This is a genomic window from Slackia faecicanis, from assembly GCF_003725295.1.
In the GTDB taxonomy this organism is placed as follows: Bacteria; Actinomycetota; Coriobacteriia; order Coriobacteriales; family Eggerthellaceae; genus Slackia; species Slackia faecicanis.
The window spans coordinates 57,672-115,342 of the sequence record NZ_QICB01000005.1 but is presented as its reverse complement, the minus strand read 5'-3'; the positions used below and the strand labels follow the sequence as shown (position 1 = coordinate 115,342).

The 57,671-nt window shown below is 63.1% G+C and carries 49 protein-coding genes (2 of these 49 cut by a window edge); 36 read left to right on the top strand and 13 right to left on the bottom strand.

Annotated features, from left to right (window positions below; genetic code table 11):
• Positions 1 to 121: the 5' portion of a response regulator transcription factor gene (locus tag DMP07_RS07185; RefSeq protein ID WP_244594917.1), read on the bottom strand. Its footprint begins 1,304 nt before the window's first position; 121 of the gene's 1,425 nt are visible here — the first part of the coding sequence; its start codon is at positions 119 to 121; its stop codon lies beyond the left edge, outside the window.
• Positions 122 to 470: 349 nt separating this feature from the next.
• Between DMP07_RS07185 and DMP07_RS07180 the strand changes: the two genes are divergently transcribed.
• The 6 genes from DMP07_RS07180 to DMP07_RS07155 all read left to right on the top strand — a co-directional run bounded on the left by DMP07_RS07180 (position 471) and on the right by DMP07_RS07155 (position 8,085).
• Complete coding sequence (locus DMP07_RS07180; RefSeq protein WP_123198464.1) at positions 471 to 2,894, top strand: DMSO/selenate family reductase complex A subunit; 2,424 nt, start codon at positions 471 to 473, stop codon at positions 2,892 to 2,894.
• Between the two features lie 31 nt (positions 2,895 to 2,925).
• Positions 2,926 to 3,546 (top strand): 4Fe-4S dicluster domain-containing protein, encoded by a 621-nt coding sequence (locus tag DMP07_RS07175; protein WP_123198463.1) that lies wholly within the window; start codon positions 2,926 to 2,928, stop codon positions 3,544 to 3,546.
• 1 nt (position 3,547) lies between these two features.
• A complete protein-coding gene (locus DMP07_RS07170) occupies positions 3,548 to 4,405 on the top strand; it encodes a dimethyl sulfoxide reductase anchor subunit family protein (protein ID WP_123198462.1) in 858 nt (285 codons plus the stop codon).
• Positions 4,406 to 4,569: 164 nt separating this feature from the next.
• On the top strand, positions 4,570 to 5,199 hold the full coding sequence (gene dmsD / locus DMP07_RS07165) for a Tat proofreading chaperone DmsD (protein WP_123198461.1): 630 nt from the start codon (positions 4,570 to 4,572) through the stop codon (positions 5,197 to 5,199).
• Positions 5,200 to 5,299: 100 nt separating this feature from the next.
• Positions 5,300 to 6,175, top strand: coding sequence for a dimethyl sulfoxide reductase anchor subunit family protein (locus DMP07_RS07160; protein WP_123198460.1), 876 nt, complete (start codon positions 5,300 to 5,302; stop codon positions 6,173 to 6,175).
• Positions 6,176 to 6,516: 341 nt separating this feature from the next.
• The gene (locus tag DMP07_RS07155; protein WP_123198459.1) at positions 6,517 to 8,085 is read left to right on the top strand and encodes a Na+/H+ antiporter NhaC family protein; all 1,569 of its coding nucleotides are present in this window, start codon (positions 6,517 to 6,519) and stop codon (positions 8,083 to 8,085) included.
• Here DMP07_RS07155 and DMP07_RS07150 read toward each other — a convergent pair.
• Positions 8,082 to 9,311 (bottom strand): deoxyguanosinetriphosphate triphosphohydrolase family protein, encoded by a 1,230-nt coding sequence (locus DMP07_RS07150; protein WP_123198458.1) that lies wholly within the window; start codon positions 9,309 to 9,311, stop codon positions 8,082 to 8,084. The genes DMP07_RS07155 and DMP07_RS07150 overlap by 4 nt on opposite strands.
• A gap of 417 nt (positions 9,312 to 9,728) precedes the next feature.
• On the opposite strand from DMP07_RS07150, the gene folE reads away from it, so the two are divergent.
• From folE to folB, 3 genes are all read left to right on the top strand, one after another.
• Positions 9,729 to 10,283, top strand: a complete 555-nt coding sequence (gene folE, locus DMP07_RS07145) for a GTP cyclohydrolase I FolE (RefSeq protein ID WP_123198457.1) — start codon at positions 9,729 to 9,731, stop codon at positions 10,281 to 10,283.
• A 45-nt stretch (positions 10,284 to 10,328) separates the two neighbouring features.
• Positions 10,329 to 10,826: an HD domain-containing protein gene (locus DMP07_RS07140; protein WP_244594915.1), complete on the top strand. Its 498-nt coding sequence runs from the start codon at positions 10,329 to 10,331 to the stop codon at positions 10,824 to 10,826.
• 125 nt (positions 10,827 to 10,951) lie between these two features.
• On the top strand, positions 10,952 to 11,320 hold the full coding sequence (gene folB / locus DMP07_RS07135; RefSeq protein ID WP_123198456.1) for a dihydroneopterin aldolase: 369 nt from the start codon (positions 10,952 to 10,954) through the stop codon (positions 11,318 to 11,320).
• A 7-nt stretch (positions 11,321 to 11,327) separates the two neighbouring features.
• Here the strand turns inward: folB and DMP07_RS07130 are convergent, their stop codons facing one another.
• From DMP07_RS07130 to DMP07_RS07105, 6 genes are all read right to left on the bottom strand, one after another.
• The gene (locus DMP07_RS07130; RefSeq protein ID WP_244594914.1) at positions 11,328 to 12,362 is read right to left on the bottom strand and encodes a DMT family transporter; all 1,035 of its coding nucleotides are present in this window, start codon (positions 12,360 to 12,362) and stop codon (positions 11,328 to 11,330) included.
• A gap of 280 nt (positions 12,363 to 12,642) precedes the next feature.
• On the bottom strand, positions 12,643 to 14,634 hold the full coding sequence (pknB, locus tag DMP07_RS07125; protein WP_123198455.1) for a Stk1 family PASTA domain-containing Ser/Thr kinase: 1,992 nt from the start codon (positions 14,632 to 14,634) through the stop codon (positions 12,643 to 12,645).
• A gap of 96 nt (positions 14,635 to 14,730) precedes the next feature.
• On the bottom strand, positions 14,731 to 17,550 hold the full coding sequence (locus tag DMP07_RS07120) for an FtsW/RodA/SpoVE family cell cycle protein (RefSeq protein WP_123198454.1): 2,820 nt from the start codon (positions 17,548 to 17,550) through the stop codon (positions 14,731 to 14,733).
• Positions 17,547 to 18,740, bottom strand: coding sequence for a Stp1/IreP family PP2C-type Ser/Thr phosphatase (locus DMP07_RS07115; protein WP_123198453.1), 1,194 nt, complete (start codon positions 18,738 to 18,740; stop codon positions 17,547 to 17,549). The genes DMP07_RS07120 and DMP07_RS07115 overlap by 4 nt, the downstream gene beginning before the upstream one ends.
• 50 nt (positions 18,741 to 18,790) lie before the next feature.
• Positions 18,791 to 19,204, bottom strand: coding sequence for an FHA domain-containing protein (locus DMP07_RS07110; protein ID WP_123198452.1), 414 nt, complete (start codon positions 19,202 to 19,204; stop codon positions 18,791 to 18,793).
• Positions 19,205 to 19,213: 9 nt separating this feature from the next.
• Entirely contained in the window at positions 19,214 to 20,617 is a 1,404-nt protein-coding gene (locus DMP07_RS07105; RefSeq protein WP_123198451.1) for an FHA domain-containing protein, read from the bottom strand.
• Between the two features lie 86 nt (positions 20,618 to 20,703).
• Between DMP07_RS07105 and DMP07_RS07100 the strand changes: the two genes are divergently transcribed.
• Together DMP07_RS07100 and DMP07_RS09060 are read left to right on the top strand one after the other, a co-directional pair.
• A complete protein-coding gene (locus tag DMP07_RS07100) occupies positions 20,704 to 22,650 on the top strand; it encodes a serine/threonine-protein kinase (RefSeq protein WP_123198450.1) in 1,947 nt (648 codons plus the stop codon).
• Between the two features lie 3 nt (positions 22,651 to 22,653).
• Positions 22,654 to 23,445: a rhomboid family intramembrane serine protease gene (locus DMP07_RS09060; protein WP_280176193.1), complete on the top strand. Its 792-nt coding sequence runs from the start codon at positions 22,654 to 22,656 to the stop codon at positions 23,443 to 23,445.
• A gap of 241 nt (positions 23,446 to 23,686) precedes the next feature.
• Here DMP07_RS09060 and DMP07_RS07090 read toward each other — a convergent pair whose 3' ends face one another.
• Together DMP07_RS07090 and DMP07_RS07085 are read right to left on the bottom strand one after the other, a co-directional pair.
• Positions 23,687 to 24,829: an aldo/keto reductase gene (locus tag DMP07_RS07090; RefSeq protein ID WP_123198449.1), complete on the bottom strand. Its 1,143-nt coding sequence runs from the start codon at positions 24,827 to 24,829 to the stop codon at positions 23,687 to 23,689.
• A gap of 134 nt (positions 24,830 to 24,963) precedes the next feature.
• Positions 24,964 to 25,872 carry a LysR family transcriptional regulator gene (locus tag DMP07_RS07085; RefSeq protein WP_123198448.1) on the bottom strand — a complete coding sequence of 303 codons (909 nt, stop codon included), beginning with the start codon at positions 25,870 to 25,872 and terminating at the stop codon, positions 24,964 to 24,966.
• 217 nt (positions 25,873 to 26,089) lie between these two features.
• Here DMP07_RS07085 and DMP07_RS07080 point away from each other — a divergent pair, with 217 nt between their 5' ends.
• The 12 genes from DMP07_RS07080 to DMP07_RS07025 all read left to right on the top strand — a co-directional run bounded on the left by DMP07_RS07080 (position 26,090) and on the right by DMP07_RS07025 (position 43,409).
• Positions 26,090 to 27,859, top strand: coding sequence for an FAD-dependent oxidoreductase (locus DMP07_RS07080; RefSeq protein WP_244594913.1), 1,770 nt, complete (start codon positions 26,090 to 26,092; stop codon positions 27,857 to 27,859).
• A gap of 299 nt (positions 27,860 to 28,158) precedes the next feature.
• Positions 28,159 to 29,151: a ferrochelatase gene (hemH, locus tag DMP07_RS07075; protein ID WP_123198447.1), complete on the top strand. Its 993-nt coding sequence runs from the start codon at positions 28,159 to 28,161 to the stop codon at positions 29,149 to 29,151.
• Between the two features lie 145 nt (positions 29,152 to 29,296).
• Positions 29,297 to 29,965, top strand: a complete 669-nt coding sequence (larE, locus tag DMP07_RS07070) for an ATP-dependent sacrificial sulfur transferase LarE (protein ID WP_244594912.1) — start codon at positions 29,297 to 29,299, stop codon at positions 29,963 to 29,965.
• Positions 29,966 to 29,974: 9 nt separating this feature from the next.
• Positions 29,975 to 30,751 carry a nickel pincer cofactor biosynthesis protein LarB gene (gene larB / locus DMP07_RS07065; protein WP_123198446.1) on the top strand — a complete coding sequence of 259 codons (777 nt, stop codon included), beginning with the start codon at positions 29,975 to 29,977 and terminating at the stop codon, positions 30,749 to 30,751.
• 41 nt (positions 30,752 to 30,792) lie between these two features.
• On the top strand, positions 30,793 to 32,148 hold the full coding sequence (larC, locus tag DMP07_RS07060) for a nickel pincer cofactor biosynthesis protein LarC (RefSeq protein WP_148039655.1): 1,356 nt from the start codon (positions 30,793 to 30,795) through the stop codon (positions 32,146 to 32,148).
• A 3-nt stretch (positions 32,149 to 32,151) separates the two neighbouring features.
• Entirely contained in the window at positions 32,152 to 33,033 is an 882-nt protein-coding gene (locus tag DMP07_RS07055) for a MerR family transcriptional regulator (protein WP_123198444.1), read from the top strand.
• 277 nt (positions 33,034 to 33,310) lie between these two features.
• A complete protein-coding gene (locus DMP07_RS07050; RefSeq protein WP_123198443.1) occupies positions 33,311 to 34,531 on the top strand; it encodes an MFS transporter in 1,221 nt (406 codons plus the stop codon).
• 211 nt (positions 34,532 to 34,742) lie between these two features.
• The gene (locus tag DMP07_RS07045; protein WP_123198442.1) at positions 34,743 to 35,642 is read left to right on the top strand and encodes a DUF2797 domain-containing protein; all 900 of its coding nucleotides are present in this window, start codon (positions 34,743 to 34,745) and stop codon (positions 35,640 to 35,642) included.
• Positions 35,642 to 38,014: a ferrous iron transport protein B gene (gene feoB, locus DMP07_RS07040; protein WP_123198441.1), complete on the top strand. Its 2,373-nt coding sequence runs from the start codon at positions 35,642 to 35,644 to the stop codon at positions 38,012 to 38,014. Before DMP07_RS07045 ends, feoB begins: the two co-directional genes overlap by 1 nt.
• Before the next feature lie 178 nt (positions 38,015 to 38,192).
• On the top strand, positions 38,193 to 38,894 hold the full coding sequence (locus tag DMP07_RS07035; RefSeq protein ID WP_123198440.1) for an ABC transporter ATP-binding protein: 702 nt from the start codon (positions 38,193 to 38,195) through the stop codon (positions 38,892 to 38,894).
• Between the two features lie 3 nt (positions 38,895 to 38,897).
• A complete protein-coding gene (locus tag DMP07_RS07030) occupies positions 38,898 to 42,422 on the top strand; it encodes an FtsX-like permease family protein (RefSeq protein WP_123198439.1) in 3,525 nt (1,174 codons plus the stop codon).
• A gap of 153 nt (positions 42,423 to 42,575) precedes the next feature.
• Positions 42,576 to 43,409 carry a hypothetical protein gene (locus tag DMP07_RS07025; protein ID WP_123198438.1) on the top strand — a complete coding sequence of 278 codons (834 nt, stop codon included), beginning with the start codon at positions 42,576 to 42,578 and terminating at the stop codon, positions 43,407 to 43,409.
• A gap of 187 nt (positions 43,410 to 43,596) precedes the next feature.
• Here the strand turns inward: DMP07_RS07025 and rarD are convergent, their stop codons facing one another.
• Positions 43,597 to 44,535: an EamA family transporter RarD gene (gene rarD / locus DMP07_RS07020; RefSeq protein ID WP_123198437.1), complete on the bottom strand. Its 939-nt coding sequence runs from the start codon at positions 44,533 to 44,535 to the stop codon at positions 43,597 to 43,599.
• A 27-nt stretch (positions 44,536 to 44,562) separates the two neighbouring features.
• Positions 44,563 to 45,375, bottom strand: coding sequence for a DUF2238 domain-containing protein (locus tag DMP07_RS07015; protein ID WP_123198436.1), 813 nt, complete (start codon positions 45,373 to 45,375; stop codon positions 44,563 to 44,565).
• 274 nt (positions 45,376 to 45,649) lie between these two features.
• On the opposite strand from DMP07_RS07015, the gene DMP07_RS07010 reads away from it, so the two are divergent.
• Complete coding sequence (locus DMP07_RS07010) at positions 45,650 to 46,975, top strand: coproporphyrinogen III oxidase family protein (protein WP_123198435.1); 1,326 nt, start codon at positions 45,650 to 45,652, stop codon at positions 46,973 to 46,975.
• 160 nt (positions 46,976 to 47,135) lie between these two features.
• Here the strand turns inward: DMP07_RS07010 and DMP07_RS07005 are convergent, their stop codons facing one another.
• Positions 47,136 to 47,429: a helix-turn-helix domain-containing protein gene (locus DMP07_RS07005; RefSeq protein ID WP_123198434.1), complete on the bottom strand. Its 294-nt coding sequence runs from the start codon at positions 47,427 to 47,429 to the stop codon at positions 47,136 to 47,138.
• Between the two features lie 201 nt (positions 47,430 to 47,630).
• On the opposite strand from DMP07_RS07005, the gene DMP07_RS07000 reads away from it, so the two are divergent.
• From DMP07_RS07000 to DMP07_RS06945, 12 genes are all read left to right on the top strand, one after another.
• Positions 47,631 to 47,912 (top strand): hypothetical protein, encoded by a 282-nt coding sequence (locus DMP07_RS07000; protein WP_211324537.1) that lies wholly within the window; start codon positions 47,631 to 47,633, stop codon positions 47,910 to 47,912.
• Between the two features lie 328 nt (positions 47,913 to 48,240).
• A complete protein-coding gene (locus tag DMP07_RS06995; protein WP_123198432.1) occupies positions 48,241 to 48,816 on the top strand; it encodes a gamma carbonic anhydrase family protein in 576 nt (191 codons plus the stop codon).
• 9 nt (positions 48,817 to 48,825) lie between these two features.
• A complete protein-coding gene (locus tag DMP07_RS06990) occupies positions 48,826 to 49,065 on the top strand; it encodes a hypothetical protein (RefSeq protein WP_123198431.1) in 240 nt (79 codons plus the stop codon).
• 177 nt (positions 49,066 to 49,242) lie between these two features.
• Positions 49,243 to 50,103, top strand: coding sequence for a bifunctional 5,10-methylenetetrahydrofolate dehydrogenase/5,10-methenyltetrahydrofolate cyclohydrolase (locus DMP07_RS06985; RefSeq protein ID WP_123198430.1), 861 nt, complete (start codon positions 49,243 to 49,245; stop codon positions 50,101 to 50,103).
• A gap of 126 nt (positions 50,104 to 50,229) precedes the next feature.
• Positions 50,230 to 51,117 carry a hypothetical protein gene (locus DMP07_RS06980; protein WP_123198429.1) on the top strand — a complete coding sequence of 296 codons (888 nt, stop codon included), beginning with the start codon at positions 50,230 to 50,232 and terminating at the stop codon, positions 51,115 to 51,117.
• A 172-nt stretch (positions 51,118 to 51,289) separates the two neighbouring features.
• A complete protein-coding gene (locus tag DMP07_RS06975; RefSeq protein ID WP_123198428.1) occupies positions 51,290 to 52,180 on the top strand; it encodes a substrate-binding domain-containing protein in 891 nt (296 codons plus the stop codon).
• Between the two features lie 15 nt (positions 52,181 to 52,195).
• Positions 52,196 to 53,047, top strand: coding sequence for a phosphate ABC transporter permease subunit PstC (pstC, locus tag DMP07_RS06970; protein WP_123198427.1), 852 nt, complete (start codon positions 52,196 to 52,198; stop codon positions 53,045 to 53,047).
• Entirely contained in the window at positions 53,047 to 53,931 is an 885-nt protein-coding gene (pstA, locus tag DMP07_RS06965) for a phosphate ABC transporter permease PstA (protein WP_123198426.1), read from the top strand. The genes pstC and pstA overlap by 1 nt, the downstream gene beginning before the upstream one ends.
• Before the next feature lie 140 nt (positions 53,932 to 54,071).
• Positions 54,072 to 54,890 carry a phosphate ABC transporter ATP-binding protein PstB gene (gene pstB, locus DMP07_RS06960; protein WP_211324536.1) on the top strand — a complete coding sequence of 273 codons (819 nt, stop codon included), beginning with the start codon at positions 54,072 to 54,074 and terminating at the stop codon, positions 54,888 to 54,890.
• Positions 54,891 to 54,894: 4 nt separating this feature from the next.
• The gene (gene phoU, locus DMP07_RS06955) at positions 54,895 to 55,554 is read left to right on the top strand and encodes a phosphate signaling complex protein PhoU (RefSeq protein WP_123198425.1); all 660 of its coding nucleotides are present in this window, start codon (positions 54,895 to 54,897) and stop codon (positions 55,552 to 55,554) included.
• Positions 55,551 to 56,285: a response regulator transcription factor gene (locus DMP07_RS06950; protein ID WP_123198424.1), complete on the top strand. Its 735-nt coding sequence runs from the start codon at positions 55,551 to 55,553 to the stop codon at positions 56,283 to 56,285. The genes phoU and DMP07_RS06950 overlap by 4 nt, the downstream gene beginning before the upstream one ends.
• Before the next feature lie 2 nt (positions 56,286 to 56,287).
• On the top strand, positions 56,288 to 57,671 hold the 5' portion of the coding sequence (locus DMP07_RS06945) for a sensor histidine kinase (RefSeq protein WP_123198423.1). 74 nt of this gene lie beyond the right edge of the window; 1,384 of the gene's 1,458 nt are visible here — the first part of the coding sequence; its start codon is at positions 56,288 to 56,290; its stop codon lies beyond the right edge, outside the window.

The window sequence follows — 57,671 nt, the reverse complement described above, 5'->3', positions numbered from 1 at the left end:
ATCTGCGCGCTGGTCCGGGGAAAAAGCACACGCCTAGGGTGCTTGCGAAATAGCTTGATGCGAAAACAAGTGATTGCGCAAGGAAAAATGCTGCGGTGAACGAGCTTGTTTGAATTGCCATGGGGAGGAATGGGAAAACGCCGCCCCATACGGCCGTCGCGTTTACGGCTAGAAAAAGCGCATATCCAAGGCTACGTGTGTTGGGCGTGTATTGTGCGTATTTTTTTGCATTCCCCATGGACCCCCCTCGTCGCTTTTGCAATTTTGGCAAGTCTATCGTGCGGCGCGCTTCAATATGCTCGTTTTACTGAAATATGTGACATTTCTCGAATGCAAAACGTTAAATGACACGTTGTATGTGACACGGCATGGCACCTTTCGGGCGCATACTTCGGGGGTCTTCTCGACCGTTGCTATTGCGAATCGATCGCGACGGTCTATGTATGGGTATTTCAAAAAAAGGGGGAAACATGTCCACGAACACGCATGCCGTGAGTCGTCGTTCGTTTCTGAAGACGACAGGCGCTCTTGGCGCTCTGGCTGCGGCCGCCGGCGGCGCTGCAAGCGCCGATGCCATGTTCGGCACTGCGCCTGTCGCTTTCGCCGACGGGCAGGAGACGACGACCTGGGGCCATTGTGCCATCAATTGTCCTGGGCGTTGTTCTCTCCGTTTTCACGTGAAGGATGACGAGGTCGTTTGGGTCGATACCTTTACGAGCAAAGACGCCGGTTTCGATGACCTTCAGCCGCGCGCATGTCTGCGCGGCCGCACTTATCGTCGTTGGCTTGCTCACCCCGATCGCCTGAGCTATCCCATGAAGCGCGTCGGCAAGCGCGGCGAAGGAAAATTCGAGCGCATTAGTTGGGATGAGGCGATCGACACGGCCGCATCGAAGCTGAAGGAGGTCATTGACACGTACGGAAACGAGGCGGTTTTCGTTCCGTATGCTACGGGCGTCTCGGCCTCTACTTCTCGTCCGTTTAACCGAATGCTCAATCTTGTGGGCGGCTATTTGAATTTCTACAATAGCTACTCTACGGCTCAAATTTCTTGCATCACTCCGTATATGTATGGCAATAAGCAGGCGGGCGGTTCTACGCTCAGTGCTGCAGAAGATGCCGAACTTATCTTGATTTTCGGTTCGAGTCCCACGGAGACCCGTCAGGGTGGTTTGACCACGCATTACGACTGGGTTCGCTTGCGCGAAAAAACCAATGCGAAAATCTATATCATCGACCCCCGCATGAACGATTCGGTCATGGGGCATTCTGAGACGTGGTTGCCGATCAATCCCGGCACCGATGCTGCGTTTGTTGCCGGCGTTGCGCACTACCTTATCGAGAATGACATGGTCGATCTCGACTTCCTGCATACCTATTGCGTGGGCTATGACGAAGAGACCATGCCGGAGGCGTACAAAGGCATGAATATGTCTTACTACGACTACATCATGGGCCTCGGTTATGACATGGTTGAAAAGACCCCTTCGTGGGCGTCGAAAATCACGGGCATTCCCGCAGAGACTATCGAGAAGATCGCTCGCGAAATCGGCACCACTAAGCCTCTGTATGTCAATCAGGGATGGGGTCCTCAACGTCGTTCCAACGGCGAATGGACTGCCTGGGCCATCATGGCATTGCCGTGCCTCGTCGGCCAAATCGGCCTTCCTGGAACCAGCAACGGCACACGCGAGGCCATCCAATCGTGTTCTCTGGGCAAGCTGTCTGCGGGCGAGAACCCCGTGAAGAAGAGCATTCCGTGCTTCTTGTTTACCGACGCTATCGACCATGGCCCCGAAATGACGGCGAAAAACGCCGGCGTTAAGGGGGGAGATAAGCTTGAAGTCGGCATTAAGTACATGATCAATTATGCAGGCAATTGCTTGACCAATCAGCATTCCGATATTAACAAGGCCCACGATATTCTGGCCGATGAGAGCAAGTGCGAGTTTATTCTGGGCATTGATACCGTGATGTGCGACTCGCTGAAGTATTGCGACATCATCTTGCCTGACTTGTTCCGTTTCGAGCAGGTTTCGCAGATCGCGACCGGTTCAGACCACGGCTACATGATTACCGGTCAGCCGTGCACGTCTCCGAAGTTCGAGCGCAAGACCGCTTACGAGATGGCCTCTATGATGGCCGAGAAGCTGGGCGTGAAAGAAGAATTCACCGAGGGCAAAACCGAGGAAGAGTGGATTCGCGAAATTTACGAAGGCACTCGCGAGAAGAATCCCGCTCTCCCGACCTGGGAAGAAGCCGTTGAGCAAGGTGTTTATGTCGAGAAAAAGGCACCTTTCATTTCGATGGAGAAGTTTCGTGCCGACCCCGTTGCCAACGCCCTCGATACTCCTTCGGGAAAAATCGAAATCTTTTCGGAAAAGCTGCTGCAGTTTACCGAGGGCTGGGAGCTTCAGGATGGCGATACTTTGAAGGGGATGAGCACCCTTCCTCCTCTTCCCGTGTATATCCCCGAATGGTACGGCGTTGAGTCGACTACCGATGAGTTCCCTCTGGTTTTGACGGGCTTCCACTACCGCGGTCGTATTCACTCTTCTTGGGGCTTCATCGAGGACCTCAAGGAAGTCAACCCTCAGGAGGCTTGGATCAATCCCCTGGATGCGCAGGAGCGCGGCATTGAGCAGGGCGATACGATTCGCGTTAAAAACCAGTTCGGCATCATCGAGCTTTTGGCGAAAGTTACGTCGCGCGTTGTTCCTGGAACCGTGGCGGTGTCTCAGGGAGCCTGGCATATGGCCGATATGTACAGCGATCCCGAACGGGTTGATAGGGGAGGCAGCATAAACACGCTGACCACCCAGCGTCCGTCTCCTCTGTCTAAGGGCAACCCGCAGCACACCAATATTTGTCAGGTCGAGAAGGTTTCCGCATAAGCGGGCCGTGTGACGAAGAGAGGAATGAGATATGACTCAGTATGCGTTTCATTTCGACGCGACGCGCTGCACTGGCTGTAAGACCTGCGAGTTCGCTTGCAAGGACTACAAAGATCTCGATGCCGATTCGGCGTATCGCAAGGTCTACGAATGCGCCGGCGGCGAAACTGTTCGCGATGCCGATGGATGCATCAGGACCACATGCTTCAGCTACCCGGTTTCCATTTCTTGCAATCATTGCGATAGCCCCGCATGCATGCAAGTCTGCCCTACGGGCGCAATGCATAAGGACGACCAGAGCGGTCTTGTGAGCGTGGACGAGGGGAAGTGCATCGGCTGCGGATATTGCCACATGGCGTGTCCGTATAACTCGCCGAAGGTCGATCGTGAGAAGGGCCATTCGGTTAAGTGCGATGGATGTGCCGAACGCCTTTCTGCGGGAGAGTCTCCCGTTTGCGTGGAGGCGTGCCCTGCGCGTGCTCTGGCGTTTGGTCCCGTTGAGGAGATGGGCAAGCTCGGGGAGCGCGCGAGCATTGCGCCTTTGCCCGATGCGTCGCTTACTTATCCGAATTTGTTTGTAAAGGCGTGTGCTGATGCCCAGCCTTCCGATAGCCGTGCGGGTAAAATCGTGAATCCCTTGGAGGTGCTCTAATATGGAAACCGCTTTGAATGAACTGCCTTTGGCGATCTTCACGACGCTGGCACCGTTGGGCGCAGGCGCTTTCGTCGTGCTGGCCATTGCTGTTTGTTCCCTCAAGTTGGAGGCCGGGCAGCTTAAGGCTATCGACCGTTTGTCGCTGATTCCTGCTGGAGCAGTGGCAGCCGGCTTTGTCGCCTCTTTCTTCCACCTCGCTTCGCCCCTTCATGCTCCGAGTGTTTTCATGGGCATCGGGCACTCTCCTCTTTCCAATGAAATTGCGGTTGGCATGGTGTTCTTTGTGGCCATGGCTGTCTATGTTCTTCTCGGAATGTTCGGCAAGCTCTCTCTGTCGGTTCGCAAGCCTTTTTCTTTGGTCGTTGCGGTGCTCGCTTTGATTTTCGTGGTGTTTACAGGTTTGGCCTATATGATGCCCACTATTCCTTCGTGGAATTCCCCTCTCGTCCCTCTTGAGATGTTGGGCATGGCTCTTTTCGGCGGTACGCTTATCGGCCTTTTCGTTCTTGCGTTGGCCGGCGCCATCGATGGCCGTGCTGCGCATATGGTGAAATCCCTCGCGTTCATTCTCGGCTTTTCGGGTTTTGTCGCAGCTGCCGTTGCTCTCGTCGGTCATGTTGACATGTTGGGAGAGCTGTGGAGCCCCGCCGTTGCGGGTGCCACGTTGGCTGAGCCTGTCGTGCCGTATCTGTGTGGCGCGGGTCTTTGCGGGGTCGTCGCTGTTGCGTGCTTGGGTGTGGTCTGCTTTGGTAAGAGGACTTTGGCTCCGGCCGCCGTCGGCTCGGCTGTTGCGCTTGTCGGTACGTTTTTGGTGCGTTTCGCTTTTTACGCTATGCAGATGTCCATAGGTTTGTAAGAGCCGAAATAGGCTGGCAGGGCGAGCGGCTTATGGCCGCGCGCCCTGCTTGATTTCGATGCGACGACGTTGCGCCCCGGTTTCTTGCATTTCTTTTCGCGAGCTTGCGCAGGCGGTTTTTGCGTCTTGCGTAGCGCGCCGTCTGCTTCAGGGAAAGGACGCTTATGTTCGATAGATATGGCGAAGCCGCAATTGCATGTGGGGCTTTGGGCCCGTTTTTTGTGACCGATCCGAGCGCCGATGGAATGGATGTCGCCTTTGCTGCCTATGCGGGCATTGATGAGGTCGTTGTTGCGAGAGAGTGGCCGTTTGTGAGCCGCGACAAGGCGCGTGATTGCTTGTCGCTTATGCGTGAAGGATCGGCGCGGGGTGTGGAAGACGCCCTTGTATGGGAGTATCGCCGCTTGTTTGTGGGGCCCGGCCCCATGCCCGCGCCGCCGTGGGGTTCGGTCTACACCGATCGAGAGTGCGTGGTATTTGGGGAGGCGACGCTCGCCTTGCGCTCGTGGATGCGTTCTTCGGGCATTGCTCGTTTGGGTGACGAGAAGACCCCCGAAGACCATATCGGACTCATGTTGCTTTTGGCTGCGTGGCTTGCTGGTAACAGGCCTGAGCTGATGGGCGAGTTTCTTCAAGAACATCTTTTGCCTTGGTCTTCCCATATGCTTGACCAGCTCGAGAAGGCTTCCTGTCATCCGTTCTATCGCGGGATTGCGGGATTGGCCAAGTTGACGCTTGAGGGCCTGGGGGAGGCTATGGACCTGCATCCTGTCGAGCCGCGTTTTTATCGCTAGTGTTATTTTAAGAGCGCGCTCTGGCGCGTTCTTTTTATATGCTAAAGCTTCGTTTTCGACGTGCGATTCAGCGTTGACGGCATGAAGACGGGAGGTGGGTATGCCGCTTGGATTCGAAACGGCGTTAGGGGAGATAACGCTTGTTTTGTTTACTACGTTGGCCCCTTCGGGCATTGTGGCCTGCGCGATAATGGCGGGAGTTTTAGTGTTCTCTCCCCTCGGCGCCGCCGAAAGGATTCGCATCAACCGTGGCTTGTGCATTCCTCTGGTCATTACTATGGTGGGATTGGTGGCGTCTGCTACGCATCTCGGGAGTCCCGCGAACGCGTTGTATGTGTTTCTCGGGGTGGGGCGGTCTCCATTGTCGAACGAAGTGTTTGCGGCCGTGCTTTTTTTGGCCTCGTGCGGATTGTACTGGCTATTTTGCTTTACCGAGAAGCAGTATGTGACCGCCCAAAAGGCCTGGTGTGTTTTCGTTATCGTGACTGGAGCGGTGTGCGTGGGGGCTATTGCCCGTGCCTATGACGCCCCTACTATAGTTACGTGGAGCACCCCGTTCGTTCCCGCGAATGTGTGGCTTTCGGCGTTTGCGGGAGGGCCGCTGCTCGGTATGGCTTCGCTGCGTGTCGCTCGCGCTGTCTGTTTGCATAGGCTTGCGAGCAAGGTGTTGCTGGCTGTTTCGTTTGCTGCTTTGGTCGCGAACCTGTCGGTCCTGGCGGCGCAAAGCATCGATCTTTTCAATATTTGGAACGGATATGGGACCGCGGCGAGCTTGGTGCCGTGGTACCCCGCGATGGTGGTTCTATACGGCATGGCGGGAATTGCCGCCGTGCTATTTGTTGCTGCCGGGATGCGCGGAGGCAAGCTGCCGAGCGCATCGAAGCTCGGTGCTTGTTGCGTCTTGTTTTTTGCGGGTCTTTTCGTTGTGCGGTTCGGTTTTTATATGATGCATATGACCTATGGTGTGGGTATTTGATCTCTTGTGGTGTTGCAAGCGAGGTTCTGGCATCGGCGTACGGAATGGTGGCGGCTTGGCGCTCGGCGCCGCTAATGAGGCTGCGCATGCTTGTCTTTGTCGCTGCATGCAGCGCCCGACGGTTGCCGGCGTTGGTGTTGATTCTCGTGCCGCCAGCCTTAAGGGCCTCTGCTCTTATCGTGGAAGCGCGGCTTTTTGGTCGTTGCCGGCCGTTCGTGAAGCTTCATACGCCGTTTGCAAGACCGCTCCTGTTTTTGTGGACGCATGCTGCTTGTTTTTGAGGTTTCGCCCCTCGGGGGTATACTTGCAAATTCGTGAGTAAACACAACGAGGGGAAACCGATGGAAGCATTCGGGTTGATCGATGCAGGCGCATGGTCTATCGTGCCGCCTCTTCTGGCGCTCGCGCTCGCGCTGATCACGAAAGAAGTGTACTCCTCGCTGACGATCGGCATTTTCGTCGGCATGGTTATCTATACGTTCGTCGGAACGGGTCCTGGCATCGACCAGCTGATCCAGGCGTTCACGATGGTGCCGCAGATGATGGCGGCGCAGATTTCAGCGAATTCGTCGTTGTTGCTGTTTTTGGCGCTGCTCGGCGCCCTCGTGGTGCTGGTGGCCCTTGCGGGCGGATCGCGCGCGTACGGCGAATGGGTGACCGCCCATGTGAAAAATGCGCGCCTGGCCAAGATGCTCACCGCGCTGCTCGGCGTGATGGTGTTCATCGACGACTATTTCAACTGCATGACGGTAGGCGCCGTGATGCGCCCCGTGACCGACCGGTTCCGCGTGAGCCATGAGAAGCTGGCGTGGATCATCGACTCGTCGGCCGCGCCCGTGTGCATCATCGCCCCGGTGTCGAGCTGGGCGGTGGCTGTGGGCGGCTACCTGGGCGAAAACGGATTCAGCACCTTTGTCGAATCGATCCCGTACAATTTCTACGCGCTGGCCACGATCGTGTTCGTGTTCTACGTCTGCGCGTCCAATATGGATTTCGGCCCCATGCTTTTGGCCGAGCGCCGCGCACGCAACGTCAAGCCGCTCGGAGCGCCTTCGGACGACGGCGGCAATGCGTCGGATGCCGCTCCTGAACAGGTCGAATTCGACGGCATGCGCGTGTCCGACAAGGGAACCGTGCTCGATCTGGTCATCCCCATCGCCACGCTGATCGTGTTCTCCGTCGTGGGCATGCTGTACGTGGGCGGCTTTTTCCAAGGCGTCGATTTCGCCGCCGCCGTGGGCGCCGACCCGATCGCGGGCCTGTGCATCGGCGCAGCCGTGGCGTTGGTCGTGGCTGCCGCCATGTATCTGCCGCGCGGCCTGACCACGCTTTCGGGCTATATGGACGGCATGTCTGAGGGCCTGAAATCCATGGTTTCGGCCATCATGATCTTGGTTTTAGCCTGGTCGCTGGGCGGCGTGTGCCGCTATATGATCGGCACCGGGCCCTTCGTGAGCGCGGTGCTCAACGGCCTGGGCGTGGGCATGGAACTGCTGCCTGCGATCATCTTCGCCGTGTCGTCGTTCATCGGCTTCTCGATGGGCACGAGCTGGGGCACCATCGCGTTGGTCCTGCCTATCGTGTCGGGCGTTTTCTCCCCGTCTGACCCGCTGTTCTTGGTGGCCGTGGGCGCGACGCTCGGCGGCTCGGTGTACGGCGACCACATCTCCCCGATATCCGATACCACCATCCTGTCGTCGACGAGCGCGAAGTGCGACTTGCTCGACCACGTGTCCACGCAGACGCCGTACGCGACCATCGTGTTCGTGGCGGGCCTGATCGCGTACCTGCTGACAGGGTATCTGCATACGCCCTGGGTCGGCCTGGCGCTCACCATCGTGCTTTCCATCGTCACGTTCACGGTGCTCGCCAAGCGCGATATGGCCAAGGAGGCGCCCGCTGCTCGCTAGGCGTCGGCTCCGCGGCGCATGTCGTGGAAGTAATCGCGGAATTCCACGCCGTGCGTGCTGCGCGGGCACATGAAGCGGTGCGCCGCCAGGAAGTATTCGTCGGTCATGCTTGCCAGGTAATCGACCGCGATGCGGTGCGGCTCTTCGGCGCGATAAGGGGCGGCTTCGTCGTAGAGGCGCCTCTGGCCTTCGATTTTCTCGATGAAGTGCTTGTAGACGGGAGCGCTTTCGTCGCCTGCCGCCAGGTCGGCGAGGATCGTCTCGTAGAGCTCGGCGAACATGGGTTCGATCTGCTCCGCGTAGATATCGCCCTGTTCGTCGGCAAGGTAGATGCGCTCGTAGTTTTCGGCCTTCGCGGTTTTCAGGCTGCGGAAGGCCTCTTCGCTCATGGCGATGCGGTCGCGCATGTAGCTGTGCTCGACGATGTCGACCGTCAGATTGTTGATAATCTCGGCGTTCTGCGTGCCGAGCGACCCGTTGGAAAACACCCCGTCGTCGGCGAGCGCGCCCACCCCCATGGCGTCTTGGCGGTCTTTGCCCACGTATGCGATCATATCGGAAATGCGCACCACGCAGCCTTCCAGCGTGGAGGGGCGCAGCGTGGCGATTGCGTTTTGGTCGGCGTAGCAGGTCTCCACGAGCGCGTCGAAGGTTTCGAAATCGTGCGTTTCTCCGCGCAGGAATTCTTGCTGGCTGCTTTCGCCGTTGTGGCACAGAATGCCGTCGAGCGTCTGCAGCGTGACGTTGCGCGCGTACAGCGTGTCGAGCACGCGCACGGAATGCACGTTGTGGTTGAAAAAGCGCCCCGTGTCGGCGCGATACAGCTCGTTCAGGATGCGCTCTCCCGCGTGACCGAAGGGCGTGTGCCCCAGGTCATGGCCGAGCGCGATGGCCTCGGTCAGGTCTTCGTTGAGCCCGAGCATGCGCGCGATCGTGCGCGCCGTGCGCGCCACGAGCTGCACGTGCAGGCCGCGCCGGCTGATATCGTCGTTGCGCACGAAGCTGAACACCTGGGTTTTGCCGGCGTAGCGGTTGTAGGGCGCCACGTTCAAGATCTTGTCGATATCGCGCACGAATGGCGGCCTGTGCAGGCGCGGGGCCATGTCGCGCGCGGGGTTGCGCCTGACCGCGTCGGCGTCGTCGGTGCGATAGGGGTTGGCGCGCCCCTCGGCGCGGTCGGCTTCGAACTGCTCGATGAAATCTTTGCTGAAATTGCGGTATGTCATAGGTTCCGTCTCCTTCGGCTTCGGCGGAGATGGTCGGTCGTGTATGCCGTCAGTATAAGGGCTGCGAGGGCTTGCCGCCGCGCGCCCCGAAAAACGTCCGCGCTCGTCCTTCGCACCCCTTCACTTTAGCGTGCAATAGTAGTACAGTGGCGCAATCGCCTTGAAGAAGATCGCGAGCGGCTTCTCCTCTCTCTTGCTGTTGACGAGCTCTCAGGGCATTCTCCCTGAGAGTCGCGCCTGCTGACGCGGCTCTTTCTTTTTTGTCCCGAACGCGGCCCGCCTTGCGCGGCGCAACTGTGGCGGCCGGGCGAAGCGTCCCATATTGGCCTGCCGCATCGGTGCAGGTGGCCTATAATGAACCCCTTAACTATTTCCGGCCGCACTGCGGCCCGCAAGATAAGACGAGGTACGGTTTCAATGGTCGATCACCAGAAAGCGCAGCAGGCCGTTGCCATGCTGCTCGAGGCTATCGGCGAAGACCCTTCGCGCGAAGGTCTGGTCGAGACGCCCGCGCGTGTGGCTCGCATGTACGAAGAAGTGTGCGGCGGTTATGACGAGAACGCCGCCGAACATCTGAGCACGACGTTTCATGTCGACGGCAGCGAGATGGTCGTCGAGCGCGATATTCGTTTCTATTCGCTGTGCGAGCATCATCTGCTGCCGTTTTTCGGCACGGCGCATGTGGCCTATATTCCCGACGGCGAGGTGACGGGCCTTTCCAAGCTCGCCCGTACCGTCGAAGTGTTCGCGCGCAGGCTGCAGCTGCAGGAACGCCTGACGGCCCAGGTGGCCGATGCGCTCATGGACGATCTGCATGCCAAGGGCGCGATCGTCATGGTGCAGGCCGAGCACATGTGCATGTCCATGCGCGGCGTGCGCAAGCCCGGCAGCCAGACGGTCACGCTGGCCAAGCGCGGCCTGTTCGCCCAGGACGAGCGCCTGGTCGACGATTTCTTCCGCATGGTTCGTTAGCCCTCGCTCGCCCCGTTTGCGCGCGCCGTTTGAAAGGAGCCGGCCATGGGTTTTCCCGCAATGCCCGCCGTCGAGCGCATTCGCCTGCATCCTGAATACCGCAGGCGGCTGGCCCGTCTTGCCGAGCTGGAGGCCGATCGCGAATTCTGCCGCCACGGTATGGGGCATCTGCTCGATGCGGCGCGCATTGCTTATATCCTAAATCTCGAGCGCGGCTTGGGCTTTTCTCGCGAACTCGTGTATGCCGCGGCCCTTCTGCACGATGTTGGCAAGGGCGAGCAGTATGAAACGGGCGCGCCGCACGACGTGGCGGGCGCCGAAATAGCGCGTGCCATTCTGTCAGGTACGGGCGATTTCTCGCCTGATGAGCAGGAGGCGATCGTGCGCGCCGTGCGCGAGCATCGTCGCCCGTCGCCCGACGCCTCCGTACTGGGTGCGCTGCTGTGCGAGGCCGACAAGGCGTCGCGCGCCTGCTACGAATGCCCGGCGCGCGAAGGGTGCTCGTGGTCTGACGAGAAAAAGAACGCGGGCGTGGGCGTGTAATCGCGCTCGCCCGCATGCGCCGCCGGCGATCGTGTCGGCGGCGTTTTCGCATAAGGAACGGGGCGCGCCCTGCGGCGTCGCCCCTGTGCGCTTGCGTTTCCGCGGGCGCGGGAAAGGGGAATGCCATGGATAAGGTCGTCATCGAGAATCTGCAGGTCCATGCGAACCATGGCGTTTTCCCCGAAGAAAACGCGCTCGGCCAGCGCTTCGTCATATCGGCCGTGCTGCATGCCGACCTGCGTGCAGCGGGGAGAAGCGATGCGCTCGAGGATTCGATCGACTACGGCGCGGCGTGCCATCTGATCGACGCGTACACGCGCGGCACCACGCATAAGCTGCTCGAGCGTCTTGCCCAGGGCATCGTCGACGAGTTGTTCGGGGCTTTTCCCATGCTCGAACGCGTGGAGCTGACGATCAAGAAGCCGTGGGCGCCGATCGGCCTTCCGCTCGATTACGCCGGCATTTCGATCGACCGCGTTCGCCTGGTCCGTTAGCTTTCGCCTAGCCTTCCTCGGAGGCGCGCATCTCCTCTTCGGCCACTTGGTTCGCATCGAGGCGCTGCTTTTTAAGGGGCAGGGCTTCGCTGACCACGATGCCCGCGCCGATAAGCACGAATCCGACCGCCATCAGGGCCGTGACGGTTTCGCCCAGAAATATCACCGAGAAGACCACGCCGAACACGCTTTCGGTGGCCAGGAACAGCGCCGCAGGGGCGGGGGCCACGTGCGCCACGCCGACGTTTTGCAGCGACAGCGCGATGCACGACGCGAACACCACGATGTAGGCCACGTTGGCGAACACGCCCGGCTCGCCGAGCACGCTCCAGTCGGGCATTCCTTCGATGAACAAGCCCGCCGCGCATCCGAGCACGCCGGAAACTATGAACTGGACCACCGTGAGCGTCAGGGCGTCGCGCCCGTCGGAAAGCTTCGCGGTGAACGCGATATGCAGGGCCAGAAACGCGGCCGACACGATGGTGATGATTTCTCCGAACCCGAGCGACATGGTTTCGAATCCGTCCGAAAACGAGACGAACCCGACGCCCGCCACGCACAGCACCACGGCGGCTATGTTGTAGCGCGTGGGCCTGATGCGCGAGACGGCCCAGGCGAAAAACGGCACGAAGGCGCAGTAGATGCTGGTGAGAAACGAGCTTTTCGCGGCGGTGGTGTCGGTGAGGCCCGCGGTGTTGCAGGCGTAGGACGCCACGAGGAAGATGCCGAGGAACGAGCCTGCGACCAGGCTTTCGCGGTCGATGTGCGCGCGTATGACGTTGAAGCAGACTATGAGCAGGATGATCCCCGAGAAGAAGAACCTGATGCCTACGAGCCAGAACGGCGGCAGCGCGTCCACGGTGTCTTTGACTACCACGGTGCCGAGGCCCCAGATGGCGGCGGCAAGCACGAGCATGGCTTTATACGACCACGGCGGCAGGGCCGCACGGCCCGCGCGATGGCGAAAACGGCTGGAAACAGGGGATGTCGTCCTGAGTTCGCTCATGGCGCTATCGTATCCGACGCGCGCAGGTTCGTCCATGGGTTCTTGCCTGCGCGCTGCGGCGGACGGCGGAACTTGCGGCCCCCATCGGGGCCGATGCCCGTTTCGACATGTGCGGGGCCTTGCCGCCGGCTCCCCGCGCCGTTTGGGCCGCCGCGTCTTCGACGGCGCGAATCGCGCGGCGCAACGCCCGGCGGGCTTCGTGCACCGCTCTACGCCGCCGCGCTCCGGCTCGCCTTGCGCGCCCTGTGCCGCGGCATAAAGAAACCCCCGTTCCTCATCGAGAAGCGGGGGTTTCGCATGTTCGGGATGTTCGGCGCTAGTCCTGCGACTCGTCGCTTTCGTCGCCTCCGTTGCCTGAGTTGCCTGAGTTGCCTGAGTTGCCGTTGCCCTGGCCGTTGCCGCCGGGGTTCGACGCGGGGCCGCTCGACACCGTGATGGTGATCGTGTCGCCCTTCTTGGCCTGGCCGCTCGTGGGAGACTGCTTGATGACGGTGCCCTTGGGCTGGTCGCTCGGCGCCTCGATGACGTTGTAGCGCAGGTCCAGGTTGGCGATGGCGCTCTGCGCATCGGCGGAAGCCATGCCGACGACGCTCGGGATGTTGATCGCCTTGCTGGCGGGGTCTTCGCCCTTCGATACGGTGATGGTGACCGTTTCGCCCTTGGCGAGCTTGCCGCCGTTGGGGTTCTGGCTCATGACCTGGCCCTCGGGGTACTTGTCGCTGTATTCGCCGGTCGCGACGTTCACCGTGAAGCCGGCCTTTTCAAGCGTGCTCTTGGCGCTTGCCTGGTCGCTGCCCACCACGTTGGGAACCTCGATGTCTTCGGGGCCGGTAGAGATCCAATACTTCACCGTGGTGCCCTTGTCGGCCTGGGTGCCGGATTCGGGGCTCTGCTTGCATACCGTGTCTTTGTCGGCGTCGGACGCTTCGTTGCCCGCGTATTGCGGCGTGTAGCCCGCGTCCTTGAGCGACTTCTCCGCCTGCTCGGCCGTCATGCCCTTCAGGTTGGGGATCGATCCGTTCTCGACGCCCTTCGAAATGACCAGGTTCACCTTCTGGCCCTTTTCAAGCGGCGTATCGGCGCCCGGGTCCTGGCCGCAGACGCGGCCCGCCACGGTTTCGGCGTCGAACTCTTCGGTGATATCGCCCACCACGTAGCCCGCCGCTTCGATCGCCTTGACGGCTGACTCCTGCGTTTGGCCCATGACGTCGGGTACCTTGGCTTCGCCGCCGCCCAGAAGCGCCATGGCCACGGCCGCGATCGCGATGATGCCCGCGATCAGGCCTACTACGATGCCGATGGTCTTCTTGTTCGACTTCTTCTTCGAATCGTCGTCCATGCGGAACGAAGTGGGCTGCATGGAGCCGGAGTTCGCGGGGTTGACCACCGGCATGACGGCGGTGCCGCCCGGCTCGCCCATGGCCATCGGCGCGACGCCGCCCATCACCGCGGTGGGAGCCGAAGACATGGCGCCTGCGACGCCCGCGACCGGACGGCCCATGAGGAAGTCGTCGAGCGCGTGCTTCATCTCGCGCGCGGTCTGGAAGCGGTTGTAGGAGTTCTTCTCCATGGCCTTCATGATGATGGCCTCGAGGTCGGGGCTGATGTCGGGCTTGACCTGGCTCGGAGGCAACGGCGCCTCGTTGACCTGGCGCATGGCCACGCTGACGGCGTCGGGGCCGTCGAAGGGAAGCTGGCCGGTGGCCGCTTCGTAGAGAACGCAGCCGAGCGAATAGATGTCGCTGCCGCCGTCGAGCTCTTTGCCTTGAGCCTGTTCGGGAGAGATGTAGTGGGCGGTGCCCAGCACGCTGGAGGTCTTGGCCTTCACGCTGTTCTTCGCGCGGGCGATGCCGAAGTCCATGACTTTCACGTTGCCGTCGGGCTGCACCATGATGTTTTGCGGCTTGATGTCGCGGTGCATGATGTCTTGGCCGTGGGCGACGGAAAGCGCCTGGCAGACCTGGCTGCCGATTTCGGCGACCTTGCGCTGGTTGATGGCGCCGCGCTGTTGGATGGCGCTTTTCAGGTCGGTGCCGCGCACGTATTCCATGACGATGAAGTACGTGCCTTCGTCTTGGCCCCAGTCGTAGACGTTCACGATGTAGGGGCTTTGCAGGTTGGCCGCCGAGGCCGCTTCCTGTTTGAAGCGAGCGGTGAATTCCGAATCGGCGGCGTACTGGGGCAGCATGACCTTCACGGCCACGGTGCGGCCGAGAACCTGGTCTTGCGCTTTGTACACCTCGGCCATGCCGCCGATGCCTATGCGTTCGGTGATCTTATACCGTCCGTTGAACACCCGTCCTATCACGATGCTCTCCCTCTATATCAGTCTCTCGTTGCTTCGTATCCGTTACAGCTGCGTTTGAGGCGTTTGATGATCGGTGAAACCGCCATCGTACCTCACCTACAGCAGACCTTGCGCCTCCAGCGCGGTTTGAATCACGCTTTTTGCACGTGAGCTCGCCTCGCCGGATTCGTCGGAGCCGTGGACGCCTTCCTCGATCAACACGGCCACGACGACGCGGGGGTTGTCGGCGGGCGCGAAGCCCACGAACCAGCTGTCGTTGTATTCCTTGTTGGTCTCGGCGGTGCCCGTCTTGCCGGCCACGTCGACCCCCTTGATCGACGCGTCGCGGCCGGTTCCGTTCTGAACGACGCCGAGCATCATGTCGGTGATGCTGTCGGCGGTCTGCTTGCTCATGACGGTGCCGTAGGCCTTCGGCGAGGCGGTGAAGCTGCGCTCGCCCTTGGCGTTGTAGACCCCTTCCACGAAATGGGGGATTTCCAGCACGCCGTCGTTGGCGATAGCCGCCGCCACCATGGCCATCTGCATGACGGTGGCCTGCGGGCCCGCGGGGCTTTCGTGCTGGCCTACGGGCTGGCCGCATGCCGCCCATGCCGTTTCCCACGTGGTCATTTCCGCGGGGTCGGGCATCAGGCTGGTGTAAAGCGGCAGGTCGACGCCGTCGATGGTCTGGTTGAAGCCGAACTTGTCGGCCGTCTCGACCAGCAGCTCGGCGCCCACCTTGTCGGCGCCGAGCGCGCCGAACGCGGTGTTGGACGAGACCTCCGTGGCGCGCTTGAGCGTGATGGCGCCGTAGCCCACGTCGTTGGCGTTGGTCACCTTCGCATTGCCGATTTCGGCGAACGCGGGCGCTTCGACCTGCGTATTAGCGGTTGCCAGGCCGTTTTCGAGCAGCGCGGTCAGCGTGACCAGCTTGAACGTGGAGCCCGGCGCGTAGAGCGCATTGGTCGCGCGGTTGATGAGCGCGCCTTCCGAGGTGTCGCCGCCGGCAGCGGCGTTTTCGAGCAGCGCGTCCACGTCGGCGTTCGAATAGGTGGGCGTGCTGGCGCTTGCGAGCACCGCGCCCGTCTCGGGGTCGATGGCCACCACGGCGCCCTTGTAGCCCTGGAGCACCTGCTCGGCCGTGCGCTGGATCTTGGAGTTCAGCGTGAGCGTGACGTCGTTGCCGGGCGTGTTGACGCCGGCGAGGAAGCTTACGACGTCGGACCAGCTGGCGAAGTTCTCCTGGCCTTTCAGCGTGTCGTTCATGGACTGCTCGATGCCCGACAGGCCGTACTGCTCCGAGTAATAGCCCACCACGTGGCTGGCCAGGCTTCCTTGCGGGTACGTGCGCTCGTAGGTGCCGTTTTCCTGCTCGATGCTTTCGGCGAGCACCACGCCGTCGTAGGTGCTGATCGATCCGCGCTCGGTGCGCGCCTCTTTATACAGCGTGTGGTTGTTGCCGGGGTAGCTCTGATATTCGTCGGCCATGAACACCATGATGTAGGTGAGGTTGGCCACGAGTGCCGCGAACAGCAGCGCGAAGGCCACCATGGTGGACGTGAGGCGTCGGCCCAGGGCCACGCGGCCCAAGACGCCGGTGTCGCCCGCGCCGCGCTGGGCGCCGTGGGCTCCGATGGCGCGCATGCGCATGGTGCCGTCTTTGACTTCGGAGTTGATGCCCGTGCCTTCGTCGCCGCAGCGCAGCAGCAGGCCGATGCCGATGAAGCTGGCCAGAAGCGACGAACCGCCCTGGCTGATGAAGGGCAGGGTGAGGCCGGTCAGCGGGATGAGGCGCGTGACGCCGCCCACGATGATGAAGGCCTGCAGCACGATGGTCACCGTGACGCCCACGGCCACGAACGAGCTCACATCGCTTTTCGCCCGCGCCGCGGTGGCGAAGCCGCGGATGGCCAGGCACAGGAACAGCAGCAGCACGCCCGCGCCGCCGAGCAGGCCGGTTTCTTCGGCGATGGCGGCGAAGATGAAGTCGGATTCGACGACGGGGATGTTTTCGGCGAGGCCGTTGCCCACGCCCACGCCCAGCATGCCGCCGTCTGCCAGCGAATAGATCGACTGACAGAGCTGGTAGCCCGTGTTCATGGCGTCGGAGAACGGGTCGAGCCAGGTGTTCACGCGGATCTGGATATGGCCGAAGGCGGCGTACAGGATGACGCAGCCCAGGGCTGCCAGGCCGAACCCGACGAACAGGAACATCTTCTTGCCACTGGCCACGTAGAGCATGGTCAGGAACAAGACAAAGCAGACCAGCGCGCTGCCGAGGTCTTTCTCGAACACGGCGATGGCGAACGAGATGCCCCACATGACGAGCAGCGGGCCGATCGTGGCCACGTCGGGCAGATAGAACCTGCCCACGCGCACGGTGAACACCGAGAGCATTTCGCGGTTCTGGGCCAGATACGACGCCAGGAAGACGACGATGCAGACCTTCGCGATTTCGCCCGGCTGGAAGCTGAAGGAGCCGATCTTGATCCAGATGCGACTGCCCAAAACCTCCTGGCCGATGCCCGGAAGCATAGGCATGAGCAGCAGCACGATGCCGACGATCATGAAGGTGTATTTGTATTGGGCCAGCTTATCGAGGTTTCTTACCACGGCCAGCACGACAACCATGAGGGCTATTCCTAGGAAAAGCCACATGACCTGGCGCATTGCCAGGTCGGGAGCGAGCCGTGTGACGAACGCGATGCCGATGCCCGACAGGGCGAATACCACGGGCAGGATGGCGGGGTCGGCGTTTTTGGCCAAGATCCTCACGCCGATATGAGCCACGACGAACGCGCCGAACAGGCCCACGGGAACGGCGAGCGTCTCGAGGGTCAGCTGGGTGCCTTCGTTGACGAGCACCATGGAGAACAGCAGCACCACGAACGGCGCCGCCAGGCAGAGCAGCAAAAGCTCGGTATTGCGGCGCGTCATGCGTTATCACCTGCCTCGGCGTCGGGGTTTTCGCTTTCGGCGCGCTCGTCCGCGTTCGCGGAACGCGCGCCCGAAGCGGCGGATTCGTCGTCATCGCCGTCTGTGAGCTTCTTGCTCGCGGGGGCGGTGTCTTTCTTGTATTCCTCGATCTGGTCTTTCCAGGTTTCGACGAGCGCGTCGGCGTCTTCGACGGAATCGACGCGGATGCCTTCGGCGAGCCTGTCGCGCACGTTGGCGGGCAGGCCCTCGAGGTCGTCGGCGGAAAGCCCGGTGTCGTGGTCGAAGCGCGAGAACGAAAGCCCGGCCACTTCGCCCGGCATGCCGCGATAGACCGCCACGGCGCCGTCTTTCTCGGCGAGGAACGCGGCGTGGTCGAGGTAGGCCGCCGATCCGGCGATGCCTCCCGCCAGCACGAGCACGAAGGCGATGGCGGCCAGGATGGCCCCCAGGCGTCCTTTGCGCGCCTGCTTCTTGATGATGGCCTCGGCGTTTGAGGGCACGTCCACCACGACGGCGGTCACGTTGTCGTAGCCGCCTGCGGTGATGGCCTCGTTGACGAGCGACGCCGCGCAGCGCTGCGGGTCTTTCACGCGTTCGAGGACGCTTTCGAGCAGCGAGTCGTCCACCATGCCCGACAGGCCGTCGGAGCACAGCAGCAGGCGGTCGCCCGGGGCGACGTTCATTTCATAGATGTCGGGCAGCGTGGAAGGGTCGCTTCCCAAGGCGCGGGTGATCACGCTGCGCTGCGGATGCACGCGGGCCTCTTCCACGGTGATCTGGCCGCTTTCGATCAGGTCGGCCATGAGCGAGTGGTCGCGCGTGATGCGCTGCAGCCCGCCTTCGTGCAGAAGATAGGCGCGCGAGTCGCCCACCTGGGCCACCACGAGGCGCTTGCCCGAGAGCATGGCGCAGGTCATGGTGGTTCCCATGCCCTTGCGTCCGATGCCTTCGGCGGCCGCGCGGATCACGGCATGGTTCGCCGCCACCACCGCGCGCGCCAGATCGTCGCCGTCGGCCGTTTCGGGCGCGTTGGCGACGAGCGTCTGGATGGCTATTTCGCTGGCCACTTCGCCCGCGGCATGGCCGCCCATGCCGTCGGCCACCGCATACAGCGGCGGATTGACGGCGAGGCTGTCTTCGTTGTGGTCGCGCACCAGACCGACGTCGGTGCGCGAGCCGTATGAGGGCATGGCTCCTTTGGCGTGACGGCCGCGCGCGCCTGTGCGCTTCGCGGCGGCCACTATTCGAACCTCACGCGAATGGCCACGTCGCCGACGTTGACCACGTCGTTGCTTTTAAGCACGGTAGGTTCGGTGATGCGGCGGCCGTTGACGGCGGTTCCGTTGGTGGAGCCGAGGTCCTCGACGAACAGATTGGCGCCCATCAGGCTGAAGCGCGCATGGCGGGCGGACACGTATCCTGCTCCGATCACGATGTCGGCGCCGGGAGCGCGGCCCACGATGACAGGGCCGCGAACGGCCATCTTCACGCCGCGCAGCTCTTTGGGGCCGCGTTCGACCGACAGGCCCCAGCTCTTCTCTTTTTTACGCTGGCCTTTGACTAGTCCGATTCCCGTTTTCATGATCGCGAAAAGGAACAGATACAAAAGCGCCACGAAGACAAGGCGTCCGACAAGCAGGATGACGTCTATCACGCGAAGCTCCTATCGCATCAAGAACACGAACTCGGTCATGCCGAGGGTGATGCGGTCGCCGTCGGCCAGGCCGCGCCTGGTGACGGGCATGCCGTTGACGAAGGTTCCGTTGGTGGAACCGAGGTCGGTGACCACCCAGGCGCCCTGCGGCTCGAAGGCGATCTGGGCGTGCTGGCGGCTGACGTTGAGGTCGTTGAGCACGATGTCGTTGCCGGTTTCGCGGCCGACGAGGATTCGGTTGGTGGCCAGGTCGTAGGACCTGTTGGAATTGGCGTCGATCAGGCGCGCGCGCACAGCCGCTCCGTTGGGGACGGGGTTGGCCTGCGCGGCGCCCGCGGCGAACGCCACGGTGTGGGCCGGGCCGCCGTAGGCCGGAGCGCCCGGGGCTCCCATGGGCATGCCGGGATTGGGCTGCTGCATGGGCTGGCCTGCATAGGGCTGCTGCGCATAGCCTGCGGGGTAGGGGCTGTAGGCCTGCGGGTTGTATCCCTGCGGGAATGCCGGGTTGGCCACGGGGCGGCCTTCGAAGCCCTGCGGCGCGTACATGGCCGCGGCTTCGGGCGCTCCGGCAGCGGGAGCCGCCTGGCGCGCATGCTCGGGGCGATGCTCGGGCTGGGCGCCTTCGGCCGCTTCGGCCTGCGCATCGCCCCGAGCATGCGCGCCATCGCCCTGCGGGGCCTTGTCGCGGTAGTCTTCGAAGTTCTTGCTGTCGAAGGTGTACTCGCCGTAGTCGATCGAGTAGTCTATTTCGTTTTCGGGAACGTAGGGCAGCGGCGGCTTGGCGGCGGGCTTTTCCTGCATGTCGGGGAAGGCGCCTGCGTTGGGGGCGCCGAAGACCTGCTGGCCGTAATCGGCCCGGGGAGCCGCGCCGTAGGCGTTGTCGGTCATGGCCGGCTGCGGGCGGTATTGCGGGGCCTGCTGGGGCTGTTGCTGGCGCGCCATTGCGGGATCGCCGTATGCGGCCGCCTGGGGCGCGGGCGCTCCGACGGCGCCGCCCATGCCGTAGCGCTGCATTTCCTCGGCGCGCAGCTGCGCGACGATCGGAGCGCTGACCACTTCGGCGATGACGTCGAATTTGCCGTGCTTGAGCCCGTCGTCGACGATGAAGCGGACGAGCGGGTGGCCGTCCATGGCCAGTCCCTCGTTCGCGGCGCTCGAGGCGAGACGGGTCTCGCACTCGCCGGCCAGCGTGGGGTAGAACCCGAACAGGCGCTGGTCGTCGTCAGGGTTGACGAGCACGGTGTACAACGTGGGAGCGAACTGCTTGCCGGCGCTGACGACCTTTTCGCGTCGCATCTGCTTTTCGGCTTTTTTCATGATCTGAACGGGGGAGATGGGCGATTTCTGCATCTTGCCGGCGCCACCCTCGAAGGTGTCTTCCATCTTGCCCTCGAACTTAGAGAAAAATCCCATGGTCGACTCAAGCCTTTCTGCGTTTACGATCCGTGAGCTCAAGGTATATATAATAAGCTTTCCGCACGAACGAAAGGCTTGGTGGCGTGCAAAATCTCATCTTGAACAGATATCGTCCGCTCGATGTCGCGGGCAGGGGCGGCTACGGCACCGTGCGGGTGGCGTGGGACACGCGCATCCAGCGTCGCGTGGCCATCAAATGCCTGCGCCTTGACACGTACGGCACGGCTTCGCTGCCTACGACGCCGCGCGATATCCCGGGCCTCGAAGAGGCGCGCACGGCGGCCATGCTTTCCGATCCCCATATCGTGGGCGTCTTCGATTTCGAAATCGAAGGGTCGATGGCCTATCTGATCATGGAATACATGGACGGCATCACGCTGACCGAGCTCATGCGCATGGCCCGCGGGCCGCTGCCGCTCGATATTCTGACCTGCGTGTTCGAATCGGTGGCGCATGCGATCGAGGTGGCGCACGACAACCAGGTGCTCCACTTGGACATCAAGCCCGACAACGTGTTGATCAACCGCCAGGGCCAGGTGAAGGTGGCCGATTTCGGCCTGGCCCAGCTTTCGCACGAGGCGGGCTTCGGCAAGGCCGCGGGCGGCACTATCGGCTACATGCCGCTCGAGCAGATGCGTCTCGAGGCCCCCGACGTGCGCACCGACGAATGGGCGCTCGCGGCGCTCACCTATCAGATGCTCACGGGCGACAACCCGTTTCTGGCGCACGATCTGGAAGGCGCGGCGCGCGCGATCGAAGACGCCGAAATCGTCATTCCTTCGCTCGCCCGCGGCGATGTGGGCGAAGAGGTGGACGAGGCCGTGTTCGGCGCCTTGGCGATCGACCGCGAAGACAGGTTCGCCTCGGTCACGCTGTTCGCCGATGCCATGATGCCGCACCTGGGCGATGCGCGCCGCGGCGCACGCCAGCTCGCGGCGGTGGTGGGCGACGCCTGCGCCGACGAGGAGGAAGAGGAAGAGGAGCCCGCCGAAGCGGCCCCGGCCGTCGCGCGGCCCCGCTTCGGTCTGGCCGATCGGCTGCGCGGCGGCGCGGGCGAGGCGGTCGGCGGCGTGTGGTCGGCGCTCGCATGCGGGGCGTCGGCCTATGCGGGCCTTTCCCACATCGACATGTCGTCGCTGTTCGCGGGCTCGGCCGATATCGGCGTATGGGTCATGGCGATCGCCGCGGCGTTGATCGGCGCGGCGTTTCCGCGCGTGGGAGCGGCGCTTTCGCTTGCGGCTTTAACGGCGGGCATGGCGGCGAGCGGCTCGTATATCGCGGCTGCTGCGTTCGCGGCCGCCGCGGCCGCTTGGTTCGCCGCGTGCGGGCGCACGAGCAAGGCGGCCGCGATCGCGGGGTCGTCGGTGGCCGCGCTTTCGCTGGCGGGCGCCCTGTCGGCGTTTCCGCTGATCGCGGGCCTGTGCCTGCGCGTGCGCGACGCCGTGGCCACCACGCTGTTCGGCGTCGCGTCGGCCTTCGCGCTGACGTATTGCGGCATAGGCCCGTTCACGGGCGGCGGCCTGTTTGTGGGCGGCTCGTTCGCCGGCGGCACGATCGCGGTCCTTGCGGGCCAGCTGCTCGACCCGTCCGTGTGGGTGATCGCGCTTTCTTGGCTGGCCGCAGCGGCGCTCGGGGCCCTGCTCTGCTCGCGCGGCGGCAGGCCGATGGCGGCGGCGGGCATGGCAGCGGCCTCGGGAATCCTGATATTCGGCCTGATGGCAAGGGCGTTTTTCGAAAGCGGCCTTGTTTCGTGGATGCCTGAGCCAGCCGATGTGGCCGTCGCCGCCGTGGCGGGGCTTGCGGCCGTGGCGATCGCCGCTCGGACGCTTGCCGCGCCCGCACCGAGGCACACGTGCCCGATTCCCGCGCCTTCGATGCCGCGCCCGATTCGACGGACGTCATGTCGATGCCGTTTTACGACGACGATCCGCGTTTTCGGTAGTTTTTCGAGCTGCGGCTCGGTTTCGTGCGAGGATGGTTCGAACGATTCGGCGGCCGGTTTCGCCCGGCCCTTCTTTCGAAAGGATTGACGCGTGGTTGACGATAACCTTCAAGCCGACGCCGGCGCCGAGCCGCGCCGCGTCATAGACGATGCCGAGCTCAAGCGCATGATGAAGGCGTCCAAGGGTTCGTTTTTCCAGCGCAACGCCTATCAGGCGGTGACGCTGCTGCTGATCGCGATCAACGTGGCCGTCTACGCCGCCGAGACGTTTCTGTCGGGGTTTCATTTCGACATCTCGTCGCAGGTGCTCGTGGAGATGGGCGCCATGTATCCGCCGCTCGTGCAGTCGGCGGGCGACCTGTATCGCTTCATCACGCCGATGTTTCTGCATCTCGACCTGATGCATCTGGCCTTCAATATGGTGGCGCTCTACAGCGTGGGCGCGCTGCTCGAGCAGGTGCTCGGCAAGGCGAATTTCATCGCGCTGTACTTCATCGGCGGCATCACCGGCAACGTGGTGTCGTATCTGGCGGGCGTGTACGTCGAGGGCGGCATGGCCATTTCGGCGGGCGCGTCGACCAGCGTGTTCGGCCTGTTCGTGGCCACGGCGCTTCTGGGCGTGCTGCATCGCGAGGGCAGGACGTTTTTCGCGGAATACAGCAAAGGCATGTGGGGCGTGATCGCGGCGAACGTGGCGTATTCGTTTTTGGTGCCGGGCATTTCGATCAGCGGCCATCTGGGCGGCGCGCTCGGCGGCGCGATCGCCATGTTCACGCTGCCCGAATACGGCCTGAAGGTGCCTAACCCGGTGCGCGTCGTGACGGCGGTCGCGTGGGTGGCGTTTCTGGGATGGGTGTTGGTCGGCCAGGGCCTGGTCGGATAGGTCGCGGCGGCATCGAAAAGCGCGCGGGAAGGGCGCTCGGACGGGGTTCCGAGCGCTCTTTTTCGGTTGCGGGGCGCCGCTTCGTCGCAATGACGCGAAGACGTGGGCCGAGGCGCGTTCCGCGGCGCCGTGCGGGGAGGGCGGACGGCCTTTCTTTCCCCGAGCCAGCGCAGGATCGACGCACGGACCCTTCGGGCATGCCGCGTCGGTCTGCTCGCGTTCTTCAGACGCGCCGTGCCGCTTAGCGGCTGAACAGATCGGCGGCCTTCTCCATGCGCTCGGCGATCTTCACGCCGAAGGGGCAGCGGCCTTCGCATTCCTCGCAGGCTATGCAATCTTGCGCCGTGGCGTCGAGCGCCTCGTAGTGCGCCTGCACCGACGCCGGCACGTCGGGCTGCATGACGGCCAGGTCGTAGAACTTGTTGACCAGGGCTATGTCGATGTGCGCGGCGCACGGCGCGCAGTGGCCGCAGTAGGTGCACTGCCCGAAGGGCGACCGAAGCGCGGCGTCGGCCAGCGTGCGCGCGTAATCGCGCTGCGCGGCGTCGGCCGTCTCGTAGGCCAGGGCGTCGTCGACGTGCTCCACCGTTTCGGCGCCGACCATGATGCTTGCCACGGCGGGCCTGGTCAGCGCGTAGTGAATGCACTGCACGGGCGTCAGCGCAACGCCGAACGGCGAGGTCTTCGCCTCGAGCAGCCGCCCGCCCGCGTAGCCTTTCATCACCGTGAGGCCGACGTCTTCACGCTCGCAGAGCTCATAGAGCTCGGCGCGTTCGGGTTCGATGCTCTCAAGGTCCGCCCCGCGGAATTCCAGCAGCGCATCGAGGCTGCTTGCGGCGGGCATCATGTCGAAGGCGGGGTTCGCGCTGAACATGACGGCTTCGATGCGGCCCGACAACGCCGCCGCCCGCGCTACGGCGGGGCTGTGGGTGGAAAGCCCGATGTGGCCGATCGTCCCCGCCGCCTTCAGGCCTTCCACGTAGGCCATGAAGTCGCCCTGCATGATTCCGTCGAATTCGTCCAGGCTGTCCACGTAGTGGATCATGCCCAGTTCGACGCGGTCTGTGCCGAGCCGCTCGAGCAGGTCTTCGAAGGCGGGCTTGACGCGGTCCATGTCGCGCGTGCGGACGTATTGCCCGTTCTGCCAGGTCGACCCGATGTGGCCCTGGATAATCCAGCGGTCGCGCTCGCCCGCGATCGCCGCGCCCAGGTTGCTGCGCACGTCGGGCTCGGGCATCCAGCAATCCAGGATGTTCACGCCCGCTTGCGCGAACCGCCGCGTGACGGCGGCCACTTCTTCGGGCGTCTTGCGCTCCATCCATTCGGCGCCGAAGCCTATTTCGCTGACCATGAGCTCGGTTTTTCCGAGGCGGCGGTAGTTCATGGGGTCCTCCTTGGTCGCTGCGCGCGCTCTGCGCGGCATGCCTCATGCATGGCGAAGCATACTCCGCACGTCAGGCCTATGCCAGGCGGCATTCATGAATAGCCGCAGAGCGGCGTCTACCAGGCACTCTTTTCTTATTGCGTCGTCGCAGCATGCGAGACTTCATGCGAAAGGTACGACCAGAATGCTTTCGCTGCTTCGGAGAGCGGCGCGCCCTTTCTTTTGACTGCATAGGTGCCGAACCATGCTTCGTGTCCGATATCAACGGGCTTGAGCACATGAGTCTCCTTGTCCGTTTTTTTGACCGAGGGCGGGAAACCGAAGTAACACGCTTTCTGTCTTTCGGCCTGTTCAACGAGCATGGGTATGTCCGATGTAGTGAAAAGGATGTGCGGAGCGATTCCCGAAGCACCGCATTGCTCGATGAAAAAACGGTGCAGGTGGTTTCGTTTTCCCGTAGTGATGAACGGCTGCTTATCAAGGCTTTTCAAGGGCAGAATGTCTTCATTCGCCAAAGGGCTTTCCTTGGGCACGTAGAGATATATTCCCGTCTTCACCACTAAGAGCGTATCGAAATCTTGCAGATGGCAGGGAGCCGACCCGACGATGGCCACATCGGCCTCTCCTTCATCGGCCATGTCGAGCGCAGTTTCCGTGGTCACCTCTTCGAGCGACAGAAGGATATCGGGGTTTGCGCGCTGGAATCGTGCGATGGCGTGATGCGGCAGCGATAGCATGACGCCATGCGCGACCGCGATCGAGAGTGACTGCTGCTCTTGACTTTTTTTCTGGTTTGAAAACCGTGAAGCAAGCTCTTCGAAAGACGAAACCACCGGCGCAGCGGCCCTTACGAATGCCTCGCCTGTGTTCGTGGTCTTCAGCCGCCCTCCTACTCCCTGGAAAAGAGGTCGCCCTATTTCGGATTCGAGATTCTTGATAGCTTTGCTTAGGCCTTGGCGCGAAACGAATAAGGCGTCTGCGGCTTTGGTATAGCTTCCGCGCCTAGCCACTTCTACGACGTATTCGAGTTGCCGTATCTCCATGATGCCCCTCCTTGCAGCATGTTTACGGTGTAACGGTTTTATAGCGCAGGGAACGTGGTGCGGCAATGGGGCGGGAGGACGGCCTGCTGAGTGCAACGGATTGCTGCGCTCCGGGCAACGGGAAGCTGCTCGTTAAGGGCGCCTGCCACTTCTATGATTCTAGGAAACGGGGCGGCTTCGGATGCCCCTGCATGAAAAGTTCCAAGGAGGGTTTGCGATGAAGGGAATGGAAAATGCTGCGAATAAGGGGTTTTCGCGTCGTGATTTTCTGAAGTTCGGAGCTGTTGGCGCAGCAGGCGCTGCTGCGGTAGGACTTGCGGGTTGCTCTTCTCCCAAGCCTGCTCAGGATTCCGGCGCCGCTTCCGGCGGACCGACTGAAGGCGCTGTCGATTCCGGCGATGCTGTTTTGAAGCTCACCGATTCCATGCCTAAATGGTCGTTCATGGTTCCTCCCGATCCTATTTCCGACGACGAAATCGTCGAAACCGTCGAAAACGACATCATCGTGGTCGGAGGCGGTATGTCCGGATTCACGACGGCTGTTTCTGCCGCTGAAAACGGAGCGAAGGTCACGCTGTTTTCCGCTGCGAGCGCTCCTATTTCGCGTGGCGGATCGAACTATGCGCGCAATTCCAAGGTCATGGAGGAGCTGGGAATCGAGCCGTTCGACCCTGTTCCGTTTTATTACCACGAGATGCGTGCAGCTTCGTTTGCTATCGACCAGCGCAAATGGATGAAGGGGTACAATCATTCAGAAGAGGCTATGAACTGGATGATCGACATCGCGCGCGAGGCGGGTCTTGAAGTGATCATGGAGCGTGATAACACGTTCGATATGGGTCCCAATTACGCGCACGCGTTCTCTACTGAGGGCGATTCGACCATGGTCTCCACTGGCCAGCAGGGCGCGGTGGAGGCGCTTGAAGCCAAGGCGAAGGAATACGGCGTCGAAATCATTTACGACACCAAGGCAGAACAGCTTATTCGCGAAGAGGGCGCAGAGGGCCGCGTGACGGGCGTTGTGGCCTCGAAAATGAACGGCGGCGGCTATGTGAAGTTCGTGGCTCGCAAGGCGGTCGTTTTGGCAACCGGAGACTTCTCCAACGACAAGGAGATGCTTGCGGCCTACTGCCCGCAGGTGCTGCCTCTTGTCGGCTACGAGCAAGGTGAAATCGATTACAACACAAGTTTCAATTTGACTGGAATCTATGGAGGCGATGGTCAGAAAATGGGCCTATGGGCGGGTGCTGCTTGGCAGCATGCCTATCCCGCAGCGCCCATGATGCAGGGGGCATGGGGCGGTAGCCATGAGCCGTGCGGTTTTCATATGGGGCTGAATGTCAACGACAATACCGAGCGCTATCAGCGCGAGGACATCTCGTCACCGTATAGCTCCAATCATCTGCTCTCTCAGCCCAATAACGAGGCATGGGGTATCTGGACGGCCAATTATCCGCAGGCGATTCTGGATAAAGGACATGAGTGGTACACCTTCGGAATGGACTACACGCTTCCCCCGCTGACTCCCGAAGAGCTTGTTTCCATGTGGGATGCGGGCGTGGAAGACGGCTCGTACTATAAGGCCGATACGCTTGATGACCTCGCATCTCAGCTGGGGCTCGATGCTGATAAGCTGAAAGCCGTCGTCGCTCGCTATAACGAGCTGTGCGACAAGGGCGTCGACGAAGATTTCTATAAGAACCCTGATTTCATGGTGCGCATCGATGAGACCGGTCCGTTCTACGCGGCGCGCAATTACGCAATGTTCATGACTGTTATGGGCGGTTTGCGCACGAGCGTCGATATGGAAGTGTGTGACGAGAACGACAAACCTATTCCCGGTCTGTTCAACGTCGGTGCCATGGTCGGCGATATGTATGCCAACACATACAACTTCGCCATTCCGGGCAATAGTTACGGCATCAACTGTCTGACGTTCGGATACCTGCTTGGCCGCGATCTTGCGCAGGGCAAGTTCGACGCGTAAAGATTCGAGCCCTAAAGCCGTCCAGTGCTGCCGCGGCATGCGGCGGCACCGCATTTAACGGCTGCGTGCAATGACGAGATTCCCCTCCCGAAGACGGCTGCCGGATGGGTGTGACCTAGGTCGCTCCGTTCGACAGCCGTTTTTTGATGCCTCTCATAGCCCGTTCGGGGTACGCATTTCGACGTAAATAAGGCGCTTGAAAAGGCGTTTTCTCCTGAACGTCGTTCGAAATACTATAGTTGGCCGCGCGCTGCTCGAAGCGCGTATCGAACGATGCTTTAAAAGGGGAAGAATCTGTCATGCTTGGAATCCTGCTGATGAACACCGGCACGCCCGACGAACCGACGCCCGAGGCGATCCGTCCGTATCTGAAGGAGTTCCTGTCCGATCGCAACGTGGTGGACATGCCGCCGTTTCTGTGGCGGCCCATTTTGAACCTGTTCATCCTGCCCAACAGGCCGAAGAAGACGGCGCCGCGCTATCGTGCGTTCTGGACGCCCGAAGGAAGCCCGTTTCTCATCGATTCCCGCGCCCAGTGCGAAGCCGTGGAGCGCTGCGCGTCGTCGATCGCAGGCGAGTCCGTCGTCGTGCGCCTCGGCATGCGCTATGGAAGCCCGTCGATCGAGGCGGGCCTGCGCGAGTTGCGCGAGGCCGGGGCCGACCGCATCGTGGGTCTTCCGCTATATCCGCAGAACACGCGCGCTTGCACGGGAACGTGTCGTGAGGAGTTCGACAGGGCATTGGCCGATTCGGCGTTCGATGGGACGGATTCGGCCTTCGTCGAAGAATACTGGAGCGCGCCAGGCTATATCGAGGCCCTGGCGGCATCGGTTCGTCGCTCATGGGCGCATGTCCCGGGTTCGAAGCTGGTTGTTTCGTTTCATTCGGTTCCCGTGTCGTTCGCCAAGCGCGGCGACACCTACGTGGAGGCGACGAAGGAAACGGCGCGTCTTCTGGCCGATGCGCTCGGGATGCGCGCGTCCGACGTGTCGGTGGCGTACCAGTCGCGTTTCGACAGCAGGAAGTGGCAGGGCCCCATGCTCGTGCCCGAGCTGGAGCGTTTGGCCGCAGCGGGAGTGCGTGACGTGGCGGTGGTGTGTCCGGGATTCTCGGTCGATTGCATCGAGACGTCGTTCGAGGTGGAAATCGAAGCTGCGCAGGCGTATCGCGCGGCGGCGCAGGCCGCGGGCGTCGACGACGCGCGCTTCGCGTACATACCCGCCCTCGGCGCCGACGAGACGTGCATGGGCGCGCTGGCCGAGCTGGCGGTGCGCGCGGGGCGCAAGGCGTAAGGACGCCTGTTTTTCATGCGACGCGCGCCTTGCGGGGACGCGCGGCGCCGAGTTCGCGTAAAGTGGTCGAAAACGTTTTGAAGAAGCGGGCAGCTGCGGCGGTTCGGCACGGCGTGCCGCAGGGCCATGTCGCGAAAGGTGCGCCATGAAGATCGCCGAAGCGAATACATACGGCAGCGATGCGAGGGCCGCAGGCGCGCCCGTCTGCGGCGAGGCCGCGCCGCCGTCGTGGCGCGATGCGCTTGTCGGCCTCGACCGCACGGCGCGCTACGGCCTGGCGTTTTCGGGTGGATGCGATTCGTCCTTTCTGCTGGCCGCCCTGGTGAACGGCGGGGTCGACGTGAAGGCCTATATGGTCATGACGGCGTTTCAGGCGCCGTTCGAACGTGCCGACGCGCAGCGCGTGGCGCGCGAGACGGGCGCCGATTTCGAGGTTATCGAGGCCGACATCCTTTCGCAAGCCGACGTTTGCGCCAACGCTCCTGACCGCTGCTACCGCTGCAAGCGATTCATCTTCTCGACGATTCTCGACGCCATGGCGCGCGACGGGCGCACGGTGCTGCTGGACGGCACCAACGCGTCGGACGACCCTGCCCGCCGCCCCGGGTTCCAGGCGCTGGCCGAGCTGGGCGTCGTTTCGCCCTTGCGCCGGGCGGGATTCACGAAAGACCAGGTGAGAAACGCATCGCGCGCGCTCGGCGTTTCGACGGCCGACAAGCCGAGCTTCTCGTGCCTGGCCACGAAGGCCCCCGTAGGCGCGCCTCTCACGCAGGCGGCGCTTAATGCGGCGGCCCGTTCGATCGAAACGGCATAGGGGGCGGCTATGGAAAAGAAGGAACTCGAAGCGCTGTTCGCGGCCGTGGCGGCGGGCGAGATAGACGCCGCCGAGGCGGCCGCGCGCGTGCAGACCGCGCCGTTTCGCGACCTGGGGTATGCCAAGCCCGACATGCAGCGCGGCGTGCGCCAGGGCGTGTCGGAGGTGGTGTACGGCGCCGGCAAGACGGCCGCGCAGATCGCGGGCATCGCGGGCGCCCTGCGTTCGGCGGGGCAGGAGCGCGTGATGGCCACGCGCGTCGATGCCGACAAGGCCGCCGAACTCGAGGCCCTGCTCGCGCCCGAGGACCGGGCGTGTTTCTCGTATCGCGCGGATGCGCGCATGGCCGTCGTGGGCGGCGTTCCCGAGCCCGACGGCAACGGCTATGTGGTCGTGGCCGCGGCGGGCACGAGCGATCTGCCCGTGGCCGAAGAGGCGGCGCTGACGGCCGAGATGCTGGGAAGCCGCGTGGTGCGCCTCTACGACGTGGGCGTGGCGGGCATCCATCGCCTGCTGGCGCATGCCGACGACATCGCCCGTGCCCAGGCGGTGGTGGCGGTGGCCGGCATGGAAGGCGCGCTGCCGAGCGTCATCGGCGGCATGGCGTCGTGTCCGGTAATCGCGGTGCCCACCAGCGTGGGCTACGGAGCCTCGTTCGGCGGGGTCACCGCGCTTTTGGCGATGCTCAACTCGTGCGCGAGCGGCGTGTCGGTGGTCAACATAGACAACGGTTTCGGCGGCGGCTATCAGGCCGCGCTTATCGACCACGCGCGCGTGCGCGCATAGACGCGGCGAAGAAGGAAAACGGAGGTCTGCTCGTGGGAACCATGCTGTATCTGGAATGCGCAGCGGGAATAAGCGGCGATATGACGGTGGCCGCGCTGCTTGATTTGGGCGCGCGCGAGGCGGTGATGTGCACGGCGCTGGAGAGCCTGCCCGTGGAAGGCTTCGACGTGCGCGTGTCGCGCGTGAAGAAGGCGGGTTTGGACGCGTGCGATTTCGCGGTGCTGCTGGACGAAGCGCATGAGAATCGCGATCACGACATGGAATATCTGCACGGGCCGGCGCCCGCGTGCGACGATTTCCACGACCACGACCACGACCACGACCACGACCACGACCACGACCACGACCACGACCACGACCACGACCACGACCACGACCACGACCACGACCACGACCACGCGCATCGCGGCCTGCCCGAAATAGACGCCATCATCGACGCGGCCGCCATGAGCGAACGCGCGAAGGCCGTCGCGCATCGCATCTTCGCCATTTTGGCCCAGGCCGAGGCGCAGGCTCACGGCGTGCCTGCCGACCAGGTGCATTTCCACGAAGTGGGGGCCGTCGATTCGATTGTCGACATCGTGGCGGCCGCCGTGTGCCTGGACGATTTGGACGTCGACGGCGTGGTGGTGCGCGGTCTGACCGAAGGCCGCGGCACGGTGCGCTGCCAGCACGGCGTGCTTCCCGTTCCGGTGCCCGCGGTGGCCAATATCGCGGCGCAGCATGCCATTCCGCTTTCGATCGCCGACGTGCAAGGCGAGCTGGTCACGCCGACGGGCGCGGCAATCGCCGCTGCGGTGCGCACGGCCTCTGAGCTGCCGGAACGCTTCATCGTGCGAAAGACGGGCATCGGCGCGGGCAAGCGCTCCTATGCCGTGCCCAGCATGTTGCGGGCCATGCTGATCGAAGACGCCGGGTCCTGCGCGAGCGCGGCCGACGCCTCGACGCCTCATGGCGGCCCGTTCGTGTGGAAGCTCGAGACCGAAGTGGACGATTGCCCGGGCGAGGCGCTCGGATACGCCATGGAGCGCCTGTTCGCGGCGGGCGCGCGCGAGGCGCACTACGCCCCCGTGTTCATGAAGAAGAACCGGCCGGCGTATCAGGTCCAGGCGCTGTGTGCCGAGGAAGATATCGCCGCTCTCGAGCAGGTGCTGTTCGAAGAAACCACGACGATCGGCATTCGCCGCACGCCGATGGAGCGCACGGTGCTGCCGCGTGAAATCGTGCAGGTTTCTACGACGTTCGGCCCCATGCGCGCCAAGTGCGTCGCGATGCCCGACGGCACGCGGCGGCTCTATCCCGAATACGAAGACGTGGCCGCCGCGGCCCGCGCGCAGGAGCTGCCGTACCAGGACGTCTATCGCGCGGCGCTCGAGGCCTGCGCGAAGGACGCATAGGCCATGCGAAGCAAAGAAGTGGCCGACCTTGCGGGCGTGACGGTGCGCACGCTGCGGCATTACCACCATATGGGGCTTCTGCCCGAGCCTCCCCGCGCCGCCAACGGGTACCGCGTCTACGGCGCCACCGATGTGGCGCGTGTGCTGCGCATCAAACGTCTTGCGTCGCTGGGCGTCTCGCTGCAACAGGTCAAGGAAATGCTCGACGAAGAAGGCCCCGGCGCCGCCGCGCAATCGGGCGACGAGGCGCTCGCCGCGCTCGATGCCGAACTGGCCGAGCGCATCGAGCATCTGCAGGAGCAGCGCCGCATCATCGCTGAACTGCGGGAACGTTCGATCGCGCCCGACGTTCCGCCCGTTTTCGGCGAACACGTCGCCCGCCTGAAGGCGGCGGGCGCAAGCGCGCGCTTCGTCGAAACCGAGCTCGCGGGCCTGCTTTTGGTGGACCGCTTGATCGCGACGGGTTCGGACGAAGCCGAATCGGTGGTGCAGTTCTTCGAGCTGCTGAGCGAATCGAACCGGACCGATCGCTACGTGCAGCTCAACGAGCGGCTTTACGCGCTGCCCGCCGATGCCGCCGAGGCCGACCGCCAACGCCTCGCCGACGATTTCGTCGCGTTCATGCTGCCGCTGCTCGAGCGGGGCTGCGAGCGCTACGGATGGGAGCTTTCGCGCGAGCGGATCGAGGCCATGGCGTCTCCGTCCGGCTTGGCGTTCGCCGGCTCCGACTCGGGCGGCCTGCCCGGAGCGGGGGAAGGCGAAGGCCTGGTCAACGACGTGTTCGACATGTACGACATGGAAACGCTCAATGCTGCCCAGCGCGATATGAGCGAGCGGGTGTCGGCCGGCGTGTTGCGGGCGCTCATGGATCGCCTTGCGTCGTAGGCGCGCCGCATTCGCCCGCCGCGCGGCCTCTTCGGGCTTTCGTCGGCATGCGCCCGCCGTGCTGCGTCATGTGCGCATGCACTTCTTCGCGCTTCGCCGCCTGCGGCGCGCGGTATGCCGGCGGGGCAGATGCATCACGCGTGGCGTCTATTCTTCGTTTGTGTCGGCTTTGTGTATCGCAACGCAGCTGCCGGTCGGCGCATTGACTATGACGTTACGTCATAGTTTTTCATAAGGGGTGTCATCACGATATCGTCGGTCGAGAAAGGAACCCCTCATGGCGAAGCTGCGAGCCACCTTGCCTTTTGTCATATCGAACTCGTTTTCCCTGCTAGGTAATTCGATCGCGGGCGTCGTGCTGCCGCTCGTGCTGCTCGCCAAGACGGGCGACGCCCTTGCCGCAGGCACGCTCGCTATCGTGTGCGCCGTGCCTCAGGTTCTGGCGGGCGTGTTCGGCGGCGCGCTGCTCGACCGCATGAACAGGCGCGACCTTTCGGTGATTTCCGACATCATCTCGGCCGCGTCGATCGCGGCGCTTCCGATCATCGACGCCACGGTGGGCCTGTCGTTCGGCTGGTTCGTTTTGTGCGGCGTCATCGGCGCGGTGGGCGATATCCCCGGCATGACGGCGCGCGACACGCTGCTGCCGGCCGTGGTCAAGCACGACGGGCTCGAGCTGCAGAAGTTCATGGGCGTCGCCCAGTCCGTCGAAAACCTCGTCGTCATCGTGGGCCCCGCCGTCGCCTCGATGGGTATGGGCCTTCTGGGCTCCGCGAACACGCTGTGGCTGACGGCCGCTATGTCCACGATCGCCGCCGTGGTCACGCTGTTCGTGCCGCGCGCCGTGGGCGTTCCCGCAAAGGCCGAGGAGATGAAGAAATCCGACACGGGCCTGGTCAAGACGGCTTTGGCATCCACCAAGGAAGGCGTGCACGTCCTGTTCGCAAGCCATCCCGTGCTGCGCGCGTCGGTGGTCTTGGGCATGTTGATCGTCATCGTCATGGGAAGCTATCAGGGCATGGTGCTGCCCGTGTTCTTCACGCAGGAGAACGCCCCGACGCTTCTGGGCTACGTGCTGTCGGCCATGTCGGTGGGCGCGCTCATCGGCTCGCTCGGCTATGCGAAGTGCGCCTACTCGCTCAAGCGCCGCACATGGTATGTGGTCTCGTTCGTCGGTATGGCGTTCGGCGTGGCGGCGTTGGGTTCGCTGTGGTCCTACGAGGTGCTGTTGCTGGGCGCGGCGCTTCTGGGCCTGGCCTCGGGCCCGGTGTCGGCTCTGTTCGGCTTCTTCGTGTACGGCCTGATCCCCGACGAGCATCGCGGCGCCGCGCTCGGCACGCAGAACTCGCTGATGCTGGTGGTTACGCCGGTGGCCGTGTTCGCCACTTCGATCGTGATCGAAATCGTCGGCGTGGGCACGACCTCGTTCGTCCTTGCGGTCGCCTGGATCGCGCTTACGGTGTACGCGCTCGCCATGAAGGCCATGCGCGAAATCTAGCTCGGCACGCGGTCGTTTCGGCCGGGCCGCTGCGACGAGAGGAAACGCCCTGCGGGGCGTTTCCTCGTTTCGGGACGCGTGCGCCGCCCGCGCGGGTTCGCGCTGCTTGTTTTCTGTGGTCGCGGGGGTTTCGCCATGCGCGCGCCGCAGCTGTTTTATGATGCGCAGCGAAAAACAGCTATGAAGGCGCACGACGCGCGAGAGGTGAACCATGCCGCGTTTCTTTCCCGAATCCACCCTGGTGTTTTCGGGCCTGGGGTACGGCCCCGAAGGCCCTTATTTGCAAATGAACGATCTCGAGGCGCAAAAGCAGATGCGCCTGCCGGTGCTGGGGCGCACGTTCACGCTCAAGAAGCTGCCCAAGCGCTACTGCATCGGCCCCTTCGACCTGAAAACCTACGAATCGGGCGCATGCCCGCTTATGACGGAGCTGCCCGAGGCGTCCACCTATAGCGACGATATGTGCCCGGCGTGCCGCGAGGCCACGGGCTTCAACCCCGCGTTCTATAACGCCGACGCCATTTCGCCGCAGCAGCGCGCCTATAACCTGACGCCGCACTTCGTGTACATGGCGTATTTCTCGCCGGCCCATTTGAAGGTGGGCATCTCGTCGGAGACGCGCGGTATCGAGCGCTTGCTCGAGCAGGGCGCGCGCGTGGCGGGCATCCTCAAGCGCTATCCCAATGCCGACGAGGCCCGTGCGCTCGAGGCGAAGCTGTGCGCGCAGGACGGCATTCTGGAAACCATGCGTCTGGGCACGAAGAACAAGCTGCTCAGCGAGCCGTTCAACGCTCAGGCAGCCATCGATTGCGTGTTCGAGACGGCGCGCGCCCACGGGGTGGAGCCCGAATGCGGCGTGCTCGACCTGACGCCGTACTATTTCGGCGAAGGCGCGCAGGTGCCCGAGCTGATCCAGGTTCCCGACGGCTCGCCCGCCGATGCGTGCGCTGGCCGCTGCGTCGGCATGGTGGGCGGCACGCTCGCCCTCGAGCAGCAGGGCAACGTGTTCGCGGTGCCGGTGAAAGATTGGGAATCGCACGCGGTGGAAATAACCGTGGGCGAGATGCTCGTCGAATACGAATACGAGCCGCAGCAGATGGGGCTGTGGTAATGGCGCGCGCCACGATGACGCTCGACAGGATCGAGCAGGGCCAGGACGCGGTGATCGCATCGGTCGATTGCGTCGAGCCGTCGCTGCGCAAGCACATCCTGGACATGGGCCTGACGCCCGGCACCGAGGTGACCTTCGTCAAGTGCGCTCCGATGGGCGACCCCATGGAGGTGCGCCTGCGCGGCTACGAGTTGACGCTGCGCAAGGAAGACGCCGCGCATATCAAAGTGCGCGACATCCACGCCGCCCACAATCTGCGGCGCGTCAACCCGGCGCAGCGCAATACCGCGCATCCCGGCAAGGGCGAGTCGAAATCGTTTCGTCCGCGCGCCGGCGAGCGCGCCAAAGCGACCGACGCGCCGCTGACCTTCGCGTTGGCGGGCAACCAGAACTGCGGCAAAACCACGCTGTTCAACCAGCTCACGGGCTCGAATCAGCACGTGGGCAACTTCCCGGGCGTCACGGTGACGCGCAAGGACGGCACCATCCGCAAGCACGACGAGGCCACGGTGGTCGATCTGCCGGGCATCTATTCGCTTTCGCCCTACACGGGCGAAGAGGTGGTCACGCGCGAGTTTTTGATCGGCGAGGCGCCCGATGCGATCATCAACATCGTGGACGCCACCAACATCGAGCGCAATCTGTACCTGACGCTGCAGCTCATGGAGCTCGACATTCCCATGGTGCTCGCGCTCAACATGATGGACGAGGTCACGGCCAACGGCGGCACGGTGGATATCAACGCCCTCGAAGCCATGCTGGGCATTCCCGTGGTGCCCATTTCGGCCGCGAAAGGCGAGGGCATCGACGAGCTGGTCGACCACGCCTTGCACGTGGCCCGTTTCGTCGAACGTCCCGGCCGCCAGGATTTCTGCCGCCAGGACGGATCCGACGGCGGCGCGCTGCATCGTTGCATCCACGGCATTTCCGAGCTGGTCGAAGACCATGCCGTGCGCGCCGGCGTGCCCGTGCGCTTCGCCGCCACCAAGCTCGTCGAAGGCGACGACCTGGTGCGCGAGGCCTTGCGTTTCGACGAGAACGAGAAAAGCGCCATCGAGCGCATCGTGTCGCAGATGGAAAGCGAGGGCGGCACCGATCGCATGGCCGCGCTGGCCGATATGCGCTTCCGCTTCATCGAGGCCGTGTGCGACGCCACGGTGGTCAAGCCGTCGGAGAGCCGCGAGCACAAGCGCTCGGTGGCGATCGACCGCATTCTGACGGGCCGCTATACCGCGCTGCCGGTGTTCGTGGCCATCATGGGCGTGGTGTTCTGGCTGACGTTCGGCGTGATCGGCGCCGTGCTGCAGGATTGGATGGACGTCGCGGTGGGCTGGGTGACCGACCTGGTGGACGCCGGCCTTACGGCCTGGGGCGTCAACGAGGTGGTGCACTCCCTCGTGATCGACGGCGCGTTCGCCGGCGTGGGAAGCGTGCTGAGCTTCCTGCCCATCATCGTGGTGCTGTTCTTCTTCTTGTCGCTGCTGGAAGACTCGGGCTACATGGCCCGCGTGGCGTTCGTGATGGACAAGCTCTTGCGCAAGCTGGGCCTGTCGGGCCGCAGCTTCGTGCCCATGCTGATCGGCTTCGGCTGCTCGGTTCCCGCCATCATGGCCACGCGCACGCTTCCGTCCGAGCACGACCGCAAGATGACCGTCATGCTGACGCCGTTCATGAGCTGCTCGGCGAAGCTTCCCATATATGCGCTGTTCACGGCGGTGTTTTTCCCTGATCACGCGGTGATCGTGATGATCGCGCTCTACCTGATGGGCATGGTCGTGGGCGTGCTGGTGGCGCTCGTGCTCAAGCGCACGGCGTTCAAGGGCGACCCCGTTCCCTTCGTCATGGAGCTGCCGAACTATCGCATGCCGTCGCTCGGCAACATGGGCCGTCTGGTGTGGGACAAGGCGAAAGACTTTCTGACCCGCGCGTTCACGATCATCTTCTTGGCGTCGGTGGTCATCTGGTTCCTGCAGACGTTCGACATGCGCCTGAACGTGACGGCCGATTCGGCCGACAGCCTGCTCGCCATGCTGGGAGGCCTGATCGCACCGGTGTTCGCGCCGCTCGGGTTCGGCGATTGGCAGGCCTCCACGGCGCTGGTCACGGGCTTCGTGGCCAAGGAAAGCGTGGTGAGCACGCTCACGGTGCTGCTGGGCGGCGCTTCGGCCATCACGGCTTTGTTCACGCCGCTGACCGCGTTCGTCTTCTTGACGTTCGCGCTGCTGTACACGCCTTGCGTCGCCGCCGTCGCGGCCGTGAAAAACGAGCTGGGCGTGAAAAGCGCCGTTGCGGTGGTGTTGATGCAGTGCGGCGTGGCGTGGGCGGCGGCCTTCATCGTGAAGGCGGTCGGCACGCTGCTCGGCCTGGCGTAGGGCGCGTCGCCGGTGTCGTTCGTCATCGGGAATGCAACGGATGCCGACGCGCGAGGTTGCGCCACATGTCGTGACTATAATGAGGGAAAACGGAAAGCCCGCGTCCGGTGCTCGCTTCCGCGCATGAAGCGGTTTCGCCGCGGGCTCCTACCCGATTCTATAGACGGAGCGTGTTGCCATGGCCTTTGTCGAATTCCGCGATGTGCGCAAGATCTACAAGATGGGCGAAGTGGAGGTGGCCGCAGCCGACGGCCTCTCGTTCGATATCGAGAAAGGCGAGCTCGTAGTGGTGGTGGGCCCGTCGGGATCCGGCAAAACCACGCTGCTCAACATGCTTGGCGGCATGGATTCGTGCACGTCGGGTTCGATCAAGCTGGACGGCCGCGAAATCAGCGCTTTCGGCGCCAAGGAGCTCACCGACTACCGCCGCTACGATATAGGCTTCGTGTTCCAGTTCTATAACCTGGTGCAAAACCTCACGGCCCTCGAAAACGTCGAGCTGGCCTCGCAGATCTGCCATGACCCGCTTCCTGCCGCCGACGTGCTGGCGCAGGTGGGGCTTGCGCATCGCATGGACAACTTCCCCGCCCAGCTTTCGGGCGGCGAGCAGCAGCGCGTGGCCATCGCCCGCGCCCTGGCGAAAAATCCCAAGCTGCTCTTGTGCGACGAACCCACCGGCGCGCTCGACTATAAAACCGGCAAGGCCATTTTGAAGCTGCTGCAGGACACTTGCGAGCAGACCGGTCGCACCGTGGTGCTGATCACCCACAACATGGCGTTCACCGGCATCGCCGACCGCGTGATCCACATCAAAGAGGGCCGCGTCGAAAGCATGGAGCTCAATGCGCACCCCGTGGCCGCCGATACCGTGGAGTGGTAGGCCATGAAAAGCGTTTTCAACAAGGGAGTCCAGCGGTCCATCACCCATTCGCTCGGGCGCTTTCTCGCCATTGCCGTGATTGCGGCGCTCGGCACGGGTTTTTATGCGGGCCTGCGCATGACGGGTCCCGACATGCGCCTGGCGGCCGACCGCTATTTCGACGGCACGGAGATGGCCGACCTGCGCGTGGTTTCCACGTTGGGCCTGGATGACGAAAGTATCGACACGCTGCGCGGCATCGAAGGCGTGCAGGGCGTCATGCCCGCTCGCGAGGTGGACGTGCTGGCCACGGTGGACGACGTGCAATACACCATGCGCGTCCAGTCGTTCGATGCCGACGCCGCCCGCGCCTCGGACACGTCTGACGGCGAGCATGCCGTTTCCTCCGACGAATCGTATCTGAACAGGCCGATCCTGGTCGAAGGCACGTGGCCCGAGGGCCCCGACGAGTGCGTGCTGACCGCCGACGTGGTGATGGATAGCGACGTGTCGGTGGGCGATACCGTGAAGGTGCTCGAAGGCACGCAGGATATCGACGACACGCTGGCTTCGCGCGAATACACGGTAACGGGCTTCGTGCGCTGCTCGTATTACGCTTCTCCGACCAGCCTGGGCACCACGTCGCTGGGCAGTGGCGCCCTCGAGCAGGTGGCGTTCGTCGACGATGCGGGCTTTTCTTCCGACATTCCGTACAGCGAGGCTTTCGTTTCGGTGGCGGGCGCTTCCGATGAAATGGCGGGAAGCGAGGAATACCAGGCGAAGGTCGACCAGGTGGCGCAGCGTATCGAGGACGCGGGCCTCGGCGCCGCTCGTTTGGCCGACGTGAAGGCCGAAGCCCAGGCCGAGCTCGATGAGAAGCGCGCCGAATACGAGTCCGAGCGCGCCGATGCCGAAAGCAAGCTTGCCGACGGCGCGGCCGAGCTCGACGAGGCGCGCGTGCAGCTCGACGAGGCCGCCGCCAAGATAGAAAGCGGCCAGGCCGATCTTGACGCCGCCGCCGACACGATCGCCTCGAGCGAGCGCGACCTTGCCGCCGGCCAGGCGTCGTACGATGAGGGCCGCGCCGAGCTGGCGCAGCGCCGTGCCGACGCCGAAGCGCAGCTGGCCGCCGCCCAGGCGCGGATCGACGACGCGCAGGCGCAATACGACCGGGCCGTGGCGTTGCGCGGCGAGCTTTCCGCGCAGCTCGACCAGGCACTCGCGGGCCTGGGGCAGGTCGATGCGGCTATAGCCGAGAACATGCCTGCGCTCGACCAGGGCATCGCGCAGGCGCAGGGTGCGGTTGACGCCGTTCAGGCGCAGATCGACGCGCTCGATCCGGCCGCGCCCGGATACGCCGAACAGCTGGCCGCCTTGCAGGCGCAGCGCGCGCAGGCCCAGGGCATGCTCGACGAGCTGCAGGGCCGCAAGGACGCGTTGCTCGCCCAGCGTGCGCAGCTTGCGGGCGCGGTCGAGCAGCTGAAGGCGGGCATCGCGCAGATCGACGCCCAGACCGCGGGCGTGTCCGAACAGCTTTCCGCCGCGCGCGCCGAGCTTGCCGCCCAGCGCGGCGCGGCCGAAGAGGGCTTCGCTGCCGCGCAGCAGCAGCTCGACGCCGCAGCCGCCGCGCTTGCGAGCGGCCGCGCGCAGCTCGAATCGGGCAAGGGCTCGTATGCCGCAGGCGTCGCCGAGCTTGCCGACGGCAGGGCCGAATACGGCGAAGGCCTGGCGTCCTACGAAGAGGGCAAGGTCGAATACGACGAGCAGAAGGCCGACGCCGAGGCGCAGTTCGCTGATGCCGAAAAGCAGCTGGCGGAAGCCCAGGAGAAGGTCGACGAGCTGGAGGCTCCTGAAATCCTCGTGCTCGACCGCTCGAAGAACATGGGCGCCGAAAGCTTCAAATCCGACGCGGGCCGCATCGACCGCATCGCCATGGTGTTCCCGTTCATCTTCTTCCTGGTGGCGGCGTTGGTGTCGCTTACCACCATGACGCGCATGGTGGAAGAGGAGCGCGTGCTGATCGGCACCTACAAGGCGCTCGGCTACAGCAACGCGCGCATCATTTCGAAATACCTGGTGTATGCGGCGGTGGCCAGCGGCGTGGGCGCGCTCGTGGGCATCGTGGCGCTTTCGCTGTTCCTGCCGTACTTCATCATGAACGCGTACGCGATCATCTATGCGGTGCCGCCGCGCCCCGTGCCGATCGATCCGGGCATCGCGCTGCTTTCGGCGGGCCTCGGCATGGGCATCACGCTTGCCGCCACCTGGTTCGCGGCCGCATCGACCCTGCGCGAGACGCCGGCGTCGCTCATGCTGCCGCGCGCGCCGAAGGCGGGCAAGCGCATCCTGCTCGAGCGCATCAAGCCGCTGTGGAGCCGCATGTCGTTCTCGTGGAAGGTCACGTCGCGCAACATCTTCCGCTACAAGCGCCGCTTCTTCATGGCGATTGTGGGCATCGCGGGCTGCACGGCGCTGCTGCTGACGGGCCTCGGCCTGCAAAACGCCATCAACGACATCATCGACAAGCAGTTCGGCGAGGTCTATCACTACAACATGGTGGTGCGCGAGGCCGACGACGTGTCCGACGAAGATGCGTCCGAGGTGGAAAGCATTCTGGCTTCGGGCGAAGGCGCCGCGTACACGGCGGCCCATACCGAGAACATGCTGGCCGCCCGCGTGGACGAACCCGACGGCGAGCATCAGCGCTTCGAGCTGATCGTGCCTGAGGATCCGGCCGACTTCGCGACGTATGTCACCATGCGCGAGCGCCTGGGTCACGACCCGATCGACCTTGCCGACGACGGCGTGGTGATCAGCGAGAAGCTGGCGATCGAGCTCGACCTTGAAAAGGGCGACCCCGTTTTGCTCTTCGACGAAGACGCGGTGGGCAACGCCACCGGCGCAGGGCGCGAAACGCGCGTGGCGGGCATCATGGAGAACTACGTGAGCCAGTACGCGTTCATCACGCCGCGCGGCTTCGACGCGCTGATCGGCGAAGAGCCCGCCTATACGACGATTTATGCGAAGGCGACCGAAGACGAGATGCAGCGCGCGGAGCTTTCCGACGAGCTGCTGGCGATCGACGGCGTGAAGACCGTGGGCTTCAACGACGAGACGATCGAGTCGTATCGCACCATGCTCAAGAGCGTCGATGCGGTGGTGGTGGTTTTGGTGATCGCTGCGGCGGCTTTGGCGTTCGTGGTTCTGTACAACCTGACCAACATCAACATCACCGAGCGTCAGCGCGAGATCGCCACGCTCAAGGTGCTCGGCTTCAACGCGCGCGAGGTGAACGCGTACATCTATCGCGAAACGCTGCTGCTTTCGGCGATAGGCGCGCTTGTCGGCTGCGTTCTGGGCGTGTTCATGGAGGGCTTCGTGGTGGTGACCGCCGAGGTCGACCAGGTGATGTTCGGCCGCGCCATCCACGCGATGAGCTTCGTCATCGCCTTCGCGCTCACGATGCTCTTCTCGGTTCTTGTGACGCTGTTCATGCGCAAGAAGCTTTCCGGCATCGACATGGTGGAAAGCCTGAAATCGGTCGAGTAGCGAAAGGCGGCCTTCGGGCCGCCTTTTTGCTGCCTGCTTCACATTGCCGTCGACGGTTCGAGCTTATGGCGGATCGGTCTTTTCGGCGAGGCGTCGTGCTATGCTGCTTGCTGTTTTGCACGGTGCGGGCATCCGCGCGGGGAAGGGGTCGGCGTGAATATTCGGTCGCGTTATTTCAATCAGGCGGCGCAGCAGGTGCTTGCCGATTATTTCTCATGGTTGCGTAAGACGCGCGCCCTTGCGATTTTTGCTGCGGTGGTTCTCGGCGCGGCGGCTATCGTGTTCGTGTTCATCGGGTCTATGGCGGCTTACTTCGTCTGCCTTGCTGCGATTTTGATCATTGCGTGGCTGCTCAGGTCCAAGATAGGAAGGCGTTTTCGCAGCCTGCTCGACATTTTGGGGTCCGATTGCGATGCCGAGAAATATCGTGAGGTGATCGAGGGCATTGCTCGTCGCGATACAAGGCAGCGTTCGAAGGGCACGTGCCTGACCGAGCTCGCGCTGGCTCATTATCATGCGGGCCGTCCGGTCGACGCCTTGCAGCTTCTTTCGCAGGTTTCGTTCAAGTCGCCCAAGAACATCCTTTGGATTCGCACGTTCAACGTGGAGGCCATCGCCCGCAACGCTGCGGGCGATATCGCAGGGCGTGACGTCGCCTTGGGCCGCATCGCGGCGTTTCGCGAGGGCGCGTCCGTCAATTCGCCGAAGCGTGCGGTCGTCGACGACATCCTGCTCGGGCTGAACGTTCAGTTCCGCGCGCCCGAGCAGTGGGGGCCGGCCGACCTTGATTACATGCGTAAAAGCGCAGCGACCGCCGATTCGCGTCTGACGTGGGTATCGTGGGAAGTTTGCGAGGCAGAATATCATCTGACGCATGGAAACGCGCAGGAAGCGGCGGCTCTTTTGGACAAAGTGTCGGAAGGCCCTCTCACGCCTCGCGCCGCAGCGAACATCGAGCGTCTTCGTACGCGCCTTTATGCCGATTAGCCGATGCGACTGTAGCGAAAGGCGGCCTTCGGGCCGCCTTTTTGTTGCCGCGTTCGGGCGGATGTGCCCGAGGGAAGCTGCGAGTTCGTTTTCGCCCACGTTCCCCGCTATATCGTTCCCTTCGAGGTCTAGAGAACGGCTTGCGTTCGCCGGCTTGTTTTTGCCCGAGGCCTCGCTCTTTCGCCGGTTATTTTCCCGCGAGCGCCATCTGCCTTCGGTGCAGGATGCTTTCGGCGGACATGAGCGCGATGCCCGTCCAGACCAGCGCGAAGCACACGCCGTGGGCGAAGGTGAACGCCTCGCCGAAAAACGACACGGCCAGGATAAGCGCGATGGTGGGGCTGACGTACTGCAGGAAGCCGATGATCACCATGGGCACGCGGTTGGCCGCGGCCGAATACAGCAGCAGCGGAATGGCGGTGAGCACGCCCGCAAACACCATGAGGAAGCTCTCCCAGGGCTGCGACGTGACGGCCATGGGGTCGGGCGTGGCGGGCACCAGGTCCCACAACGCGGGCATCAGGGTGCCCGCGCCGAAGATCATGCCGCCCAGGATGCCCGTGATCACCGATTCCAAGGCCATGCCGGGAAGCGCGGGGTAGCCCGCCTTCTTCTTCACGGCGCCGTAGGCCGAAAACGAAAGCGCCAGCGCGAAGGAAATCCAGATCGCGCCGCCGTTCATGGCGATGAAGAACGTCACGCCTACGCCGGCCAGGCCGAACGCTACCTTCTGCATGCGCGTCAGGCGTTCGTGGAACACGATCAGGCCGAACAGGATGTTGAACAGCGGGCACAGGTAGTAGCCGATGCTGGTTTCGAGCAAATGCCCGCTGTTGGCGGCCCAGATGTAGACGCCCCAGTTCGCCGACGTCAGGACGGCCGAGGTGACGAAGGTGGCCAGCGCCTTCGGGTCGCGCAGCAGGTATAAGAAGCGCGTGCGCTTGACGAACGAGCACAGCAGCACGATGAACACGCACGACCACACCATGCGGCAGGTCAGCACGAGCAGCGCCGATTCGCCCGAAAGCAGTCGCCAATACAGACACATGAAGCCCCACATGACCTGGCATCCCAGGGCTTCCAGAAAGCCTGTTCGGTCGAGCGTCTCTCGCTGTTCGTCGGTCAAGGCCGTGCTCCTTCGCAATGGCGGGATTTACTTGATGGTGTTGCGCAGCTTGGGGATGAAGTGGGCGGCGAAGCTCTTCTTGTGGCCGCGGTTCTTCACGTAGATGAAGCCGATGACGGAAAACGTCACGGCGCCGATCAGATTCACGAACAGGTCGGCCATGGAATCATGCAGGCCGATGTCCAGATATCCGCCGGGAATGACCACGGTTTCGCCCGACGCCAGCATGATTTCGGTGCCCACGATGCCGTCGACGGGGATGGCGATATTGGTGTTCGTCGGATCGAGCGTGACCGAGCTGAAAGCGGTCACGATAGTGTCTTTCTGCATGTCGAATCCGACGAAGACGTCCATCGAATACTCGAAAAGCTCCCAGACCGCGCCTGCGGTCATAGAGAAGCAGAATGCGGTGATGGCCATATAGATCGGTGCCAGCTGCAGGCGCGATGCATGGCTTCGATTGAGGATATCGACCAGCGCGAATCCGATGCCTGCGGCCAAAAATCCCCAGGTGGTATGCAGAATGGTGTCCCAGAAGGGGATTTTGATATAGAAAGCGTCGATTTCTCCGAGGATTTCCGCGGCGAAGATGAAGCAGAGGATGATGCCTTCCAAAACGCTCGGGATCTCGACGGTGAAACGGCGCTCGAGCATGCTGGGAATCCAGAACAGGATGAACACCAGCAGGCACAGCAGCGCGTGTTCGTAGCGGCCTTCGAAGATGGAACGCACGAAGACGATGGCAACGATGACGCACAAGATCACGTACAGGGCGAAGACGCCCGGCTTCTCTTTCGCCGCCTTGCGGGAGGTTTCTAGAAAGCGGGACACGACGGGCATCGGGCATTCCTTTCGTCGTCATGGATTTCCAGTCGAATACATGCCAGTATAGCGAATGACGCCTTGCGCTGATCGACGTCTGGGCATCGGCTCCGTCCTTCCGCGAAAGGACGCGGGCCGCACCTTCGCCGCCCGTGTAACCTCACATCTTTATCGATATATACGCTTCTGGTCGCTTGTGGGCATTTTGCGCCAAGCATATAATCCTGCACCGTTTGGGGAACGAAATAAGCCGCTTGCGGTCATGCGCAAGCAACGACGATAGGGTGTCAGAGTGATTTCGGAGCGAATTCTTACCAATCTTGTAAAGACGATGACCAAAAGAACGCTGAAGCTGTCTCCTACGGGAGAAACGTTCATGCCGCCTGCGGAACCTGGCCGCAAATACATGCTGTATCTGCACGTGCCGTTCTGCGAGCGCCTGTGTCCGTATTGCAGTTTCAACCGCTATGTCTACCGTGAAGACGTGGCGCGTACCTACTTCGAGAACATGCGCAAGGAAATGCTCATGCTCAAAGACCTAGGCTACGACATCGAGAGCATTTATGTGGGCGGTGGCACGCCGACCGTGGAAATCGACGAGCTGTGCGAGACGCTCGATCTTGCACGGGATGCGTTCGACATCAAGGAAGTGGCGTCTGAGACCAATCCCAACCATCTTGTCCAGTCGTACCTGGATAAGATGAAGGGCCGCATCCAGCGCCTGTCCGTGGGTGTGCAGAGCTTCGATGACGAGCTGCTCAAGCAGATGGACCGCTACGAGAAATACGGTAGCGGCGAGCAGGTCATGGAGCGCATTGCCGAAGCCATCCCGTACTTCGAATCGCTCAACGTGGACATGATTTTCAATTTTCCGTCGCAGACCGAAGATATCCTGCATGCCGACCTTGAGAAGATCGCCGCATGCGGGGCGCGTCAGACCACGTTCTCTCCTCTGTACGTGTCCAACGCCACCATGGGCAAGATGGCCTCCACTTTGGGCGCCGTCGATTACGGCCGCGAATATCGCTACTATCGCCTGCTCGACGAAGCGTTGACGGGCGGGGATTCGGCTCGCTTCCGTCGCGAGACCATCTGGACGTTCAACCGCCTTGACGAACAGGGTCATGACGACCATGCGCTGCTGATCGACGAGTATCAAACCGCCTATGTGGCGTATCCTGCGATCGGCAGCGGATCGATCACGCATCTCGGCGACAGCCTGTACGTGAACACGTTCAGCCTGCAGGAATACGACGACATGATCGGCGCGGGCCGCATGTCGATCATGGGCAAGACCACGCTGAGCAAGCACGACCTGATGCGTTATCACTTCCTGCTGAACCTGTATCGCCTGCGTCTGGATAAGCATGCGTTCAAGGAGGAGTTCGGCTGCGGCATCGAGGCAGGTCTTCCTGCGGAGATGGCGTTCATGCGCCTCAACGGCGCTTTCGCGACCGACACGCCCGACGAGCTGACGCTGACGCCGAAGGGCCGCTATCTGGTTTCGGTGATGTATCGCCAGTTCCTGAGCGGCATGAATAATCTGCGTGACCAGGCTCGTGCTGCGCTTTCGGGTCCTGAACGGCAGTTGCTTTTCGGCGACGGTACGTGCGCGTAGCGGCGTGACGGGTTCGGCGGCTTCTCTGCGGCTGTCGGACGAACGGCGCCAAGACGGCCGCACCTTTGCCGTGATTCCGGCGTGTCGAGTGTGTTTCGGCGCGCCGGTTTTGCGAAGGGCATGAAAACGCTCGTGCTTTCGCGCGCAGCGTCGGCGCGGTTCAGTTTTTGCGATCGGCCTGATCGTCGGGCTTTTCATCGGGGGAGAACCAATAAAAGGCCCCCTCTTTGTCTTCGTCGTCGGGCAGAAGGTCGCGCAGGGGAAGTCCGAGTCCTCCTGCGATGCGAAACAGCGTGCGCAGCGAGGGGTTGCTCTCGCCTTGTTCGATTGAAAGAATCTGGTTGTGATGGACGCCTACCATCATGCCGAACTCGCGCAGACTCAGCCCTGCGCGCTTTCGAAGAGTTCGAATGCGCGCGCCAAGTCGATTGCTATATTCGTCGAATGCGGCCATTGCGAAAGCGTATTGAGGCCCGATGAGAGAATGTCACTATAAAATGTGACATTTCGTAATTATGATGAGAAACGGACAGAAGTCGTCGAAGGCCTTGCGCCCTGCCGTTTTCCTGCGGAGGTCGCGAGCCGAGTGGGCGCGCGTATCGCCGCGTGATATGCTCCCGGCGACAGGCTTGTTTTCTTCAAGGAGGCGGCAGTGGTGGAAGGTATTTCTCGCGATCTCGACGTCATGCTGGTCGTGCGCGATCTTAACGACGAAGAGGCCGGAGTCGACGATGTGTTGTTCGGCTGCGCTTTGCACAAGGACGATTTGACGGCGTTTTTCGCCGATCTTGCGAAATTGGTCGAGTCCTATGGCGGGGCCGAGTTCGCGGAGCTTCTGGCACGCGACGAAAACGACGAGGTCCTTGCGGCGGCGCGCCGCCGCTGGTCCGATGACGCGCCGAACGGCCCGGCTGAAAGCGTGGGCCCCGTCGTCTAGGAGGGATGCGGTTGCTGAGGGCCGAACGGGGCTTCTGCCTGCGGGCTTGGCTTATCTGAGCGCCGTCTTTCTTGCGCAGCCTACCCGTTGTCCCGATCGTCGAGCTGGGTTTTCGGCCCGGCTTTCGATTCGGCTGCCGCTTGCCTTTCCGGTCGCGCTTTTGTTTGGCGCTTTCGCCTGTGTCGACGGACATGCGGTGCCGTTTGCCCGTCATCCGTCGCGTTTTCCGTCGCTACACTGGGTTGCAGCAGATGATTGCGCTGCTTTTTCGTCGAATTGCGGGATGCGTTTCGACGAAGCGCGGCGTCGGGGCAAAAGGAGCTGCATCATGGCGGAGGGACGCGCGCACGGGTCTTCGACCGAAATCGACTATCATCGCGTGAAGGCCGATCCGACGGCGCGCATTTCGCCGTCGTGCTCGCTGGTGGGCGATGTGACGCTTGGGAAAAAGGTTGCTGTCATGGCGGGAAGCTGCCTGCGTGGCGACGATGCGCCGATCGTGGTCGAGGACGAGTGCAATATTCAGGAGGGCGTCGTCATCCAAGAGGATTACGGCAAGCTCGCAGCGATCGGCCGCCATACGACGGTGGGGCATCGAGCCATGCTGCATGGCTGCGTTATCGGCGAAAACTGCCTGATCGGCATGAGCTGCACCATTATGAACGGCGCGAAAATCGGCAAGAACAGCGTCGTTGCGGCGGGGGCGCTGGTTACCGAAGGCAAAGAATCCCCCGATGGCGTGTTGATCGTGGGCGTCCCGGCGAAGGTTCGCCGCGAGCTGACCGAAGAAGAGATCGCCGACATGTGCACGTTTCCCGGCGACGATTATCTCAAGCAGACCGAAGCCATGCTTAAAGATGGCGTATTATTCAATCCTGCGCCCGATTTCGATTTCCAAGCATAGGAGCGGCCAATGAACCTCGAAGACTGGCAGACACGCGTCGATAGCATCGACCTGGGAGACATGCGTCTTTACCATGCCTATGCGTTCAACGAGAAGACCAAACAGGTCATCGAGGGCGACACCGAGCATCCCGACGAAGAGTTCGTGCGCATGCGCTTCCAGCAGCAGCTCATGGGCACGTTGATGCAGGTGGACATGGAAGAGCAGATGCGCGCTGCGCAAGAGGGGCGCGCTCAAGCCGACGAGTAGAACCCTCCGAAGCGGTGTCGGGAATCCCGCATTTTCCGTCGAGCCGATGGCCGACGCGCGCCCTCTCTCGTTTCGGCCGCTTTTCCGCCTGCGCGCATATCGTCGATACGTTGTGGGGTAGAATGCCCGAATCCGGAAAGCACTATCGCGGTCGAAGCGCCGCATGAGGGGGGAATCGTGGCTTTGGAACTGCTGGGAAAGCCTGTTATCGCCGCATTGAAAGAGGATCTGATCGGCCGCACGGAAGCGCTCAAGGCCGCAGGCGTCGTGCCGACGCTTGCGATCGTGCGCGTGGGCGAGCGCGAAGACGACTTGTCCTACGAACGCACGGCGCTCAAGCGAGCCGAGGGCCTGGGTATCGAGGTGCGCCGCTTCGTGCTGGCCGAAGATGCGGGCCAGGACGCGCTCATGGACGTTATCGCGCAGGTCGACGACGATGCGGGCATCCACGGCTGCCTGATGTTCCGCCCGCTTCCGCGCGCCTATGACGAAGAGTCCGCGTGCGAGGCGCTCGATCCCGCGAAAGACATCGACGGCATCGGCCGCGCGGCGCTGGCGCGTGTGTTCACAGGCCGCGGCGAAGGCTTCGCGCCCTGCACGGCCGCGGCATGCCTCGAGATGCTCGACGCCTACGGCATCGACGTCGCCGGCAAGCGCGTGGCGGTGGTGGGCCGCAGCCTTGTGATCGGCCGCCCCGTGGCCATGATGCTGCTCGAGCGCAACGCCACGGTGACTGTGTGCCATTCGCGCACGCAGAATCTCGAGGAAACAATCCGCGAGGCGGACGTCGTGGTGCTGGCCACGGGCCGCGCGAAGGCCTACGGCGCGCCGTGCTTCCGCGAAGGCCAGGTCGTCTTGGATGTGGGCATCAACGTGGATGCCGAAGGCGCCCTGTGCGGCGACGCCGACTACGAGGCGGCGGCCGCGGCCGTGGGCGAGACGGGGGCGATCACGCCGGTGCCTCGCGGCATCGGCGGCGTCACCACGAGCGTGCTGATGAAGCACGTGGTGGAGTCGGCCGAAAAGACCGTGTTCTAAGGTTGGTTCTAGCTTTATATATCGGCACAAGAAAAGGGAGGACGCGCGGCATCGCGCGGCTCGGCGCTTCGCCGCCGCGGCTCGTGCTCGATCGCGCGCGGCCTCGGTTCGAGTACGGAGTTACCATTGGCTTTTCGAATCGGCGATGCCGCCGCAGCGCGCTTGAAGGAAGCGCATCCGTTCATAGGTTTCGCGCCTCTTTTCGCGTGGCATTTTTGCTTCTGGTTCGCTCCGACGGCGGCGCCGTTCGCAGACCTGCTTTCCGCCGACATGACCGCTTCGTGGCTTGCGTATCTGGCGACGAGCGTCGTCGCCCTGCTTGCGGCGGCATTCGTTCTGGGGAACAAGCGCAGGCTTCGCTCCGACGGGCGCATGTATGCGCTGGCGCCCATGATGCTCGGCGCTTTATCTCTTATATGTTCATATAGCCCGCTCGTATTCGACGGGCCTTTGCAGCGCTTCGTCGTGCCCATGATGCTCGGAGCGGTGGAGTCGTATTGCTTCCTTTTGTGGGGCGAGCGCCTGTCCTCGTTGAGCTATCGGGGCACGTCCACCGACGCCGTGGTGGCGGTGGCCGCCGTGGTCGTGGCGGCGTTCGTGGCGGCCATGGTGCTTCCCGGCCCGGTCACGGCCGCGTTCGTGGCGTTGCTGCCCGTTCTTTCCGGCCTCGCTTTGGTGCGCGAAGGGGAGGCGGGCAAGGAAGAGGCGTCCGTGCTCAAGCCTCGTGCGGTGCGCAAGCGCGCCGATCGCAACATCGCCGTGGTCAGCGGTATCTCAGCCGTGACGAGCGCGGCGTGCTTCTTCTTGCTGACCATCATTCCCTCGCACGACCTGATCGGCGGCGATTGGGCCTACGGCTACGGCTTGGTGGCGGGAACGCTTGCCATCCTGGCGGCGTCGGCGGTCGTAGGCGTGCGCACCCATATACGGCATGTATACGAGAAGACGCAGATGCATAAGAAAAGCGTGCTGATCGGATACGTGATGGAGCAGACCTCCCACTACGAAAACTAGGGCCGTTGCACGGCGATTCGGCCCCTTATGTCGAACTTTGCATCGATCTGACGTTCGTTCGTCGACATTTGCATCGATCTGACGCTCCTCTGACGCTCATTTGATAGGGCGTCCTTAGAGTTCATCGCGGCGTTTTAAGCAATGAAATCTTCGATGAAAGGAACGTCTTACCATGAAGTCTAAGAAACTCCTCGCTCTGGCGCTGTCGTGCGTCTGCGCCCTCGGCGCGTTCGCGTTGGTCGGCTGCTCTTCGGGCGGCGGCGAGTCCTCCGACGGCTCCGCTCCTGCGGAGAACGGCGGCGCGATCTCGGTCATCTCCCGCGAGGACGGTTCGGGCACCCGCGGCGCATTCACCGAGCTGTTCGGCGTGCTCGACGACAACAAGAAGGACGCTACCACCTCTTCCGCCGTCGTCACCAACTCCACCTCGGTCATGATGACCACCGTCGCTGGCGATCCCGCTTCCATCGGCTACATCTCCCTGGGCTCTGTCAATGAAACCGTCAAGCCTGTCAAAATCGACGGCGTGGCCCCCTCCGCCGAGGGCGTCAAGGACGGTTCCTACAAGGTCGCCCGTCCCTTCAACGTCGTCGCCAAGGACGGCATGTCCGAGGTCGCTCAGGACTTCCTGAACTTCATCATGAGCGCCGAGGGCCAGGAGGTCGTCGACTCCGAGTACGTCTCCGTCGCTGACTCCGCCGCCTCCTACACCGCTTCCGGCAAGTCCGGCAAGGTGGTCGTGGCCGGCTCCTCCTCCGTCACCCCGATCATGGAGAAGCTCGCCGAGGCCTATGAGGCTCTCAACCCCGACGTCAAGGTCGAGGTCCAGCAGTCCGACTCCTCCACCGGCGTCCAGTCTGCCATCGACGGCACCTGCGACTTGGGCATGGCCTCCCGTGAGCTGAAAGATTCCGAGCTCTCCCAGGGCGTCAAGCCCGTCGTGATCGCCATGGACGGCATCGCTGTCATCGTGAACAACGGCTCCTCCGTCGACGACCTTACCTCCGACCAGGTCAAGGGTATCTTCACCGGCGACATCACCGACTGGTCTGAAATCGCTTAACGATAGCGATACGTTATGAAAAGCATCAAAGAAACGGTAGCGAAGGTGCTTTTCACGGCTGCCGCGGGGGTTTCGATCCTCGCGGTTGCCCTGATTTGCGTCTTCCTCTTCGCAAGCGGCGTCCCGGCCATCGCCGAGATCGGTCCGCTGGAATTCCTTACCGGCACCGTTTGGAAGCCCGGTAGCGACATCTACGGCATTCTGCCGATGATCCTGGGAAGCATCTACGCCACGCTGGGCGCTCTGGTGATCGGCGTGCCGATCGGCCTGTTCTGCGCGGTGTATCTGTCCCGCTTCGCCAGCCCCCGCGTCAAGCGCCTTCTGACTCCGGGCGTCGAGCTTTTGGCCGGCATTCCCTCCGTCATCTACGGCTTCTTCGGATTGGTGGTGCTGGTTCCTCTGATCCGCCAGGTGTTCCACGTGCAGGGCATGAGCCTGCTCGCCGCCTCGATCATCTTGGGCGTCATGATCTTGCCCACGATCATCACGGTGGCGCGCAACTCCCTCGATGCCGTGCCTGAGAGCTACTACGAAGGCGCGCTCGCTCTGGGCGCCGACCACGAGCGCAGCGTGTTCCGCGTGCTCGTTCCCGCAGCGGGCTCGGGCATCATGGCGGGCGTCGTCCTGGGCGTCGGCCGCGCCATCGGCGAGACCATGGCCGTCGTCATGATCGCAGGCAACCAGGTCCAGATCCCCAACAGCCTGCTGGACGGCGTGCGCACCCTTACCACCAACATCGTCATGGAGATGGGCTATGCGGCCGATCTGCACAGGGACGCCCTGATTGCCACCGCGGTCGTGCTGTTCGTGTTCGTCCTGGTGATCAATCTGGTGTTCGCCGCATTGAATGCGAGGTCGAAGAAGTAATGGAACAGAAAACGAATTCCGCCGCGGCGTCGAAGAACGCGGCCGCCGAAGCCCCCAAGAAGCCCCATCGCAAGGTCTCTTCGGCGATCCTCGGTGCGCTCGTGCGTATCGCGGCCGTGGCGACCGCCGCGACCCTCGTCATCATCGTCGGCTACATCCTGGTCATGGGCATCCCCGCGTTCAATCCCGACTTGTTCGCCTTGGAGTACAACTCCCAGAACGTCTCGATGCTGCCGTCTTTGGTGAACACCCTGCTCGCCGTGGCCCTGACTCTCGTGATCGCCGTGCCTTTGGGCGTCATGGCGGCCGTCTTTTTGGTCGAATACACCACGCGCGGCAACAAGTTCGTCAAGGTGGTCCGCATCACCGCAGAAACCCTGGCGGGCATTCCCTCCATCGTGTACGGCCTGTTCGGCATGCTGTTCTTCGTCACGTTCCTCGGCTGGGGCCTTTCGCTTCTGTCGGGCTGCTTGACGCTTGCCATCATGGTCTTGCCTACGATTATGCGCACCACTGAAGAGGCGCTGCGCGCGGTGCCTGACTCGTATCGCGAAGGCAGCTTCGGCCTGGGCGCAGGCCGCCTGCGCACCGTGCTTTCGGTCGTGCTCCCGCCCGCCATGCCGGGCATTCTCGGCGGCATCATCCTGTCGATCGGCCGTATCGTCGGCGAGTCTGCGGCGCTTATCTTCACGGCCGGCACCGTCGCGGCCATTCCGGGCGGCATTTTCGACTCGGTGCGCACCATGTCGGTCCATATGTACGTGCTTTCCTGCGAGGGCCTGCATATCGACGCGACCTACGCCACCGCCGTCGTGCTTCTCATCATCGTGGTGGCCATCAACGCCTTGGCGTCGTTCGCCGCCAAGCGTCTGACCAAAGTCTAGTGCGACAGGCTTTGCGTCGGAATGGCGGCCGCGCGGGCATGCCTTCGGGCCCGTCCGTGCCCGCCGTCCGATGCCGGCGTGACGCCGTCGCGGTAAAGACCGGGCGCCGCTTGGGCGCCTTTCAAGAAAGGAACGAACGCGTGAGCGAAATCAAACAGGCGTCTGCAGCCTGCGTCCCGACGCCTTCTTCTGGGGAGTCGGAGGAAGAGACCAAGATCGCGGTTCAAAACCTCGACCTGTTCTACGGCGACTTCCATGCGCTGCACGGCGTGAACATGGACATTCCCGCCAATCAGATCACGGCATTCATCGGTCCCTCGGGCTGCGGCAAATCGACCCTGCTGCGCACGCTCAACCGCATGAACGACCTGGTCGAAGGCTGCCGCATCGAGGGCGTCGTGGCCCTCGACGGCGAGAACATCTACGCCAAGGGAACCGACGTCAACCACCTGCGCCGTCGCGTGGGCATGGTGTTCCAGAAACCCAATCCTTTCCCCATGAGCGTCTATGACAACGTGGCCTTCGGACCGCGCACGCATGGCATCAAGGGTAAAGAAGAGCTCGACGGCATCGTCGAAAACGCCCTGCGCAAGGCCGCCATCTGGGATGAGCTCAAGGACCGCTTGAAGAAGAGCGCCCTGGGCCTGTCTGGCGGCCAGCAGCAGCGTCTGTGCATCGCCCGCGCTTTGGCCGTCGAGCCCGAGGTGCTTCTGATGGACGAGGCCACCAGCGCCCTCGACCCGCTTTCCACGGGCCGCATCGAGGACCTGGCCGTCGAGCTGAAGAAGGACTACACCGTGGTCATGGTCACCCACAACATGCAGCAGGCGGCGCGCATTTCCGACAAGTGCGCGTTCTTCCTGCTGGGCGATTTGGTGGAATACGGCGACACGCAGATGCTGTTCAGCCATCCGGTCGACAAGCGTACCGAAGACTACATCACAGGAAGGTTCGGCTAAGCCAATGATGAGGACTGTTTTCCAGCATGAACTCTCGCTTCTCGACGCCCAGATGCTCGTCATGGCGTCGTCGATGGAAGAGGCCGTGGTTTCCGCGGTCAAGGTGATGGAAGAGCGCGACGCGGAGCTTGCCGCCCGCGTGATCGAAGGCGACGACGACATCGACCGCCAGGAGCGCGACGTCGAGAGCCTGTGCCTGAAGCTGCTGCTCACCCAGCAGCCCGTCGCGAGCGACTTGCGCCACGTGTCGTCCGCCCTTAAGATGGTCGGCGACATGGAGCGCATCGGCGACCAGGCCGCAGACATCTGCGACACCATGCTCGCCATCGACGGTCCGATCGACGCCCGACTTTCCAAGCACCTGCGCGGCATGGCCGAGCAGGCGTGCGACATGGTGCACGACGCGGTGGAGGCCTTCGTCGAAAGCGACGTGGAGAAGGCCCGCGCGGTCATAGGGTCCGACGAGCAGGTCGACGAGCTGTTCTGCAAGGTGAAGAACGACGTGATCGCGGCCATCAAGGAAGATTCCGAGCCCGCGAACAGTCTGGTCGAGGCGCTGATGGCGGCGAAGTATCTCGAACGCATCGCCGACCATGCCGAAAACGTCGCGGAATGGGTCGAATACGGCCTGACGGGCATGCACAAAGGAGATTTGATCGGATGATCTACTACCTCGAGGACGACGAACAGATTCGCAATCTGACGCTGTACACGTTGGCGCAGACAGGGCATGAGACGCGCGGATTCGCCTGCGCGAGCGAGCTGTACGAGGCGCTCGAGCAGGCCGTGCCCGACCTGTTCATCCTCGATGTGATGCTTCCGGGCGAAGACGGCATCTCGGTGCTCAAGAAGCTGCGAGGCCGTCCCGATACCGAAAACATTCCCGTGATGATGCTCACGGCGAAATCCACCGAGTTCGACACGGTGCTCGGCCTCGATTCGGGCGCCGACGATTATCTGGCGAAGCCGTTCGGCATGATGGAGCTGCTTTCCCGCGTGAATGCGCTTCTGCGCCGCGTGCGCCGCGACGCGGAACTGGCCCGCCAGGCTTCCGATGCGGCTTCCGAGCGCTCCGACGCCGCCGAAAAGGCCGACATCATGGACGCGGGCCCGATTCATTTGGACGCGGCCCGCTACGTGGTGGAGGTGTCCGGCGCCGAGGTGCGCCTGACGCACAAGGAGTTCGAGACGCTGCGCTTTCTCATGCATAACCGCGGCATCGTGGTGTCGCGCGGCCAGCTGCTCGACCAGGTGTGGGGCTATGAAGTGGCGGGCGAGACCCGCACGGTGGATGCCCATATTCAGACGCTTCGCAAGAAGCTCGGCGAGGCCGATTCCCAGGCGGCGTCGCTCATCGAAACGGTGCGCGGCGTGGGCTACCGCATGAAGGGGTAGTCATGGCGCTGCATTCCGAAGAAATCCCTCCGCGCACGGGCGCGGAGGACGGGCGCGGCTCCCAAAAGGGGCCGCGCCGTTCGTTGTCGCGCACGATTGCGCGCACGGTCATGCTCGCCACCGCGGGCGTGGCCATCGCCTGCGTCGTTCTGTTCGCGGTGGCCTTCTATTACGCGGTGGACGCCCGCGCCGCCGGCGACCTGGAGTCCGAATGCGAGGCATTCGCCTCGGTTCTCGATGGAAAGGGCGGCGATCGGCAGACCACGCTGGCGCTTTTGCGCCACGATGCGGCGGTCGTTCCCGCCGACACCAGGGTCACGCTGATCGGCGAAGACGGCGCGGTGTTGTTCGACAACCGGGCCGATGCCGCCGTGCTGGACAATCACGCCATGCGCCCCGAGGTCATCCAGGCCATGGAGACAGGCGAAGGCCGGTCGGGCCGGTATTCCGAAACGCTGCAGAAGGAAACGCTTTATCACTGCATCCGCCTGCAGGAAGGCTCGATTCTGCGTTTGGCCGTCACCCAGGCAAGCGTCTGGGGCGTGCTGCAGTCGCTGATCGTGCCCTATGTGTTCGTGCTGCTTGCTGCGGTGTTGGCTGCGCTTGCGGCGGCGTGGGCCATCTCGCGCAAGATCGCATCGGAGTTCTCTGCGGTCGACCTTGACCGCCCTTTGGAAAACGAGGCGCCGCAGGAGCTGGTGCCGCTGCTCGACCGCCTCGAGGCGCAGAAGAAGAGCATCGACGCCCAGGCCGCCGAGCGTCGCAGGTTCACAGCGAACGTGTCGCACGAGCTGAAAACGCCGCTCACGGTCATCTCCGGCTACGCCGAGATCATCGACCGCGGCATCGCGCGTCCCGAAGACGTGCAGCGATTCGTGGGATTGATCCACGACGAGGCCCAGCGCATGAAAACGCTGGTCGATGAGCTGCTCACGCTCTCGCGCCTCGACGATGCGCAAGACCCCGCCGAAAGCATGGCGCTCGATATGTGCCAGGACGTGTCGCTGTTCAAGGCGGCCCGTTCGGTGGCGGGGCGCCTCGAGCCTTCGGCTGCCCGCCGCTGCGTAACGCTTCATGTGAACGCGCCCGACGACGAGGTGTCCGACATCCTCGTGAAGGGCAATGCGCGCATGCTCGAGGAGATGATGCGCAATCTGGTGGAAAATGCCATCAGGTATAACGTCGAAGGCGGCAGCGTCACGGTGTCGGTGTCGCGCGACCGTCGCGGCGCGCCGATGATGCGAGTGGCGGATACGGGCGTGGGCATTCCGCCCAATCTGCGCGAGAAGGTGTTCGAGCGCTTCTTCTGCGTGGACGAGAGCCGTTCGAAGGAAACGGGAGGCACGGGCCTGGGCCTTGCTATCGTCAAGCATGCGGCCCAGCTGC

Coding starts and splice junctions, on each gene's coding strand:
- DMP07_RS07155 (WP_123198459.1), top strand. CDS start 6,517: ATGGAAGCATTCGGGTTGATCGATGCAGGCGCATGGTCTATCGTGCCG.
- DMP07_RS07160 (WP_123198460.1), top strand. CDS start 5,300: ATGCCGCTTGGATTCGAAACGGCGTTAGGGGAGATAACGCTTGTTTTG.
- larC (WP_148039655.1), top strand. CDS start 30,793: ATGCTGTATCTGGAATGCGCAGCGGGAATAAGCGGCGATATGACGGTG.
- DMP07_RS07140 (WP_244594915.1), top strand. CDS start 10,329: ATGGGTTTTCCCGCAATGCCCGCCGTCGAGCGCATTCGCCTGCATCCT.
- DMP07_RS06975 (WP_123198428.1), top strand. CDS start 51,290: ATGAAGTCTAAGAAACTCCTCGCTCTGGCGCTGTCGTGCGTCTGCGCC.
- folE (WP_123198457.1), top strand. CDS start 9,729: ATGGTCGATCACCAGAAAGCGCAGCAGGCCGTTGCCATGCTGCTCGAG.
- larB (WP_123198446.1), top strand. CDS start 29,975: ATGGAAAAGAAGGAACTCGAAGCGCTGTTCGCGGCCGTGGCGGCGGGC.
- DMP07_RS07035 (WP_123198440.1), top strand. CDS start 38,193: ATGGCCTTTGTCGAATTCCGCGATGTGCGCAAGATCTACAAGATGGGC.
- phoU (WP_123198425.1), top strand. CDS start 54,895: ATGATGAGGACTGTTTTCCAGCATGAACTCTCGCTTCTCGACGCCCAG.
- DMP07_RS07085 (WP_123198448.1), bottom strand. CDS start 25,872: ATGGAGATACGGCAACTCGAATACGTCGTAGAAGTGGCTAGGCGCGGA.
- DMP07_RS07005 (WP_123198434.1), bottom strand. CDS start 47,429: ATGGCCGCATTCGACGAATATAGCAATCGACTTGGCGCGCGCATTCGA.
- DMP07_RS07170 (WP_123198462.1), top strand. CDS start 3,548: ATGGAAACCGCTTTGAATGAACTGCCTTTGGCGATCTTCACGACGCTG.
- DMP07_RS07090 (WP_123198449.1), bottom strand. CDS start 24,829: ATGAACTACCGCCGCCTCGGAAAAACCGAGCTCATGGTCAGCGAAATA.
- DMP07_RS07030 (WP_123198439.1), top strand. CDS start 38,898: ATGAAAAGCGTTTTCAACAAGGGAGTCCAGCGGTCCATCACCCATTCG.
- DMP07_RS06990 (WP_123198431.1), top strand. CDS start 48,826: ATGAACCTCGAAGACTGGCAGACACGCGTCGATAGCATCGACCTGGGA.
- hemH (WP_123198447.1), top strand. CDS start 28,159: ATGCTTGGAATCCTGCTGATGAACACCGGCACGCCCGACGAACCGACG.
- folB (WP_123198456.1), top strand. CDS start 10,952: ATGGATAAGGTCGTCATCGAGAATCTGCAGGTCCATGCGAACCATGGC.
- DMP07_RS07175 (WP_123198463.1), top strand. CDS start 2,926: ATGACTCAGTATGCGTTTCATTTCGACGCGACGCGCTGCACTGGCTGT.
- DMP07_RS07105 (WP_123198451.1), bottom strand. CDS start 20,617: ATGGGATTTTTCTCTAAGTTCGAGGGCAAGATGGAAGACACCTTCGAG.
- larE (WP_244594912.1), top strand. CDS start 29,297: ATGAAGATCGCCGAAGCGAATACATACGGCAGCGATGCGAGGGCCGCA.
- DMP07_RS07050 (WP_123198443.1), top strand. CDS start 33,311: ATGGCGAAGCTGCGAGCCACCTTGCCTTTTGTCATATCGAACTCGTTT.
- DMP07_RS07120 (WP_123198454.1), bottom strand. CDS start 17,550: ATGACGCGCCGCAATACCGAGCTTTTGCTGCTCTGCCTGGCGGCGCCG.
- DMP07_RS07150 (WP_123198458.1), bottom strand. CDS start 9,311: ATGACATACCGCAATTTCAGCAAAGATTTCATCGAGCAGTTCGAAGCC.
- DMP07_RS06995 (WP_123198432.1), top strand. CDS start 48,241: ATGGCGGAGGGACGCGCGCACGGGTCTTCGACCGAAATCGACTATCAT.
- DMP07_RS07015 (WP_123198436.1), bottom strand. CDS start 45,375: ATGCCCGTCGTGTCCCGCTTTCTAGAAACCTCCCGCAAGGCGGCGAAA.
- DMP07_RS07130 (WP_244594914.1), bottom strand. CDS start 12,362: ATGGACGAACCTGCGCGCGTCGGATACGATAGCGCCATGAGCGAACTC.
- DMP07_RS06950 (WP_123198424.1), top strand. CDS start 55,551: ATGATCTACTACCTCGAGGACGACGAACAGATTCGCAATCTGACGCTG.
- pstA (WP_123198426.1), top strand. CDS start 53,047: ATGGAACAGAAAACGAATTCCGCCGCGGCGTCGAAGAACGCGGCCGCC.
- dmsD (WP_123198461.1), top strand. CDS start 4,570: ATGTTCGATAGATATGGCGAAGCCGCAATTGCATGTGGGGCTTTGGGC.
- feoB (WP_123198441.1), top strand. CDS start 35,642: ATGGCGCGCGCCACGATGACGCTCGACAGGATCGAGCAGGGCCAGGAC.
- DMP07_RS07055 (WP_123198444.1), top strand. CDS start 32,152: ATGCGAAGCAAAGAAGTGGCCGACCTTGCGGGCGTGACGGTGCGCACG.
- pstC (WP_123198427.1), top strand. CDS start 52,196: ATGAAAAGCATCAAAGAAACGGTAGCGAAGGTGCTTTTCACGGCTGCC.
- DMP07_RS07180 (WP_123198464.1), top strand. CDS start 471: ATGTCCACGAACACGCATGCCGTGAGTCGTCGTTCGTTTCTGAAGACG.
- DMP07_RS07080 (WP_244594913.1), top strand. CDS start 26,090: ATGAAGGGAATGGAAAATGCTGCGAATAAGGGGTTTTCGCGTCGTGAT.
- DMP07_RS07045 (WP_123198442.1), top strand. CDS start 34,743: ATGCCGCGTTTCTTTCCCGAATCCACCCTGGTGTTTTCGGGCCTGGGG.
- DMP07_RS07115 (WP_123198453.1), bottom strand. CDS start 18,740: ATGCCCTCATACGGCTCGCGCACCGACGTCGGTCTGGTGCGCGACCAC.